The 56256-nt window shown below is 70.4% G+C and carries 52 protein-coding genes (2 of these 52 only partly in view); 34 read left to right on the top strand and 18 right to left on the bottom strand.

Features of this window, described 5'->3' with window-relative positions; genetic code table 11:
• The 7 genes from hemL to ccsB all read left to right on the top strand — a co-directional run.
• Positions 1–649, top strand: partial view of a glutamate-1-semialdehyde 2,1-aminomutase gene (hemL, locus tag ACZ3I3_RS07525; RefSeq protein WP_467363295.1) — the 3' end only. The gene continues 668 nt to the left of window position 1, outside the view; only the last 649 of its 1317 coding nucleotides appear in the window; its start codon lies beyond the left edge, outside the window; its stop codon occupies positions 647–649.
• On the top strand, positions 646–1335 hold the full coding sequence (locus ACZ3I3_RS07520) for a histidine phosphatase family protein (protein WP_467363293.1): 690 nt from the start codon (positions 646–648) through the stop codon (positions 1333–1335). Before hemL ends, ACZ3I3_RS07520 begins: the two co-directional genes overlap by 4 nt.
• A gap of 119 nt (positions 1336–1454) precedes the next feature.
• Entirely contained in the window at positions 1455–2744 is a 1290-nt protein-coding gene (locus ACZ3I3_RS07515) for a polysaccharide deacetylase family protein (RefSeq protein WP_467363292.1), read from the top strand.
• A gap of 66 nt (positions 2745–2810) precedes the next feature.
• Positions 2811–3458: a TlpA family protein disulfide reductase gene (locus ACZ3I3_RS07510; RefSeq protein WP_467363291.1), complete on the top strand. Its 648-nt coding sequence runs from the start codon at positions 2811–2813 to the stop codon at positions 3456–3458.
• A 13-nt stretch (positions 3459–3471) separates the two neighbouring features.
• Positions 3472–4242: a cytochrome c biogenesis CcdA family protein gene (locus tag ACZ3I3_RS07505; protein WP_150482384.1), complete on the top strand. Its 771-nt coding sequence runs from the start codon at positions 3472–3474 to the stop codon at positions 4240–4242.
• 3 nt (positions 4243–4245) lie between these two features.
• Positions 4246–6012, top strand: a complete 1767-nt coding sequence (resB, locus tag ACZ3I3_RS07500) for a cytochrome c biogenesis protein ResB (RefSeq protein ID WP_467363290.1) — start codon at positions 4246–4248, stop codon at positions 6010–6012.
• Positions 6009–7097, top strand: coding sequence for a c-type cytochrome biogenesis protein CcsB (gene ccsB, locus ACZ3I3_RS07495; RefSeq protein ID WP_467363289.1), 1089 nt, complete (start codon positions 6009–6011; stop codon positions 7095–7097). Before resB ends, ccsB begins: the two co-directional genes overlap by 4 nt.
• Positions 7098–7114: 17 nt before the next feature.
• Here the strand turns inward: ccsB and ACZ3I3_RS07490 are convergent, their stop codons facing one another.
• Together ACZ3I3_RS07490 and ACZ3I3_RS07485 are read right to left on the bottom strand one after the other, a co-directional pair.
• The gene (locus tag ACZ3I3_RS07490) at positions 7115–8530 is read right to left on the bottom strand and encodes a condensation domain-containing protein (protein ID WP_467363288.1); all 1416 of its coding nucleotides are present in this window, start codon (positions 8528–8530) and stop codon (positions 7115–7117) included.
• 134 nt (positions 8531–8664) lie between these two features.
• Positions 8665–9390, bottom strand: a complete 726-nt coding sequence (locus ACZ3I3_RS07485; RefSeq protein ID WP_467363286.1) for a MerR family transcriptional regulator — start codon at positions 9388–9390, stop codon at positions 8665–8667.
• A gap of 81 nt (positions 9391–9471) precedes the next feature.
• On the opposite strand from ACZ3I3_RS07485, the gene uvrA reads away from it, so the two are divergent.
• Both uvrA and ACZ3I3_RS07475 read left to right on the top strand, forming a co-directional pair.
• Entirely contained in the window at positions 9472–11973 is a 2502-nt protein-coding gene (gene uvrA / locus ACZ3I3_RS07480) for an excinuclease ABC subunit UvrA (protein WP_467363284.1), read from the top strand.
• Between the two features lie 434 nt (positions 11974–12407).
• Positions 12408–13160, top strand: coding sequence for a phosphotransferase family protein (locus ACZ3I3_RS07475; protein WP_467363283.1), 753 nt, complete (start codon positions 12408–12410; stop codon positions 13158–13160).
• A 341-nt stretch (positions 13161–13501) separates the two neighbouring features.
• Here ACZ3I3_RS07475 and ACZ3I3_RS07470 read toward each other — a convergent pair whose 3' ends face one another.
• Positions 13502–14107 (bottom strand): DUF7848 domain-containing protein, encoded by a 606-nt coding sequence (locus ACZ3I3_RS07470; RefSeq protein ID WP_467363281.1) that lies wholly within the window; start codon positions 14105–14107, stop codon positions 13502–13504.
• Positions 14108–14212: 105 nt separating this feature from the next.
• Between ACZ3I3_RS07470 and ACZ3I3_RS07465 the strand changes: the two genes are divergently transcribed.
• Entirely contained in the window at positions 14213–15172 is a 960-nt protein-coding gene (locus ACZ3I3_RS07465; protein WP_467363279.1) for a helix-turn-helix domain-containing protein, read from the top strand.
• Positions 15120–15233, top strand: a complete 114-nt coding sequence (locus ACZ3I3_RS07460; protein ID WP_467363382.1) for a DUF397 domain-containing protein — start codon at positions 15120–15122, stop codon at positions 15231–15233. The genes ACZ3I3_RS07465 and ACZ3I3_RS07460 overlap by 53 nt, the downstream gene beginning before the upstream one ends.
• A 1-nt stretch (position 15234) precedes the next feature.
• On the opposite strand, the gene ACZ3I3_RS07455 is transcribed toward ACZ3I3_RS07460, so the two are convergent.
• The 5 genes from ACZ3I3_RS07455 to ACZ3I3_RS07435 form a co-directional block, all read right to left on the bottom strand.
• Positions 15235–15582: a hypothetical protein gene (locus tag ACZ3I3_RS07455; protein ID WP_401465907.1), complete on the bottom strand. Its 348-nt coding sequence runs from the start codon at positions 15580–15582 to the stop codon at positions 15235–15237.
• Positions 15579–16187: a DUF6232 family protein gene (locus ACZ3I3_RS07450; protein ID WP_397616900.1), complete on the bottom strand. Its 609-nt coding sequence runs from the start codon at positions 16185–16187 to the stop codon at positions 15579–15581. The genes ACZ3I3_RS07455 and ACZ3I3_RS07450 overlap by 4 nt, the downstream gene beginning before the upstream one ends.
• 91 nt (positions 16188–16278) lie before the next feature.
• Positions 16279–17370 (bottom strand): alpha/beta hydrolase, encoded by a 1092-nt coding sequence (locus ACZ3I3_RS07445; RefSeq protein ID WP_467363278.1) that lies wholly within the window; start codon positions 17368–17370, stop codon positions 16279–16281.
• Between the two features lie 16 nt (positions 17371–17386).
• Entirely contained in the window at positions 17387–18139 is a 753-nt protein-coding gene (locus ACZ3I3_RS07440) for an SDR family NAD(P)-dependent oxidoreductase (protein ID WP_467363277.1), read from the bottom strand.
• Positions 18140–18182: 43 nt separating this feature from the next.
• Positions 18183–18860 (bottom strand): DJ-1/PfpI family protein, encoded by a 678-nt coding sequence (locus ACZ3I3_RS07435; protein ID WP_467363276.1) that lies wholly within the window; start codon positions 18858–18860, stop codon positions 18183–18185.
• A 126-nt stretch (positions 18861–18986) separates the two neighbouring features.
• On the opposite strand from ACZ3I3_RS07435, the gene ACZ3I3_RS07430 reads away from it, so the two are divergent.
• The gene (locus ACZ3I3_RS07430) at positions 18987–19448 is read left to right on the top strand and encodes a MarR family winged helix-turn-helix transcriptional regulator (protein WP_467363274.1); all 462 of its coding nucleotides are present in this window, start codon (positions 18987–18989) and stop codon (positions 19446–19448) included.
• Between the two features lie 18 nt (positions 19449–19466).
• Here the strand turns inward: ACZ3I3_RS07430 and ACZ3I3_RS07425 are convergent, their stop codons facing one another.
• Positions 19467–19766, bottom strand: coding sequence for a PLD nuclease N-terminal domain-containing protein (locus ACZ3I3_RS07425; RefSeq protein ID WP_467363273.1), 300 nt, complete (start codon positions 19764–19766; stop codon positions 19467–19469).
• 68 nt (positions 19767–19834) lie between these two features.
• On the opposite strand from ACZ3I3_RS07425, the gene ACZ3I3_RS07420 reads away from it, so the two are divergent.
• Both ACZ3I3_RS07420 and mqnP read left to right on the top strand, forming a co-directional pair.
• Positions 19835–21286, top strand: coding sequence for a menaquinone biosynthesis decarboxylase (locus ACZ3I3_RS07420; protein ID WP_467363271.1), 1452 nt, complete (start codon positions 19835–19837; stop codon positions 21284–21286).
• On the top strand, positions 21283–22185 hold the full coding sequence (gene mqnP / locus ACZ3I3_RS07415) for a menaquinone biosynthesis prenyltransferase MqnP (protein WP_467363269.1): 903 nt from the start codon (positions 21283–21285) through the stop codon (positions 22183–22185). The genes ACZ3I3_RS07420 and mqnP overlap by 4 nt, the downstream gene beginning before the upstream one ends.
• On the opposite strand, the gene ACZ3I3_RS07410 is transcribed toward mqnP, so the two are convergent.
• Positions 22175–22780, bottom strand: coding sequence for a rhomboid family intramembrane serine protease (locus tag ACZ3I3_RS07410; protein ID WP_467363267.1), 606 nt, complete (start codon positions 22778–22780; stop codon positions 22175–22177). The genes mqnP and ACZ3I3_RS07410 overlap by 11 nt on opposite strands.
• Before the next feature lie 90 nt (positions 22781–22870).
• Between ACZ3I3_RS07410 and ACZ3I3_RS07405 the strand changes: the two genes are divergently transcribed.
• The 9 genes from ACZ3I3_RS07405 to ACZ3I3_RS07365 all read left to right on the top strand — a co-directional run bounded on the left by ACZ3I3_RS07405 (position 22871) and on the right by ACZ3I3_RS07365 (position 29355).
• Entirely contained in the window at positions 22871–23557 is a 687-nt protein-coding gene (locus ACZ3I3_RS07405) for a UbiX family flavin prenyltransferase (protein WP_467363265.1), read from the top strand.
• An 80-nt stretch (positions 23558–23637) separates the two neighbouring features.
• A complete protein-coding gene (locus ACZ3I3_RS07400) occupies positions 23638–24093 on the top strand; it encodes an Lrp/AsnC family transcriptional regulator (protein WP_059424549.1) in 456 nt (151 codons plus the stop codon).
• Between the two features lie 38 nt (positions 24094–24131).
• A complete protein-coding gene (gene mqnE / locus ACZ3I3_RS07395; RefSeq protein ID WP_467363264.1) occupies positions 24132–25295 on the top strand; it encodes an aminofutalosine synthase MqnE in 1164 nt (387 codons plus the stop codon).
• A 77-nt stretch (positions 25296–25372) separates the two neighbouring features.
• On the top strand, positions 25373–26023 hold the full coding sequence (locus ACZ3I3_RS07390; protein ID WP_467363263.1) for a UdgX family uracil-DNA binding protein: 651 nt from the start codon (positions 25373–25375) through the stop codon (positions 26021–26023).
• Between the two features lie 16 nt (positions 26024–26039).
• The gene (locus tag ACZ3I3_RS07385) at positions 26040–26564 is read left to right on the top strand and encodes a GNAT family N-acetyltransferase (RefSeq protein WP_467363262.1); all 525 of its coding nucleotides are present in this window, start codon (positions 26040–26042) and stop codon (positions 26562–26564) included.
• Between the two features lie 107 nt (positions 26565–26671).
• The gene (locus ACZ3I3_RS07380; protein WP_356925293.1) at positions 26672–26971 is read left to right on the top strand and encodes a DUF4229 domain-containing protein; all 300 of its coding nucleotides are present in this window, start codon (positions 26672–26674) and stop codon (positions 26969–26971) included.
• A gap of 141 nt (positions 26972–27112) precedes the next feature.
• On the top strand, positions 27113–27205 hold the full coding sequence (locus ACZ3I3_RS07375) for a putative leader peptide (protein WP_399407918.1): 93 nt from the start codon (positions 27113–27115) through the stop codon (positions 27203–27205).
• Between the two features lie 71 nt (positions 27206–27276).
• A complete protein-coding gene (locus tag ACZ3I3_RS07370) occupies positions 27277–28578 on the top strand; it encodes a dicarboxylate/amino acid:cation symporter (RefSeq protein ID WP_467363259.1) in 1302 nt (433 codons plus the stop codon).
• Positions 28579–28656: 78 nt separating this feature from the next.
• Positions 28657–29355 (top strand): TetR/AcrR family transcriptional regulator, encoded by a 699-nt coding sequence (locus ACZ3I3_RS07365; protein ID WP_467363257.1) that lies wholly within the window; start codon positions 28657–28659, stop codon positions 29353–29355.
• Here ACZ3I3_RS07365 and ACZ3I3_RS07360 read toward each other — a convergent pair.
• Together ACZ3I3_RS07360 and ACZ3I3_RS07355 are read right to left on the bottom strand one after the other, a co-directional pair.
• Positions 29343–30230, bottom strand: a complete 888-nt coding sequence (locus ACZ3I3_RS07360; protein WP_467363255.1) for a MaoC family dehydratase — start codon at positions 30228–30230, stop codon at positions 29343–29345. The genes ACZ3I3_RS07365 and ACZ3I3_RS07360 overlap by 13 nt on opposite strands.
• Positions 30230–31567, bottom strand: coding sequence for a 3-oxoacyl-ACP reductase (locus ACZ3I3_RS07355; RefSeq protein ID WP_467363253.1), 1338 nt, complete (start codon positions 31565–31567; stop codon positions 30230–30232). Before ACZ3I3_RS07355 ends, ACZ3I3_RS07360 begins: the two co-directional genes overlap by 1 nt.
• A gap of 93 nt (positions 31568–31660) precedes the next feature.
• On the opposite strand from ACZ3I3_RS07355, the gene ACZ3I3_RS07350 reads away from it, so the two are divergent.
• The 5 genes from ACZ3I3_RS07350 to kstD all read left to right on the top strand — a co-directional run bounded on the left by ACZ3I3_RS07350 (position 31661) and on the right by kstD (position 41829).
• Positions 31661–32944, top strand: a complete 1284-nt coding sequence (locus tag ACZ3I3_RS07350; RefSeq protein ID WP_467363251.1) for an acetyl-CoA C-acetyltransferase — start codon at positions 31661–31663, stop codon at positions 32942–32944.
• A gap of 230 nt (positions 32945–33174) precedes the next feature.
• Positions 33175–35094, top strand: coding sequence for an AMP-dependent synthetase/ligase (locus tag ACZ3I3_RS07345; RefSeq protein WP_467363250.1), 1920 nt, complete (start codon positions 33175–33177; stop codon positions 35092–35094).
• 69 nt (positions 35095–35163) lie between these two features.
• Entirely contained in the window at positions 35164–38685 is a 3522-nt protein-coding gene (locus ACZ3I3_RS07340; protein ID WP_467363249.1) for an NACHT domain-containing protein, read from the top strand.
• A gap of 161 nt (positions 38686–38846) precedes the next feature.
• The gene (locus ACZ3I3_RS07335) at positions 38847–39941 is read left to right on the top strand and encodes a sugar ABC transporter substrate-binding protein (protein ID WP_467363247.1); all 1095 of its coding nucleotides are present in this window, start codon (positions 38847–38849) and stop codon (positions 39939–39941) included.
• Between the two features lie 109 nt (positions 39942–40050).
• On the top strand, positions 40051–41829 hold the full coding sequence (gene kstD, locus ACZ3I3_RS07330) for a 3-oxosteroid 1-dehydrogenase (protein WP_467363381.1): 1779 nt from the start codon (positions 40051–40053) through the stop codon (positions 41827–41829).
• Positions 41830–41839: 10 nt separating this feature from the next.
• Here the strand turns inward: kstD and ACZ3I3_RS07325 are convergent, their stop codons facing one another.
• The 3 genes from ACZ3I3_RS07325 to ACZ3I3_RS07315 all read right to left on the bottom strand — a co-directional run bounded on the left by ACZ3I3_RS07325 (position 41840) and on the right by ACZ3I3_RS07315 (position 43199).
• Complete coding sequence (locus tag ACZ3I3_RS07325; protein ID WP_467363246.1) at positions 41840–42499, bottom strand: class I SAM-dependent methyltransferase; 660 nt, start codon at positions 42497–42499, stop codon at positions 41840–41842.
• A gap of 86 nt (positions 42500–42585) precedes the next feature.
• Positions 42586–42825, bottom strand: a complete 240-nt coding sequence (locus ACZ3I3_RS07320) for a hypothetical protein (RefSeq protein ID WP_467363244.1) — start codon at positions 42823–42825, stop codon at positions 42586–42588.
• A gap of 170 nt (positions 42826–42995) precedes the next feature.
• The gene (locus ACZ3I3_RS07315) at positions 42996–43199 is read right to left on the bottom strand and encodes a cold-shock protein (RefSeq protein ID WP_004984723.1); all 204 of its coding nucleotides are present in this window, start codon (positions 43197–43199) and stop codon (positions 42996–42998) included.
• Between the two features lie 319 nt (positions 43200–43518).
• Here ACZ3I3_RS07315 and ACZ3I3_RS07310 point away from each other — a divergent pair, with 319 nt between their 5' ends.
• Positions 43519–44367, top strand: a complete 849-nt coding sequence (locus tag ACZ3I3_RS07310) for a menaquinone biosynthetic enzyme MqnA/MqnD family protein (protein ID WP_356925282.1) — start codon at positions 43519–43521, stop codon at positions 44365–44367.
• Positions 44368–44459: 92 nt separating this feature from the next.
• Positions 44460–46472, top strand: a complete 2013-nt coding sequence (locus tag ACZ3I3_RS07305) for a serine/threonine-protein kinase (RefSeq protein ID WP_467363242.1) — start codon at positions 44460–44462, stop codon at positions 46470–46472.
• On the opposite strand, the gene ACZ3I3_RS07300 is transcribed toward ACZ3I3_RS07305, so the two are convergent.
• Positions 46387–47052, bottom strand: coding sequence for a hypothetical protein (locus tag ACZ3I3_RS07300; RefSeq protein WP_467363240.1), 666 nt, complete (start codon positions 47050–47052; stop codon positions 46387–46389). The two genes, ACZ3I3_RS07305 and ACZ3I3_RS07300, sit on opposite strands and share 86 nt — an antisense overlap.
• 108 nt (positions 47053–47160) lie before the next feature.
• On the opposite strand from ACZ3I3_RS07300, the gene ACZ3I3_RS07295 reads away from it, so the two are divergent.
• Positions 47161–49512, top strand: coding sequence for a protein kinase domain-containing protein (locus ACZ3I3_RS07295; protein WP_467363239.1), 2352 nt, complete (start codon positions 47161–47163; stop codon positions 49510–49512).
• 98 nt (positions 49513–49610) lie between these two features.
• On the top strand, positions 49611–54092 hold the full coding sequence (locus ACZ3I3_RS07290) for an FtsK/SpoIIIE domain-containing protein (RefSeq protein ID WP_467363379.1): 4482 nt from the start codon (positions 49611–49613) through the stop codon (positions 54090–54092).
• A gap of 67 nt (positions 54093–54159) precedes the next feature.
• Here the strand turns inward: ACZ3I3_RS07290 and ACZ3I3_RS07285 are convergent, their stop codons facing one another.
• Positions 54160–54717, bottom strand: coding sequence for a hypothetical protein (locus ACZ3I3_RS07285; protein WP_467363237.1), 558 nt, complete (start codon positions 54715–54717; stop codon positions 54160–54162).
• Between the two features lie 143 nt (positions 54718–54860).
• Complete coding sequence (locus ACZ3I3_RS07280; RefSeq protein WP_010043351.1) at positions 54861–55121, bottom strand: WXG100 family type VII secretion target; 261 nt, start codon at positions 55119–55121, stop codon at positions 54861–54863.
• 205 nt (positions 55122–55326) lie between these two features.
• On the opposite strand from ACZ3I3_RS07280, the gene ACZ3I3_RS07275 reads away from it, so the two are divergent.
• Both ACZ3I3_RS07275 and ACZ3I3_RS07270 read left to right on the top strand, forming a co-directional pair.
• Positions 55327–55587 carry a hypothetical protein gene (locus ACZ3I3_RS07275; protein WP_467363235.1) on the top strand — a complete coding sequence of 87 codons (261 nt, stop codon included), beginning with the start codon at positions 55327–55329 and terminating at the stop codon, positions 55585–55587.
• A 40-nt stretch (positions 55588–55627) separates the two neighbouring features.
• On the top strand, positions 55628–56256 hold the 5' portion of the coding sequence (locus ACZ3I3_RS07270; RefSeq protein WP_467363233.1) for a hypothetical protein. 211 nt of this gene lie beyond the right edge of the window; the window shows 629 of its 840 coding nt (coding positions 1–629); the start codon lies at positions 55628–55630; its stop codon lies beyond the right edge, outside the window.

Raw genomic sequence — 56256 nt, 5'->3', positions numbered from 1 at the left:
GCCCGCGGACGGCTTCAACCAGGGCCTGAAGGACCTCTGCGCCGAGAACGGCGCCCTGTACATCTCCGACGAGGTCATGACCGGGTTCCGGACCAGCCGTGCCGGGTGGTACGGGGTCGACGGGGTCCGGCCCGACCTGATGACCTTCGGCAAGGTCATGGGTGGCGGCTTCCCGGCCGCGGCCTTCGGCGGGCGTGCGGATGTGATGGCTCATCTCGCTCCGGCCGGGCCCGTCTACCAGGCCGGCACCCTCTCCGGGAACCCCGTCGCCACCGCGGCCGGGCTCGCCCAGCTGCGCCTCCTCGACGACGCCGCCTACGACAAGGTCGACGCGGTGTCGCAGCAGATCCGGGGGCTCGTCACCGAGGCGCTGACCAAGGAGGGCGTCGCGCACACGCTGCAGAACGCCTCCAACATGTTCTCCGTGTTCTTCACCGACCGACCCGTGCGCAACTACGAGGACGCCAAGACGCAGGAGTCCTTCCGCTTCACCGCCTTCTTCCACTCGCTGCTCGCGAGCGGCGTCTACCTGCCGCCGTCGTCCTTCGAGTCCTGGTTCGTCTCCACCGCGCACGACGAGCGGGCCGTGCAGCGGATCGCCGACGCCCTCCCGGCTGCGGCCCGAGCCGCCGCGGAGGCCACGGCATGAGTGACCACAAGAGCAGCGACCTCACCGTCGTCCACGTCATGCGGCACGGCGAGGTCGCCAACCCGGACGGCATCCTCTACGGGCGGCTGCCCGGCTACCACCTCTCCGAGCTGGGCCGGCGCATGGCCGACCGGGTCGCCGAGCACCTCGCGACCCGCGATGTGACGTACGTCGTGGCCTCGCCGCTGGAGCGGGCGCAGGAGACGGCGGAGCCGATCGCCAAGGCGCACGGTCTCGACCTCGCCACCGACGAGCGGCTGATCGAGGCCGGCAACATCTTCCAGGGCAAGACGTTCGGCGTCGGGGACGGCGCGCTGCGCAGGCCCGGCAACTGGAAGCACCTGGTCAATCCGTTCCGGCCGTCCTGGGGCGAGCCGTACGTCGACCAGGTCGTGCGGATGATGAACGCGCTGAGCGCCGCGAAGGACCGGGCCCGGGGCCACGAGGCCGTCGTGGTCAGCCACCAGCTGCCGATCTGGATCGTCCGCTCGTACGTCGAGCGGCGGCGGCTCTGGCACGATCCGCGCAAGCGGCAGTGCACGCTCGCCTCGCTGACGACCTTCACGTACCGGGGCGACAGGATCGTTTCCGTCGGCTACACCGAGCCGGCCCGCGATCTCGTCCCGGCGCATCTCCTCGCCGGTGCCAAGCCGGTGAAGGGGAAGGCCAAGGCGTTCGGCGCGTAGATCCTTTCTGTTCGCTTCTGACGGCCTCGTTACGGAATCTGCAAATATCGACGGAACCTCCCCGTTCGTCACGTCCTCTGACTGGTTGACCACCAGAGAACGTGATGAACGGGGATGCAATGCGCCCTTACTCCCGCAGGGGAATGCTCGGAATCGGCGCGGGGGCCGCGGCCGCCGTCTCGCTCGCCGGGTGCGGCGGACTCACCGGGTCAGATGACTCCGGCCATGCCGACGGTTCCGGAGACTCCGCACAAGGCGGATCGAAGCCGAAGCCGGCCGCCCGGCCCATCGGCGACGGCTCCACCGCCTACACCGGCAAGCAGCCCCACCAGCCCGCGAAGCCCGAGCCGCTGGAGCCGGGGCAGACCCCGCCGCAGTTCGTGGTGTTCTCCTGGGACGGCGCCGGCGAGGTCGGCAACGGACTCTTCCCGCGCTTCCTGGACCTCGCCAAGGAGCACGGCGCGAGCATGACCTTCTTCCTGTCCGGGCTGTATCTGCTGCCCGAGTCGAAGAAGCGCCTCTACGACCCGCCGAACAACCCGCGCGGCGCCTCCGACATCGGTTACCTCACCGACGAGCACGTCAAGGAGACGCTGAAGAACGTCCGCCGGGCCTGGCTGGAGGGCCACGAGATCGGCACGCACTTCAACGGGCACTTCTGCGGCGAGGCCTACGGCTCGGTCAAGAACTGGACGCCCCGGCAGTGGCGCAGCGAGATCGACCAGGCGAAGTCCTTCGTGAAGGAATGGCGCACCAACACCGGCTGGACCGACATGCCGTCACTGCCGTTCGACTACGACAAGGAGCTCGTCGGCGGCCGTACGCCCTGTCTGCTCGGCCAGGACAACCTGCTGCCCACCGCCCGCGAGCTGGGCTGGCGCTACGACGCCTCCTCGCCCGGCGGCCTGCAGGTCTGGCCGCGCAAGCGCCAGGGCATATGGGACCTGCCCCTGCAGCAGATACCTTTCCCCGGGCGTGGCTTCGAGGTCCTGTCGATGGACTACAACATGCTCGCCAACCAGTCCCTCAACTCCACGAAGGCCCCGGCGCACAACTACCCGGGCTGGCGGCAGCAGTCGGCACAGGCGTACATCCAGGGATTCAAGCGGGCATACGAGACGAATCGGGCGCCACTCTTCATCGGCAACCACTTCGAGCAGTGGAACGGCGGCATCTACATGGACGCCGTCGAGGAGGCCTTCAAGCACATCGCGCGCGAGAAGGAGAAGGGCGCGGATGTGCGCCTCGTCTCCTTCCGGCAGTTCGTCGACTGGCTGGACGTGCAGAAGCCCGAGGTGCTCGAAAGGTTCCGCACGCTGGAGGTCGGGCAGCAACCGGCCGGTGGGTGGAAGGGATTCGTCGAGAAGACGCCGGGAGGTGCCGGTACGCCCTCCCGAAACGCCGCCTGATATGCGGTTTTCCGCCCGCAAGGGGGGTGGGCGAGAGCCCCGGAACGGACATGCGAAACTTTTCACATGAGTGCCGCCAGCCGCGCCCCCCTGCGCTCGAACCGCTCGAACCGCACGGCCCCCGCGAACCGGGTCCGCCGCCGCGCCGCCCTGACCGCCGGTGCCGCCGTGGCTGCGCTGCTCGTCACCGCGTGCGGCTCCGGCGGCACCTCCGGCGGGGGCGGCAACACCAACTTCGTCACCGGCACCGACGGCATCGCCACGGTCGCCCAGGGCGAGCGCACCCCGGCTCCCGACCTGTCCGGCAAGACCATCGCCGGCAAGACCCTCGACGTCGCCGACTACAAGGGCAAGGTCGTCGTCCTCAACGTGTGGGGATCCTGGTGCAACCCCTGCCGCGCCGAGGCCAAGTACTTCGCGAAGGTCTCCAAGGAGTACGCCGGCAAGGGCGTGCAGTTCGTCGGCATCAACACCCGCGACACCTCCACCGGCGCGGCGCTCGCCTTCGAGAAGGACTGGGGCATCACCTACCCCAGCCTCTACGACCCGACCGGCAAGCTGCTGCTGCGCTTCGACAGGGGCACCCTCAACCCGCAGGCGATCCCCTCCACCCTGATCCTCGACCGGGACGGGAAGATCGCGGCCCGCTCGCTGTCCGCCCTCAGTGAGGAACGGCTAGTGAAGATGCTCAAGCCGGTCGTCGCCGAGAAGTGAGCGGAGTAGTGACGTGAGCGCGCTCACCCTCGCCGCGGTCGCGGACCCCAACGGCACAGTGCTCAACGGCGCCCTGTTGGTGGCCCTGCCCATCGCCCTGCTCGGCGGACTCGTCTCCTTCTTCTCGCCCTGCGTGCTGCCGCTCGTGCCCGGCTATCTGTCCTACGTCACCGGGGTCGCCGGCACCGATCTCGCCGAGGCGCGGCGCGGCCGGATGGTCGCGGGCGCCTCCCTGTTCGTGCTCGGCTTCACCGCCGTGTTCGTCTCCTCCGGCGCGCTGTTCGGTTACTTCGGCGACACGCTCCAGGAGCACAAGGACGTCCTGTCCAAGGTGCTCGGCGTGCTCATGATCCTCATGGGCGTCTTCTTCATGGGCCTGATGCCCTGGTTCACCCAGCGCGAGTTCCGGCTCCACCGCAAGCCGGTGGCCGGGCTGGTCGGCGCGCCCCTCCTCGGAGCGCTGTTCGGGATCGGCTGGACGCCCTGCATCGGCCCCACCCTCGCCTCCGTGCTGGCCCTCTCCTCCGACCAGGGAAGCGCCGGACGCGGTGCCGCCCTCACCGTCGCGTACTGTCTGGGCCTGGGCGTGCCGTTCGTGCTCGCCGCGGTCGCCTTCCGCAAGGCCCTCGGCGCCTTCGGGTGGATCAAGCGCCACTACGTCTGGGTGATGCGGATCGGCGGCACCATGATGATCGTGACCGGTCTGCTGCTGCTGACCGGCGCCTGGGACCGCATCGTGCAGGAGATGCAGGTCTGGTCCGACGGCTTCACTGTGGGGATCTGATCGATGAGCAAGACCACCGCCTCCGACCCGGCCCCGACCGCCGCCGAAACCCAGGAGCTGGGCGACGCCGGCTCCCAGCTGTCCACCGCCCCCACGGAGGACGCGCCCAACCTGCCCTCCCTGGGCGTCATCGGCTGGGCCCGCTGGTTCTGGCGGCAGCTGACCTCCATGCGGGTCGCGCTGCTGCTGCTCCTGCTGCTCTCCCTCGGCGCGATCCCCGGCTCGCTCATCCCGCAGTCCGGCCAGGACGAGACGAAGGTCGCCGACTTCCGCAAGGCCAACCCGACCCTCGGGGACGTCTACGACAAGCTCGGCCTGTTCCACGTCTACAGCTCGGTGTGGTTCTCCGCGGTCTACATCCTGCTGTTCATCTCCCTCATCGGCTGCATCGTCCCCCGCACCTGGCAGTTCGTGGGCCAGCTGCGCGGCCGCCCGCCCCGCGCGCCCAGCCGGCTGAACCGGCTGCCCGCCCACACCACCTGGCGCACCACGGCCGAACCCGAGCAGGTCCACAGCGCCGCCCTGGCCCTGCTGAAGAAGCGCCGCTTCCGCGCCCACCTCGCCGGTGACGCCGTCGCCGCCGAGAAGGGCTACCTGCGCGAGCTGGGCAACCTCGCCTTCCACATCGCCCTCATCGTGCTGCTGGTCGCCTTCGCCTGGGGCCAGCTGTACAAGTCCGAGGGCAACAAGCTGGTCGTCGAGGGCGACGGCTTCTCCAACACGCTCACCCAGTACGACGACTTCAAGTCCGGCAGCCTCTTCACCTCCGACGACCTGGTGCCGTTCAGCTTCAACCTGAAGAACTTCATCGGCACCTACGAGCGCACCGGCCCCAACAAGGGCACCCCCCGCGTCTACCAGGCCGACCTCACCTACAGCGACGGTCCCTACGGCAAGGACGAGAAGACCACCGTCAAGGTCAACCACCCGCTGGAGATCGGCGACGCCAAGGTCTACCTCGTCAGCCACGGCTACGCCCCGGTCATCACCGTCCGCGACGGCAAGGGCAACGTCGTCTACGACGACGCCGTACCGCTGCTGCCGCTCGACGCCAACGTCACCTCCTCCGGCGCCATCAAGGTCCTCGACGGCTACCGCAACCCCGCGGGCAAGAAGGAACAGCTCGGCTTCAACGCGTTCTTCGTGCCGACCTTCGGCGGCGCCGCCAGCGGCACGATGCTGTCGCAGTTCCCCGCGCTGGACTCCCCGGTGCTCGCGCTGTCCGCCTACCACGGCGACCTGGGGGCCGACTCCGGCATCCCGCAGAGCGTGTACCAGATGGACAAGACCAACATGAAGGAGTTCAAGGACTCCAAGGGCAAGCTGTTCAAGAAGCTGCTGAAGCCCGGCGAGACCATGAAGCTCCCGAACGGCGCCGGTTCGGTCACCGTCGGCAAGGACGTCAAGGAGTGGGCCGGCTTCCAGGTCGTCCAGGAGCCCGGCGGCGGCTGGGCCCTCGCCGGGGCCCTCGTGGCCATCGGCGGCCTCGCCGCCTCCCTGTTCATCCAGCGCCGCCGCGTCTGGGTGCGCGCGGTCCGCGGCGCCGACGGCGTCACCGTCGTGGAGATGGCCGGCCTCGGCCGCAGCGAGTCCGCCAAGGTCCCCGAGGAACTCGGCGACCTCGCCGGGATCCTCTACGACGAGACGTACGACGAGACGTACGACGGGACACCGGCCGCGCCCGGCCCCGACGACCCAGCAGATTCCCCCGACACCGACCAGGAGCCGGGTACCGAAACCCCCGTACCTGCCGAAGGGGCTGAGAAGTGACTCTCGCCGCCGCCACCAACGAAAACCTCGCGAACATCAGCAATGTGCTGATCTACTCCGCGATGGCCGTCTACACCCTGGCGTTCTTCGCGTACATCGCCGAATGGCTCTTCGGCAGCCGCAGCAAGGTCGCCAGGACCGCCGCCGCGCTCACCGCCGACAAGGCCGAGGCCGCCGGGAAGAAGGCGCCCGCCGTCACCGTGAACCAGGCCGGCGGCACCGCCGTCCTGGAGCGGCCCAAGGTCACCGTGCGGGCCGCGACCGGTCAGCGGGACGTGCCGGACGGGCCCGGGGCACACGGCGGTGACGAACAGGGCGACCTGTACGGCCGGATCGCCATCTCCCTCACGGTGCTCGCCTTCCTGATCGAGTTCGGCGGTGTCCTGACCCGCGCCCTGTCGGTGGAGCGGGCCCCGTGGGGCAACATGTACGAGTTCAACATCACGTTCTCCACGGTCGCCGTCGGCGTGTACCTCGGGCTGCTGGCGCTGAAGAAGGACGTGCGCTGGCTCGGTCTGTTCCTGATCACCTCGGTCCTGCTGGACCTGGGCCTCGCGGTGACGGTCCTCTACACCGCCAGCGACCAGCTGGTCCCGGCCCTGCACTCGTACTGGCTGTACATCCACGTGTCCACGGCGATCTTCTGCGGCGCGGTCTTCTACGTCGGCGCGGTCGGCACGATCCTGTACCTCTTCAAGGACTCCTACGAGAACAAGCTCGCGAGCGGCGGCACGCCCGGCACGTTCGCGACGTCCGTCCTGGAGCGGCTGCCCTCCTCCGCCTCCCTCGACAAGTTCTCCTACCGCGTCAACGCCGCCGTCTTCCCGCTGTGGACGTTCACGATCATCGCGGGCGCCATCTGGGCCGGTGACGCCTGGGGCCGCTACTGGGGCTGGGACCCGAAGGAAACCTGGTCCTTCATCACCTGGGTCGCCTACGCCTGCTACCTGCACGCCCGCGCCACCGCCGGCTGGAAGGGCCGCAAGGCCGCCTACCTGGCCCTGATCGCCTTCGGCTGCTGGCTGTTCAACTACTACGGCGTGAACATCTTCGTCTCCGGCAAGCACTCCTACGCGGGCGTGTGACCCGGCCCTAGGGGGTCCTAGGACCGGGCGGCCGTCTCCGTCATGACGTCCCGCAGCCGCTCGGCGTACAGCCGCAGGTTCTTGTGCGCGATGTCGGTGTCCGGGTAGCGGCTGGCGAACCACAGGCCCTCGTGGAGCCGGGTGACCCAGGCGCAGACCTGGTCGCCGTACGAGACGCGGACCAGGCCGTAGGCCTTCTGGCGCGTCCAGTCGCCGGAGCCGGGGATGTCGCGGGAGTCGACGAAGGAGACGATCGAGTAGAGGTCGGGGGAGGTGGGGCGGAAGTCCGCCCCGAGGAGGGTCAGGACGCGGGCCAGGGGGACACGGGCCAGCCTGCGGCTGGCCTGGAGGGCGCCGCGCACGGTGCGCAGGGCGGTCGGGAAGTCCACCGCCCCGGACGCGGGGATCTCGATCGGCGCCCCGCCCACGTACCAGCCGACCGACTGCGACCACTGGGACTTCACGCGGGTGTGGAACGGCACGACCGTGCGGTAGACGGGCTCGCCGCCGATCTCGTGCACGATCAGGGCCGTCGCCGCGAGCAGCCCGACCAGACTGCCTCCGTACGGGCGGCAGTACGCCTCGAACGCGGCGGCGTCGTCCGCGTCCACGAGCATCTCGCGCATGAACTTCTGCGTGGGCAGCCCGCCCCCGGGGTCCAGGCCCAGGTCGACGGGGAAGCTCGGCAGCCGCCCGTCGCAGCGGCGGATGAACTCCCGCCAGCGGGCGACGATGTCGTGGTCCGCGTCGATGCGGTCGGCGTCCGCCCGCTCGGCCTCGCAGAAGTCGACGTAACTGCTCACCGGAACCGGCCCCGGGCCGCCGCCCGCGACGGCGGACTCGTACAACTCGTGGATCTCGCCGGGGATGCGGTGGATCGAGTAGGCGTCGACGTTGCTGTGGTCGAAGGCCATGTAGACGCTGGTGCTGTCGTCCCGGACGACCGCCGCGTAGATGAGGTTGGGCCAGCGCAGTGCGTCCGCCGTGGTGTCGAAGCGGTCCTGGAGGTGCCCGGTCAGGGCCGCGGCGTCGGTGAACTCGCCGACGTCCTCGCGGTGCAGGGACACCGCGTCGGCATCGAGCGTGAACCGGCGGAGCTCGTCGCCCGAGCCGCCCGGGCCGCCCGGGCCGCCCGACCAGCGGAAGCCGCTGCGCAGCGTCTCGTGGCGCAGGGTCCAGCCGCGCAGCGCCTCACCCAGCGCGTCCAGGTCGGCCCGGCCGGGGAGGTCGAAGGCGGCGCCGATCCAGGTCGGCACGAACAGCCCGTCCTCGCGCACGGACCGTGCCGTGCGCAGGTGCGACTCCTGGATGTACGCGGGTGGCCTGGAGTCCTCCGGCAGGTCCTTCGCCGTCGCGACGGTCGCCGGACTGAGCGTCCATTCGACGAGTCGTCCAGGCCGGACCTCGCAGCGCTGGATGTCAGTAGTTCGCACGGGGCGTCTCCGTTCGCAGTTGGACAGACCCGATCAGGACAATGGCGAGGCGGCTGCCGACCACACGGGGTGTCGCCGGATTTCAACGGAACGGATGGCCTCTCGAACGGCGATACGCGGCCCGGGCGGTGTGCTCAGTTGACGGCGGCCGAGGTGAGCCGGTCCAGGTAGGCGTGGAGGGCGCCCGCGCCCTCGACCATGCCCCGGGTGCGGGCCGTCAGGGCCGCCCCGCGCGCCGCGATCGCCGCCCGCAGGGCGTCGCCGCTGCCCTCCCGGCGCAGCCCTTCCAGCACCGGACGGATCTGGTCGAACAGGTAGTGACTGCGGCGCAGCGTGTGCACGAGCCGGGCGTCGCGCACATCGGCGGGTTCGTAGACGCGGTATCCCGTGCCGCGCTCGCGGCCCGGCGTGAGCAGCCCGGCCTCCTCCCACACCCGCAGCGCGGACGTCCGTACGCCCAGCAGTGCGGCGACCTCCCCGATGCGCAGCCCGCCGGAGCGCGGCAGCGGGGCGGGCGGCTCGGCCGCCAGCAGTTCCAGGGCCTCGCTCGCGGCCCGCAGGGAGACCCGCTCCTCGTGCAGGGCGGCGTGCGCGGCGTCGACCAGGGCGAGCGCGCCCGGGACGTCGCCGTCGTGCAGGGCGCGCATGATCCGTGTCGCCGTCAGCGGCCCGTACCCCCGCATCAGGGCCCGGTACGCCAGCAGCGCGCCGCGGTGCATGTCGGTGAAGACGCGGTAGCCCGACGCGGTGCGCTCGGCGGGCGGCAGCACTCCGGCGTCCTCGTAGTTGCGGATCTGCTGCGTCGAGACACCGGCCAGCCGGGCGAGGTCGACGGGACGGAGACGGCGTTGGTTGGTCATCGATTTGAAGGTTACGGCAGACAACTCAGCTGCAATGCCCGAAAAGTCTCAACACCGGACTTCAATGGAAGACTTGAAGGAATGGACAACAGCATCCGGGTCACCGGCGCCCGCCTCCACAACCTCAAGAACGTCTCCCTCTCCCTGCCGAAGAACAAGCTGGTCGTCCTGACCGGCCTGTCCGGCTCCGGCAAGTCCACGCTCGCCTTCGACACCCTCCACCAGGAGGGGCAGCGGCAGTACCTGGAGTCGCTGGGCATGGTCACCGGCTTCGTCAGCAAACCCGCCGTCGACTCGATCAGCGGCCTGTCCCCGTCCATCAGCGTCGACCAGCACCTCACCAACCGCAGCCCGCGCTCCACGGTCGGCACGGTCACCGAGGTCTTCACCTACCTGCGGCTGCTGTGGTCGCGGATCGGGTCCCGCCCCTGCCCCGGCTGCGGCAAGAGCATCCCGCCCTCGTACGCCAACGCCGCCGAGGCCACCGCGGCCGACGACGACGCCGAGGGCGAGCAGATCCCCTGCCCGCACTGCGGCACGCTCGTGCCCGAGCTGGTGATGGGCTCCTTCTCGTTCAACAAGCCCGCGGGCGCCTGCCCGTACTGCACCGGCCTCGGCGAGGTCATCCGCCCCGACGTGCGGCGCCTGGTCGACGGCTCCCGCTCACTGGCCGAGGGCGCGGTACGGGGCTGGAACCCGAAGCTCACCGAGTGGAACCTCACCGCGCTGCGGGCCGCCGCACGCCACTACGGCTTCACCTTCGACCCGGACCTCCCGGTCGGCGAACTGGGCGAACCGCAGCGGGACCTGCTGGTGCACGGCGTCGAAAGCCCCGAGTTCCAGCGGCACTTCCCGGCCGTCGAGGCGCCGACGACCGTGGCGGCGGGCCGCTTCGAAGGGGTCGCGACCGCGCTGCTGCGGCGCTACACCGAGCGCGCCGACGACCCCGAGTACCGCGAACGGGCCGAGAAACAGGGCCTGGTGAAGCAGCCCTGCGGTCAGTGCGAGGGCACCCGGCTGCGGCCCGAGAGCCGGGCGGTGACCGTGCGCGGACTGACGATCGTCGAGGCGGCACGCCTGCCGCTCACCGACCTCGACGGCTGGCTGGCCGGCCTGAAGGACGGCTCGGCCGGGGACGAGTGGCTGCTCGCCGAGCCGGTCGTCGCCGACCTGGAGGAGCGGGTACGGCGCCTGGTGGACGTCGGGGTCGGCTACCTCAGCCTGGACCAGTCCACGCCGAGCCTCTCCGCCGGGGAGACCCAGCGGCTGCGGCTGGCCGCCCTGCTCGGCTCCGGCCTGACCGGCGTGCTCTACGTCCTCGACGAGCCGACCATCGGCCTGCACCCTTCGGACACCGCCCGCCTGATCGGCGTCCTGCACCGCCTGCGCGACCTCGGCAACACCGTGCTGGTCGTCGAGCACGACCTGGACGTGCTGCGGGCGGCGGACCACGTGGTGGACGTCGGCCCGGGGGCGGGCCGGGACGGCGGCCGGATCGTGGCGGCCGGGACACCGCAGGAGGTGGCCGGGGCCGAAGGCTCGGTGACCGGCGCGTATCTGTCGGGTCGGCTGCCCGCGCCCGCGTCCCGAGACCGCGGCGACAGCGCCTCGGCGCTCGTGATCCGCGGGGCCCGGGCCCACAACCTCAAGGACGTCACCGTACGGATCCCGCTGAACCGCCTGGTGACGGTCACGGGCCCGTCCGGCTCGGGCAAGTCGACGCTGCTGCTGGACATCCTGGGCCGGGCCGCCCGCCGCCACTTCCACGGGGCGGGGGATCTCCCGGTCGAGCACGACGGCATCGACGGCTGGGAGCACCTGTCCAAGGCGGTCCTCATCGACCAGGAGCCGATCAGCCGCGTCCCGCGCTCCAACGCCGCGACGTACTCGGACGTCTTCACCCCCATCCGGGAGGTCTTCGCCGCGAGCAGCGAAGGACGCCTGACGGCGGGCCGGTTCTCCTTCAACGTCCCCGGCGGACGCTGCGAACGCTGTGAGGGCGCGGGCGTGCTCACCGTACGGATGCACTTCCTCCCGGCCGTGGAGGTGCGCTGCCCGGCCTGCCAGGGCCGCCGCTTCCGGCCCGAGGTGCTGGAGGTGCGCTACCAGGGGTACGACATCGCCGAGGTGCTGGCGGCGACGGTGGACGAGGCGCTCGGAGTGTTCCGGGACGTGCCCGCGGTGGCCGGCCGGTTGCGGCGCATGGCGGACGTCGGCCTCGGCTACCTCCCTCTGGGCCAGCCCGCGCCCACGCTGTCCGGGGGCGAGGCCCAGCGCCTGAAGCTGGCGAAGGAGCTGGGCCGCCGGGCGGCCGACCGGACGCTCTACGTCCTCGACGAGCCGACGACAGGCCTGCACGCGGCGGACTCTGCGCGGCTGTTGGAGGTGCTCCAGCGGCTGGTGGACGCGGGGCACTCCGTCATCACCATCGAGCACAACGTCGATGTCATGCGGGCGTCGGACTGGCTGATCGACCTCGGGCCGGTCGGCGGGGCCGGCGGGGGCCGGGTGGTGGGGGAGGGCACCCCGCAGGAGGTGTCGGCGATAGGGGCGTCCAGGACAGGTGGGTTTCTAGCCGGATGATTTCGCCGCACTGTCGGGGCCGCCCGCTTCTTCGGCAGTGTCGTGCTTCCACGGCCTGCGTCAAGGGCGCTTCGCGTCGCCTTCGGCGATGGCCCTGCGGGCCACCCTTGACCCAGGCCGTTCCAGCACGGGAGAGAAGCGAGCGAGCGGCCCGGAAAGGCGGGTGGCCAGGGGAGTCGGCCCCTTCGGTCGGCTGTGTGGCCGCTCGGCGATGAGGTGACGCGCTCGCGCCTCGCCAGCACGCCGGGTGGGCTTAGCGGCGATCGGTGAGTGGGTGGTGCGGTGGCGCGGGGGCGTCGGCAGGGGTAATTGGCGCGATTGGGCCACGGATCCCATCCCCACCAGCGACTTGCTGCCAGCCCTCGGCCCATCCGCTCCAATCGCACGCGATACCCCGGCGACGTCGGCGAACATCCCCGGGATACTGGTCGCCCATGGATGGAGTGGAAGTCGTCGTCGCCCATTCCGAGCGCGCGACTCTGCGTGTCGGCGACGTGTTCTTGAAGGTGGACGCCGATCAGGCGCGCATCGACGTCGAGGTCGAGGCGATGTCCCTGTCGCCGGTCCCGACCCCGGAGGTCCTGTGGCGCAAGCCGTCCGTGCTCGCGATCGCCGCACTCCCGGGGACGACGCTTGGGCGCCTCGGCGGGCCGTCGACCGGGTCGCCCGCGGCGTGGGCCGCGGCGGGCGCCGCCATCCGGAAGCTGCACGACGCGCCGCTGCCGCCCCGGCAGGGCCGGGCCGGCCGGAGCATCGTCGCGCTGGCGGCGGAACTCGACGACGAGTGCGAGTTGCTCGTGACCAACGGCGTGCTGCCCGTGGACCTGGTCACCCGCAACCGCCAGGTCGCCGAGGCCGCGCTCCGGCCGTGGACTCCGGCGTTCACGCACGGCGATCTGCAGATCGCGCACGTCTTCGTCGACGGTGACGAGGTCACCGGCATCATCGACTGGTCCGAGGCGGGCCAGGGGGATGCCCTGTACGACCTCGCCACCTTCACGCTCGGACACGAGGAGCACCTCGACGACGTCATCGCCGGCTATGGCACCGACATCGACATCGACCTCGACGTGGTCCACGCGTGGTGGTCGTTGCGAAGCCTGCTGGCAGTTCGCTGGCTGATCGAGCACGGCTTCGATCCGTTCGCGCCGGGCTGTGAGGTCGACGTGCTGAGATCCCGGATGTGAGGCCGCGCGGGCCCGACTGTCACGTATGCCACCCCGCTGACGCGCGCCACCGCACCACCCACGCGCCGATCGCCGCTGAGCCCGCCCGGCGTGCTGGCGAGGCGTGAGCGCGTCGCCTCGTCGCCGAGCGGCCACGCAGCCGACCGAAGGGGCCGACTCCCCTGGCCACCCGCCTTTCCGGGCCGCTCGCTCGCTTCTCTCCCGTGCTGGAACGGCCTGGGTCAAGGGTGGCCCGCAGGGCCATCGCCGAAGGCGACGCGAAGCGCCCTTGACGCAGGCCGTGGAAGCACGACACTGCCGAAGAAGCGGGCGGCCCCGACAGTTGCTCTCGATCGCCCTCGTCAGCCCTGCCTCTCCAGCACCGCGTAGTCGGCGAAGCTGCGGCGGTAGCGCAGGTGCCGGGTCTCCTGGGTGTGCCTGCGCTGCCACTCCTCCACCTCGGCCGGTGTCTGCCGTGGCCCCGAACTCGCCCCGCAGTCCTCCTCCTCTCCCGAGACGCAGTACGCCTGGTACTCCGGGACGGCCGACGCGTCCTGCACGATCGAGTACGGCACGTACCGGAAGATCCGGCGCCCCGCCGGTTCCCCGCCGTGCTCCTGCCGCTGGTGCTGGCGCAGCAGCACGTTCGCGTCCGTCACGGCACTCCCGTCGAACGCGGCCCGCGCCCGGTCCCGGCGGACGGCCAGCTCCTCGCACACCGCGCACCCGGGCACGGGTACGGGGGGCCGGTTCGGGTCCGCCGACCACCCTTCCCTGGAACGGTCGTTGGCCGCGCGTACGCCCGCGCTGAGCCGTTCCTCCAGGGTGGCCGCCCGGATCCGCGCCGGGTCCGCCTGCCACTCCCGGCCGCCGCCGACCGGGCGCAGCATCACATACGGGCCGGTCCTGTCCTGGTACTCGCCGACCTTGCGCGTCGCAGGGTCGAAGACGAGCGTTCCCGGTTCCATTCCGTGCACCTCCGTAACTCTGGGTGTATCGAGCGTTGCGCAGGGGAACAGTCCGGTTCAATGCTTGGCGTGTGACACCGGTGCACTGTCACGGAGGGGGAGGCCGTGAGCCGACGGAACGGCGGGGCGGAGTCGGGGGCGAGCACGGCGGCCGTGTTCGGCGAGGTGCTGCGGCATTTCCGCGAGGCTGCGCTGCTCACGCAGGAGGGCTTGGCGAGGCAGATCCCGTGCGACCGCTCGCACGTGGCGCGGGTGGAGGCGGGTACGAGGGTTCCGCAGGAGGGTTTCGCGAAGAAGTGCGACGAACTTCTTGGCACAGGTGGGGTGTTGCTGCGGTTGTGGGGGCGGATCGACTGGTATCCGCAGGTGGAGCATCCTGACTGGTTTCGGCGGCGGGCTGAGATGGATGCCGTGGCCGTCACTTTGCGGGAGTACCAGGAGCGCGTCATCCCGGGCTTGTTGCAGACGTCGGACTACGCCCGGGCGCTCTCCTCGCGCTACGTGAGCGGGGTGGAGCTGGAGGAGCGCGTCCGAGCCCGGATGAGCCGACAGCAGCGCTTCCTCGCCGATGGCGGTCCGCTGTACATCGTCGTCCTCGACGAGAGCTGCCTGCGCAACGTGGTCGGTGGTCCGGCTGTCATGCGGGACCAGTGCGCGCACTTGCTGAGCGTCGGGCAGCGCCCCAACATCCGTATCCAGGTCGCGCCCGCAGGCCCCCTGGAAATCGTCCGCCCCAGTGGCTCCATGTCTCTGATCACGCTGCCCGAAGGGCGCCAGTGGCTCTATTCGGAGTCCCTCAATCGCGGCCACTTCACCAACGATCCGGCCCTCTACGAGCGCTATAACCAGTTCTATGATGTGCTCAGGGCGGACGCCCTGTCAGCTCCCCAGTCCGCCGCTCTGATCCACGAGGCGATGGAGAGGTACGAGCACTATGGACCGGAACGAGCTCGGCACAGTGACCTGGGTCAAGAGCAGCTACAGCGACGGCAACGGCGGCAACTGCATCGAAATCGTCCCCGATATCCCCGACACCGTCCCCGTCCGCGACAGCAAAACCCCTGACGGACCGGTCCTGCTCGTCACCCGGTCCGCCTGGTCCGCTTTCCTCTCCGGCGTGCGCTGAACTACTGCCCGCTCAGCATCTGCAGGATCCGGTTGGCGGCCTCCGCGACCGGCTGGCCCACGGCCCCGACGGCCGCGGCGATCGCGGCGACAGCCATCAGCGCACGGTGCCGTTCCTCGGGAGGCGCGGCGTCAGCCGACAGCACCGGCAGGGACTCGTCGATGAGCTGCGCGCTCGGCTGCGGAAGCTGGTCGCGCAACTCGCGGACGCCCTGGAGCAGTTCGGCGATGGCCAGCCGAAGGGTGGGATCCATCGCGTCACCGGTCGCCCCGTTCTTCACGATGCCCGTGTTGCCGCTGCCGCCGTGCATGGTGACGTTGTCACCGTAGTAGTAGTTGTTGCCGCTCATGCCGCGATCCCCACGTTGCCGTTGCCGCCGTACATGTTCACGTTGTCGCCGAAGTAGTAGTTGGTGGGCGAGCTGATGGTCAGACGCTCGACCGTCACATGGAACTCGGTGTCCGGGTTCTCCAGTGCGCCGGCGACGTAGCCCACGAGCTGGTCCAGGTGCTGCGGGTTCCGGCTGGTCACCATCGCGGTGGAGGGGCCGGCCGTCTCGACGGCGAGGACGTAGTGCGACTGGGCGGTGACGACGGAGAGCATGTCCACGAGGAAGTAGAGCAGAGCCGCGCCGGAGCCGAGCCACACGAAGGTGAGGAGGCCGCTGCCCGTGGACCTGCTCGCGAGGAACGTCACGCTGCCGATGATCGACAGGCCGATGGCCACGGCGAGGGTGATCCCGGTGCGTGCGAGGAAGCGGATGACCGCCTCCTTGCGCCTCGGGTGGAGGGTGAAGGTGTACACCCGCGCGATGTTCCGCAGCGGGTAGGCCGCGCCGCCGACCCATAACAGCCGCTTGCTGACGCGCAGTTCGATGTCGGTCATGCTCTGGGGCGGAGTGGCGGGCGGGGGTGGGACGTCCCACTGCCCCGGCGGCTGCTGCTGGGTCTCCATGAAGTCCTTCTGGGGGCCGACGGGTTCTGAGTGACAGCCGTAACTGTCTGAACACCATTGACGACCATGCGTTGCCCGGGAACAAGTGCTTTCACACAAGCCCCGCACTCTGGGACCGCCCGCGCACCCCGCTCAGACGGCTGCGGATCGCCTCTGCGGCATCAAGTGCCGCCGACCGGAACCGGGTCGAGAGCGCGAAGAAGCTGAGATAGCCGTGGACGAGGTCCGCTTCGCGATGCAGGACCACCTCCGCGCCCGCCTGCCGCAGCCTCTCCGCGTAACGCTCGCCCTCGTCGCGGAGCGGGTCGAATCCGCCGGTGGCGATGTAGGCCGGCGCGATCGACGCGTCCACCTCACCGAGAAGCGGGGAGAGACGCGGATCCGACCGGTCGGCCGCTTGGGCGTACTGGTCCTGAAACCAGTCGATTTCTCGGTCGCTGAGCAGGAATCCCTCACCGAACAGATCCCGCGAAGGGTGGCGCCCGGTGAAGTCGGTCGCGGGATAGAACAGGAACTGGTGTGAGGGGCGCGGGCCTTCCCGCCGGGCGGTGAGTTGGGCGAGTACGGCCGAGAGGTGGGCGCCCGCGCTGTCGCCCCCGACGGCGATGCGCGCCCGGTCGACACCCAGGGCGTCGGCGTGCCGGTGAGCGTGCTCGAACGCGGCCAGCGCGTCGTCGAGGGCGGCCGGGAAGGGATGTTCCGGGGCCAGACGGTAGCCGACGGACATGATCTTCACCTGGGCGTGGTGCGCGAGGAAGGACACCAGGGAGTCGTAGGAGGTTCGGCTGCCGATGACCCACCCTCCGCCGTGGAAGAACACCAGCAGTGGGGCCGGCGTACTGAGGTGGGTCGGCGTGTAGAGCGTCGCGTGGAGGTCGCCACCGGTGGTCTCGATGGCGAGGTCTTCGCTGATGACGTCCTTGAAGCGAGGCCCTTGCAGTGCGTGTCGGCCGCTCTCCATGGCTGCGCGGGACTCCTCCGGCGAGTCGTTGACGACGAGTGAGACGCCGCCGCGCCGGGAGATCTCGGCCAACAGTTGGGCGTCGAGGGCGAGTGTCTGACCGTCGAGGCGTACGGCAGGGCCCGCTATGCGTCTCTTGACGGTCTCGGGAAGCCGGAACATGAGCCGCATGACGGTCTTCTGGATCCGCGCCGAAAGGGTGGGGCCGCTTGAATCGGTCATGGGTCGGGGCATCTCATCAACCTCGGGTTCTGGCAGTGGTGAGGTCCGTGGCGAAGTCCCACAGCGCGGCGCCGAGTTCACGCGAGTGCAGCTGGGGGGAGGCCTTCGCGGGCCGTGTGCGGTGGTAGTAGGTGCCCGCCAAGGGGGCGGTGCTCGAGGCGAGGTGCACCAGGCGGGCGGCGCCTTCGTCCGGGGTGCCGGTGACGCCGGGGTGGAAGTCGCCGACATCGATCGTGCGGTGGCGGCGGCCGTATTCGCGCAGGAGGATTCCGGCTGCCAGCTTGGAGCGGGCGTAGGCGCGGTACCCGGACACTCCCGGGTGGCCGCGGGCCAGATCCTCGAGAGTGTGCAGTCCGATGACGGCGTTCTTGTGGGAGCGGGAGCTGGTGGCCAGGACGCGCCCGCCCCGCAGGTGTTCGGCGAGCAGCAGCATCAGCAGCCACGGGCTGAGCACGTTGACCTGGAAGGTGGCGTCGATGCCGTCGGCGGTGTGCCGCTCCGGCATGACCGCACCGGCGTTGGCCGCCAGCACGTCGATGTGGTCCGTGGCGCGCATGAGCTGGCCGGCCAGGCGGCGCACGTCCGCCAGTTCTTCGAAGTCCGCCGTGTACCAGGCGGCGTCGAGGGCTTCCGCCACCTGCCGGGTGCGTCGTTCGTCGCGCCCCACCAGATGGACATCGGCGCCCTGTGCGCGCAGGCGGACGGCGGCTTGCGCGCCGATCCCCGAACTGGCGCCGGTCAGGACGACGGTCTTGCCTTGCAGGTTCATGCCGCAGATCCCGTCCGCGTGCCGCTCCCGTCCTGGATTCCTGTCAGAGGTCGAAGGCGGGGAGGGCGCCGGTCGGTGCCCAGACGGTCCCGCGTCGTTCGTGCTCGAAGAGCTTTTCGAGCTCGGTGGCGATCCGGGGGCCGATCTCACGCTCCACGAGATACAGCGCGAGATCGAGACCGGAGGTGACACCGCCGGCGGTGATGAGCCGGTCGTCCACGACCACGCGTGCGTCGATCACGTGCGTCTCGGGGAAGTTGGCCCTCATGTCGGCCAGTCCGAGCCGGTGACCGGTGATGTAGCGGCCCTTGGTGAGACCGGCCATGGCGAGGATCATCGAGCCGCCGCACACCGCGACCACCAGCGTCTGCCCGTCGTCGAGGGCCTCGCCGACGAGGCCTGGCAGGCTGGTCCGCGCCGCACGCTGGAGGATGGCGGGGATGAGCTGTTCCCGCTCGGCCGGGGACAGCAGCTCCGGAGGGCGCAGGTCACCGGCGGCCCCCGGGACGATGATGATGTCCGCCCGTGCCGGGTCCAGTGCGGCGGTCGCGTTCAGCGATATACCCGTCAGTCCGCTGGGCACGTCCCGTGCGCCCTCGGCGCTGGCCAGCTCCGCGTGCAGCGCGCCCCCGGTGAGGGCGCCTGCCGACGTGAGGACCTCGTAGGGCGCGATGACATCCAGGGGGTCGAATCCGTCGAACAGTACGAACTGGGCGAGCATCCGGCTGGCCTTCCTTCCGTGGCGAGTCGGTTTCAGCCTGCCTGAAACCCTGCGCTCATGGTGAGCCCGCGGATGGGTTACAGTCAAGCTGAAACTGCTGTGCTGGTGGACCCGAGGCGCCTGACGATGACGAACGACACCCCGAGGCCGGACGTCGGCCCCATGCCGCCCACGAGCCCTGCCTTCCTCCTGGCGGCGCTGGGACGCCACATCCGCGACGACGTCGAGGAATCACTGAGGCCCACCGGGTTCACGCTGCGCCACCTGTCGGCTCTGGGGCACCTCAAGCGCGAGCCGGGGATGTCCTACAGTGAACTCGCCCGCCGAGCCGGAGTGACCGCGCAGAGCGCTCAGGCCACCGTCCGCCAGCTGGAGCAGCGCGGAGCCGTCGAACGCAGAAGCCTCCCCGGCCGCGGCCACACGGCAGAACTCCACATCACCGACAAGGGGTACGACCTGCTCGAGGCGGGCCGACGGGCCTACGCGGCAGCGGACGAAGACCTCGGCCTCGTCCTCGACAGCGAGCAACTCACCGTTCTGACCGGCTTCTTGCTGACCGCGCTCGCCTCGCGCCGGCCGGGCTCATAGCCCACAGGCCGGCGTCGCTCAGGACTCGTCCCGCCTGGGGTCGTCGTCCCGCTTCTCCTCGTCCAGGGACTTCAGGAAGTCGGGGTTGTCGTCGGGCGCCACCCACTGCCGGGGACGCGGACGGCCCCCCGCCGCGGCGCCGCGCTTCTTGCCGGCGATCAGCCAGGAGATCGAGCCGACGAGCGGGAACAGCAGCACGAGGATCGCCCACAGCGGCTTGGGCATGTGCCGGATCTCGTCGTCCTTCGTGCTGATGCAGTCGATGAACGCGTACACGCTCAGCGCCAGCGGTACGAGGAACATCAGTACCCGGAGCATGCGCGGCCTCTCAGCAAAGCGGGTGGGCGGTTCAGGGCCAGGGTAGCGGCTCGGGGATACTGGACCGCATGGCTTACGACGATCTTCGCTCCCTGCTCAGGGCTCTGGAGCGCGAGGGCGACCTCAAGCGCATCAAGGCCGAGGTGGACCCGTATCTGGAGGTCGGGGAGATCGTCGACCGGGTGCAGAAGGCCGGCGGCCCCGCGCTGCTCTTCGAGAACGTACGCGGGTCGGGCATGCCGCTCGCGATGAACGTGTACGGCACGGACCGGCGCCTGCTGAAGGCGCTGGGCCTGAAGTCGTACGGCGAGATCTCGGAGCGGATCGGCGGGCTGCTGAAGCCCGAGCTGCCGCACGGCTTCGTCGGCGTGCGCGAGGCCTTCGGGAAACTCGGTGCGATGACGCACGTACCGCCGAAGAAGGTGAAGGACGGCCCGGTGCAGGAGGTCGTCCTGACCGGGGACGACGTGGACCTGGACCAGCTCCCGGCCCTGTTCACCTGGCCCAAGGACGGCGGCTCCTTCTTCAACCTGGGGCTCACCCACACCAAGGACCCGGAGACGGGCATCCGCAACCTCGGGTTGTACCGCCTCCAGCGCCACGACAAGCGCACGATCGGCATGCACTGGCAGATCCACAAGGACAGCCGGAACCACTACCAGGTGGCGGCCCGGCGCGGGGAACGGCTGCCGGTCGCGATCGCCTTCGGATGCCCGCCCGCCGTCACGTACGCCTCCACGGCACCGCTCCCCGGCGACATCGACGAGTACCTGTTCGCCGGGTTCCTCGCGGGCAAGCGGATCGAGATGGTCGACTGCAAGACCGTGCCGCTCCAGGTGCCCGCGCAGGCGGAGGTCGTGATCGAGGGCTGGCTGGAGCCGGGCGAGATGCTGCCCGAGGGGCCCTTCGGCGACCACACCGGCTTCTACACGCCGCAGGAACCCTTCCCCGCGCTGAAGATCGACTGCGTGACGATGCGGAAGCGGCCGCTTCTCCAGTCGATCGTCGTGGGCAGGCCTCCGACGGAAGACGGACCGCTCGGCCGGGCGACGGAACGCTTCTTCCTGCCGCTGCTGAAGATCATCGTGCCGGACATCGTGGACTACCACCTGCCGGAGGCGGGCGGTTTCCACAACTGCGCGATCGTCTCGATCGACAAGAAGTACCCGAAGCACGCGCAGAAGGTCATGCACGCCGTCTGGGGCGCGCACATGATGTCGCTGACCAAGCTGATCGTGGTCGTCGACTCCGACTGTGACGTCCACGACCTGCACGAAGTCGCCTGGCGGGCGCTCGGCAACACGGACTACGCCCGCGACCTGAGCATCGTCGAGGGGCCGGTCGACCACCTCGACCACGCCTCCTACCAGCAGTTCTGGGGCGGCAAGGCCGGTATCGACGCGACGAAGAAGTGGCCCGAGGAGGGCTACACGCGCGACGGCGGCTGGCCCGACATGGTGGAGTCCGATCCGGAGACCGCGGCGAAGGTGGACCGCCGCTGGAAGGAGTACGGCCTGTGACTTCCGCTTCCGCCGCGATCCCGCAGCCGGGACGCACCAAGGCGTTCCTCCGGCTGGTGATGATCGAGCACTCGGTCTTCGCGCTGCCCTTCGCCTACATCGCCGCGCTCACGGCGATGTACCAGTGGGACAAGAACGTCCACTGGGGCCGGCTGCTGCTGGTCACCATCTGCATGGTCGGGCTGCGGACCTTCGCGATGGCGGTCAACCGGATCATCGACCGCGAGATCGACGCCCGTAACCCGCGCACGGCGCACCGCGAACTGGTGACCGGCGCGATGTCGGTCCGGCACGCCTGGACCGGGGCCATGATCGCCCTCGTCGTCTTCCTCGGCGCGGCGGCCCTGCTCAACCCGCTGTGCCTGGCCCTGGCCCCCGTCGCGGTGATCCCGATGGTGGTCTACCCGTACGGCAAGCGGTTCACGAACTTCCCGCAGGCCATCCTGGGCCTCGCGCAGTCGATGGGCCCGGTCGGCGGCTGGCTGGCCGTCACGGGTTCCTGGTCCTGGGACGCGGTGATCCTCGGCCTCGCCGTCGGCATCTGGATCGGCGGCTTCGACCTGATCTACGCCTGCCAGGACGTCAAGACCGACCGCGAGATCGGCGTCATGTCCGTCCCGGCCCGCTTCGGCATCCCGGCGGCGATCTGGGGCGCCCGCGTCTGCCACGCCCTCACGACGGCCCTGTTCGTCTGGTACGCCCTGGCCACCGACGCCGGCGCCTTCTTCTGGCTGGGCCTCCTGATCGTCGCCACCGCGTTCCTCTACGAACACACCATCGTCCGCCCCCACGACCTGTCCCGAGTGAACCGCGCGTTCTTCAGCGTCAACGGCTTCATCGGCATTGCCCTGTTCGTGTGCGCGCTGCTGGATCTGCTGGTGCGTGGCCTCACGGTGTGAGAGCGGGCGGTGTGGTCCGCCGGCGGCTGAACACGAACGCCGCCGCCACCCCCGCCAGCAGGCCCAGCAGGTGGCCCTGCCAGCTGACGCCCGTCTGGGTGGGGGCGAGGCCCGCCAGGATGGAGCCGCCCCAGATCGCGGCGATCAGGATGCCGACCAGGACTCCCCAGGGGCGGCGCTCGACGAACCCGCTGACCAGGAGGAAGCCGAAGAGGCCGAAGATCAGGCCGGAGGCGCCCGCCGTGTTGGTGTGGGCCGGGGCTATGAGCCAGACGCCCAGGCCGTCGACGAGCACGATCAGCGCGCAGACGAGGAGGAAACGGCGCAGCCCTGCCAGCGCGGCGAGGAAGCCGAGGACCAGCAGGGGCACCGTGTTCGCGGCCAGGTGGGCGAAGCCGAAGTGGATGAACGCCGACGGGACGACGTCGACCAGCTCGGACGGCGTGCGCGGGGTGACGCCGAGGCCGTCCAGCGCGTGGCCGCTCAGTACGTCCACCACTTCCAGCAGCCACAGCAGCGCGACCCAGGCCAGCATCAGCTTGCCCGCGGCCATCGCACGGTCGCCGCGTGACCATCCGGCTCCGGTACCCGACATGGCGACCCCCAGTGCTCGCTCGTCCCTCCGGGGAACGCCCCGCCCCCCTTGGCCGGTTCCCACCCTGCGACGCCGGATAGGCTCGGTGTTGTGAACCCAGTCAAGCCAGGCGAGACACCGCGTACGCCTTGGATCGTAGGGGTGTCCGGCGCCTCCGGCACCCCGTATGCCGCTGCCGTGCTGCGGGCGCTCCTCGCCGTCGGCGAGAGCGTCGACCTCGTGGTGTCCCGGGCCTCCCGCCTCACCCTGCTCGACGAGACCGGGATCTCCTTCCGGGACGCCCACTGGCAGGACGACCTGCGGGAATGGCTGTCCCGGGGTGCCGACGGCAAGCCCGGCACGTTCTCCGTGGACATCGGCGCCGTACGGCACTGGAGCGCCGGCGACCTGGCCGCCGGGCCCTCCTCGGGGTCGTACCCCACCAAGGGCATGCTGATCGTGCCCGCCTCGACCGCGAGCGTGGCCGGGGTCGCGCTCGGACTGTCGAAGGACCTGTTGCAGCGGGCGGCGAGCGTGACCCTGAAGGAGGGGCGCAAGCTGATCGTGGCCGTGCGAGAGACCCCGCTGAACGGCCAGACCCTGCGGCACCTGGTCACCCTCGACGACGCGGGCGCGACCGTCGTGCCCGCCTCACCCGCCTTCTACGCGGGCGCGACGCACATCCAGGACCTGGTGGACTTCGTCGCCGGACGCGTACTCGACGCGGCGGGCGTGCCGCACCGGCTCTACCGCCGTTGGCAAGGTGAGCTCGGCGGCGGATCACACCGCGAAGACTGAGCCACACCCCCTGCACAGCACCAGTACGTCATCACAACCACAGACTTTTCAGACAACTTCAGCGGAAGGCTTCGATCGCAATGGACGCGGTGGACAGGCAGCTCATCCAGGCCCTGAGGGAGAACGGCCGGGCCTCCTACGCGGAGCTGGGACGCCTCGTCGGACTGTCGGGACCGAGCGTCACCGACCGCATCAACCGGCTGGAGGCGGCCGGTGTCATCACCGGCTACCGGGCCACCGTCGACGCCGCCTCGCTCGGCCTCGGCGTCACCGCGCTCATCGGCATCTCGCTCTCCGACGCCACCGACCACGAGGACGTGGCCCAGCGGCTGCGGGACCTCTCGGAGATCGAGGACTGCTGGTTCATCGCGGGCGACGACTCGTACATGCTCAAGGTGCGGGCGGAGAACGTGGACGGTCTGGAGAAGATCATCCGGCGGCTCAGCGGTACGAAGGGTGTGTCCCGGACGCGTACGACCATTGTTCTGTCCACCAAGTGGGAGAACCGGGTCGGGGAGCTGCCGGAAGAGGCGTAGGCGTACGGTTGGTCGGGCTGTCGGAGAAAGGTGTGCACATGGACGTCGGGCTCAAGCGCGAGCTGGAGGAAAAGGTCCGTTCCGGTGAGCGGCTGACCCGTGAGGACGGCATCGCGCTGTACGAGTCGGACGACCTGGCCTGGCTCGGCGGCCTCGCCCACGAGGTGCGTACGCGCAAGAACGGCGACGTCGTGCACTTCAACGTCAACCGTCACCTCAACATGACCAACGTGTGCACGGCCTCCTGCGCGTACTGCTCCTTCCAGCGCAAGCCGGGGGAGAAGGACGCGTACACGATGCGCATCGAGGAGGCCGTCAAGCTCGCCAAGGCGATGGAGGGCGAGAACCTCACCGAGCTGCACATCGTCAACGGGCTGCACCCGAACCTGCCGTGGCGCTACTACCCGCGCTCGCTGCGGGAGTTGAAGGCCGCGCTGCCGCACGTCTCGCTGAAGGCCTTCACGGCGACGGAGATCCACCACTTCGAGACCATCTCCGGGATGAGCGCGTCCGAGATCCTGGACGAGCTGATCGACGCGGGTCTCGAGTCGCTGACCGGCGGTGGCGCGGAGATCTTCGACTGGGAGGTCCGGCAGCACATCGTGGACCACCGGACCCACTGGGAGGACTGGTCCCGTATCCACCGGCTCGCGCACGAGAAGGGTCTGAAGACCCCCTGCACGATGCTGTACGGCCACATCGAGGAGCCGCGGCACCGGGTGGATCACGTGCTGCGGCTGCGTGAGCTGCAGGACGAGACCGGTGGTTTCCAGGTCTTCATTCCGCTGCGGTACCAGCACGACTTCGTCGACCTGCAGGACGGGAAGGTTCGTAATCGGCTGCAGGCGCGGACGCAGATGGCGACGGGGGCTGAGGCGCTGAAGACCTTCGCGGTGTCGCGGCTGCTGTTCGACAACGTGCCGCATGTGAAGGTCTTCTGGGTCATGCATGGCGTGCAGACCGCGCAGTTGGCGTTGCAGCACGGGGCGGACGACATGGACGGGTCTGTCGTCGAGTACAAGATCACGCATGACGCGGACAACTTCGGTACGCCGAACAAGTTGACCCGTGAGGACTTGCTGGATCTGATTCGCGATGCCGGGTTCCGGCCCGTGGAGCGGAATACTCGGTACGAGATCATTCGGGAGTATGACGGGCCCGACCCGGAGCTTCGGGAGTCGCCGCAGCCGATGCGGGTCTGACCGTTCGCCGGCGGGTGCGGGTGCGTGGGGGCTGGTCGCGCAGTTCCCCGCGCCCCTGGGTGGGGTACCCGGCTGGCATGGTTGCCATCAAGGCGCCTGAGGACGCCTATACCGCTGAACCGTTCGTTCCTGAGCGCGGTGGGCTGCCCGCTCTGCGGCGGGCCGCTGCCGAGTGCCGGGGGTGTCCCTTGCACCGGGACGCCACCCAGACCGTGTTCGGGGACGGGAACAAGGACGCTCGCGTCATGCTCGTGGGGGAGCAGCCCGGGGATCAGGAGGACCGGCAGGGGAAGCCGTTCGTCGGGCCCGCCGGGCGGCTTCTGGACCGGGCCCTGGAGGAGGCGGGCATCGATCCTTCCGAGGCCTACGTCACCAACGCGGTCAAGCACTTCAAGTTCACCCAGGCCGAGCCGCGCAAGCGCCGGATCCACAAGGCGCCCAGCCTGCGGGAGATGACCGCGTGCGGCCCCTGGCTGGCCGCCGAGCTCGCGGTGGTGGAGCCGGAGCTGATCGTCGTACTCGGGGCCACCGCCGGGAAGGCGCTGCTCGGGTCCTCCTTCCGGGTCACGCAGGTGCGGGGCACGGTGCTGGAGGAGGAGATCCACGGCCGGCCGGAGCGGCTGGTGCCGACGGTGCATCCGTCGTCGGTGCTGCGGGCGGACGACCGGGAGGCGGCGTACCGGGGGCTGCTGTCCGATCTGAAAGTGGCGGCGCAAGCACTGGGGTAATAGCTACAATTCGTGCATGCCCCTTACCTTCACCCTCGATCCTGCCGTCACGCCCGATCTGCGTGACGGCATCCTCGATCTGTGGGCCGACGTCTCCAACGCGGGCGGGGCCGTCGGCTTCGTGCCGCCGGTGACGCCGGAGGACATCCGTCCCTGGCTGACGCGGCACTTCGTGTCGATGGTGGAGGGGCAGGTCAGGCTGCTCGTCGGGCATGACGAGGAGGGGCGGGTCGCGGCGACCGCGTTCCTCACCCTCAATACGCACCACCTCATGACGCACTGGCTGTGGCTCTACACGGTGATGGTGCATCCGCGCCATCAGGGCAAGGGGTACGGGCGTGATCTGCTGGCGGCGGCCGCCGACGCGGCCCGGAGCCTCGACGGCATCGAGGCGATCCGCCTCACCTGCCGGGGCGGTCTCGGCCTGGAGCGCTTCTACGAGTCCTGCGGCTACAAGGAGGTCGGGCGCATCCCCGGCGCGATCCGGGTGGCGCCCGGCGAGGACCGGGACGACGTCATCATGCTGCTGCCGCTGAACTGAACCCGGAGGCCCCGTACCCCCCTGCAAGATCGGCCGCCCGGCGTGCTTCACTGGACGGTGCCCCTTTGGGTGCGTTCTGGCCGTTCGAACCGGAAGAGTGGATTGAGATGCTCCGCTACACGCTGATGCGCCTCGGCATCTTCGCAGGCTGCCTCGTGGTCGTCTGGGGCCTCGTCTACTCCGGCCTCGCCCCGCGCGGTCTCGGCTCCAGCAACGGCCTGTGGATCGTCATGCTCGCTCTGCTGCTCTCCGCGCCGATCAGCTTCGTCGTGCTGCGCAAGGAGCGGGACCGGGCGTCCGTGCAGATCGTGCAGCGGGTGGACCGGATGAAGGCCAACCTGGAGGCCAACCGCAACCAGGAGGACGCCGCCGACGACGCGTCCCGGGCGCAGGGGCAGACCTCGTAGGAGCCCCGCACCGGCGTACAGCGCCCCGTTTCCGTACTTGCTCGGAAACGGGGCGCTTTGTCATGTGTGGGTGGGGTCGGGTTTCAGCCTGTCAAAGCCAGGCTTTGAGGTACTCAAAGTTCAGGTGTTAAGGTCGATGCCATGAAGTCAGCAGTCGCGCCCCCCATGCCTCTGAGCGCTTTGCTCGTGGCGCGCCTGCACGTGGATCTCTGTCGGTGCGCGTCCGCTACCTGAAGTCCCTGACGTAACGCAATCCCCGTCGTCTCCCACGTCAGTCCCTACGCGTCCCCCAACGGAGCCCTTCCGTGTCCTCACACACGAAGTCCTTCAAGGTGCCCTTCTGGGCCCAGATCATCGCCGGTCTCGTCCTGGGCGTGCTGCTCGGCTGGCTCGCCCGCAGCCAGGACCTGTCCTGGCTGGTCACGACCCTGGAGAAGGTCGGCGACACGTTCATCGGCCTGCTGAAGCTCGCCGTCGCCCCGCTCGTCTTCTTCGCGATCCTGGTCTCGATCACCAACCTGCGGAAGGTCAACAACGCGGCCCGCCTGGCCTCGCGCACCCTCCTGTGGTTCATGGCCACGTCGCTGATCGCGGTGAGCATCGGCCTGGTCATCGGCCTGCTCACCAACCCGGGCGCCGGCACCGGTCTCACCCCCAAGGACGGTGCGAAGCCCAAGGAAACCGGCTCCTGGATCGACTTCCTGACCGGCATCGTGCCGACCGACGTCATCACGCCGTTCACCGAGCTGAACGTGCTGCAGATCGTCTTCATGGCCGCCGTCGCCGGTATCGCCGCCCTCCAGCTCGGTGAGAGGGCCCAGCCGATCCTCGCGCTCAGCGAGTCCGTCCTCGAACTGCTGCAGAAGGCGCTGTGGTGGGTCATCCGGCTCGCCCCGCTCGGCACCGTCGGCCTCATCGGCAACGCCATCGCCACCTACGGCTGGGACCTGATCGGCAAGTACGCGACGTTCACCGCCGACATCTACGTCGGCTGCCTGATCGTGCTGTTCGGCGTCTACCCGGCGCTGCTCGCGACCGTCGCCAAGGCCAACCCCGTCCAGTTCTTCAAGGGCGCCTGGCCCGCGATCCAGCTGGCCTTCGTCTCCCGCTCGTCCGTGGGCACGATGCCGCTGACCCAGAAGGTCACCGAGCGGCTCGGCGTGCCGAAGGAGTACGCCTCCTTCGCGGTGCCGTTCGGCGCGACGACCAAGATGGACGGCTGCGCCGCGATCTACCCGGCCATCGCCGCGATCTTCGTCGCCCAGATCTTCGACATCCAGCTGGGTGTCGGCGACTACCTGCTGATCGCGTTCGTCTCGGTGGTCGGCTCCGCCGCCACGGCCGGTCTCACCGGCGCGACGGTCATGCTGACCCTCACCCTCTCCACCCTCGGCCTGCCGATGGAGGGCGTGGGCCTGCTCCTCGCGATCGACCCGATCCTGGACATGATCCGCACCGCGACCAACGTCGCCGGTCAGGCCCTCATCCCGGTCCTGGTCTCCGCCCGCGAGAACCTGCTCGACCGCGAGGCCTACGCCACGGCCGACGGCTCCTCCCTGGACGAGCAGCGCGAGGCGCGGCCCGAGCAGGTCCCCGCGGCGGCCTGACGCGCCGACGCCCTTCCCTGGCCGGTCCTCTCGGTTGCCCGACCGAGGGCCGGCCGGGGGGACCGTACGCTAAGCGGTATGGGTGCCGTGAAGACCAAGCGGATGCCGCGTGCGGTCCGTGAACAGCAGATGCTGGACGCCGCCGTGCAGATCTTCGGACAACGGGGGTACATGGCCGCGTCGATGGACGAGATAGCCGAACTCGCGGGCGTGTCCAAGCCGTTGGTCTACCTGTACCTGAACTCAAAGGAAGACCTCTTCACCGCCTGCATCCGCCGCGAGGCGAGGGCGCTCGTCGAGGCCGTGCGGGCCGGTGTCCGGCCCGATCTGCCCGCCGACCGGCAACTCTGGGAAGGGCTGGGGGCGTTCTTCGCCCACACCGCGCGCCACCCGGACGCCTGGTCGGTCCTGCACCTCCAGGCCCGTACGCACGGCGAGCCCTTCGCCGCCGAGGTCGCCGCGATGCGCGAGGAGATCGTCGCGTTCGTGACCCAGCTGATCCTCGCCGCCGCCCGTGAGGCACACCGCGACCCCGACCTCCCGGAACGTGAGGTCGCCGGCCTCGCCGAGGCCCTGGTCGGTGCCGCCGAGTCGCTCGCCGCCTGGGCCAACGCCACCCCGGGCGTCACCGCCCGCCAGGCCGCGGCCACGATGATGAACTTCGCCTGGGCAGGGCTGGGCGACCTCATGGCGGGGCGGCCGTGGTCACCTCCGGTGGAGCACGAGGAGCGGGCCGGGAGTCAGATGGACGAGCGGGCGAGGGCTCAGGTGGAGTAGACGTCTCCCGTCAGGTGGATCCGGTCCTCCCGGCCGCGTAGTTCGAACCGGCCGTCCTCCGCCGCGTACGTCACCGCCCCCGGCAGCAGGACCGGTGCGCGGAACTCCGCGCGTACGTGGCAGGACTCCGGCGTGCCGTGCGCGGCGAGGCAGCGGGCGACGGTCCACATGCCGTGGGCGATGGCCCGGGGGAAGCCGAACAGGCGGGCCGTGAGCGGGTGAAGGTGGATCGGGTTGCGGTCGCCGGACGCCGCCGCGTACCGGCGTCCGACGTCCTCGGCGAGCCGCCACTCGGCGACGGCCGGCAGCGGTTGCCGTATGTCCTGCCGGGGCGTCCTGGTCTCCTCCGGGCGCGTTCCGGCCTCCTCCCGGTGCGCCTGGGCGGGCCGCTGCGTGCGGTGCCGGGCGAGGTAGGTGCTCCTCGACTCCCAGACGACGTCCCCGTCCTCGCGCACCTCGGTGACGACGGTCGCCTCCGTGCCGCGCCGGTGGGGTGCCAACCCCTCGATGTACACCGTGAGTTCGTACGCGCCGGTGGCCGGCATCGCCCGGTGCCGGGTCATCGTGATCGACGTGTGGACGAGGCCCAGCAGCGGCAGCGGGAAGTCCCGGCCGCTCATCAGCCGCATGGCCAGGGGGAATCCCAGCACGTGCGGATACGCCACCGGCAGCGCGTCCTCCCCGGTCGGGAACCCGCAGACCCGCTCGTACGCCGCCAGCCGCGCGAGGTCGACGCGCAGGCCCGGCAGGACGAGCCGGGTGCGCGGGAACTGAGCGTCGGGGGCCGGGCGTTTGAAGGGGGACAGCAGGGCACCGCGCGCGAGGAGCGGGGCGAGGGAGGGGGACCCGGTGAGGACGAGAGCGGCGTCGGCCATCACGCCCCCAGCAGGCTCTGGCCGCATACGCGGACGACCTGCCCGTTGACCGCGCCCGAGGCCGGGTGTGCGAGCCAGGCGGTGGTCTCGGCGACATCGGCCGGAAGGCCTCCTTGCGCGAGGGAGTTCATGCGGCGGCCCGCCTCGCGGATGAACAGCGGGACGGCGGCCGTCATCTTCGTCTCGATGAAGCCCGGCGCGACCGCGTTGACCGTCACCCCGTGCTCGGCGAGCGCGCGCGGCGCGAGGGAGCGGACCAGACCGACGATGCCCGCCTTGCTCGCGCCGTAGTTGGTCTGCCCCGCGTTGCCGGCGATGCCCGCGATGGAGGCGGTCGCCACGATCCGGCCGCCCCGGTTCAGCGTCCCGGACTTCAGCAGCGCGTCCGTCGTGCGCAGCACGCTCGCCAGGTTCACCTCCAGCACCGGGATCCAGCGCTCGGCGGGCATGTTGACCAGTCGCCGGTCCCGTGTGATGCCCGCGTTGTGGACGAGCAGGTCCAGGCCGTCCGGCAGGGCCTCGGCGATCCGCGTGCCCGCGTCGGCGGCCGTGATGTCGAGGAGCAGCGCGGTGCCGCCGAGCCGGTCGGCGACGCGCCGGGCGTCCTGCTCGGCCTGCGGCACGTCGAGGACGACGACCCGGGCCCCGTCCCGGGCGAGCGTCTCGGCGACGGCCTCGCCGATGCCGCGGGCGGCGCCGGTGACCAGGGCGGTGCGGCCGGTGAGGGGGCGGTTCCAGTCGACGGGGGCGGAGGGCTCGTCGTCCGGGGCGGTCTCGCCCGGCCCCGTCTCACCCGCCCCGACCTCGATCACCTGCCCGCTCACATACGCCGACTTGGGCGACAGCAGGAAGCGCAGCGTGGACTCGGCGGCCGAGGCGTCCGTGAGCCGGACCAGGTTCACGGTCCTGCCCCGGCCGATCTCCTTGCCCAGGGAGCGCGTGAAGCCCTCCAGGGCCTGCTGGGCGGCGGCCTGGTGATGGTCGGCGGGGTCGAGCGGAGCGCCGAGCAGGACCACGCGCCCGCTCGCGGCGACCGACCGTACGACGGGATGCAGGGCGGCGTGCACCTCGGCCAGGCCCTCGACGTCCCGTACGCCGGTCGCGTCCAGGACGACGGCCGCCGCCCGGTCGGAACCGGCCGGGCCGATCCCGGTGCGGGCGAGGACCGGTGCCAGGTCGAGGGCGGACCGGCCGGCGGTGAGGTGGCGCAGGCCGCCGTCGAGGGCGGGCCGCTCGGGGGACCAGCGGGTCAGCGCCGCCGGCTGGGGCAGGCCGAGCCGTCGGGTGAGGAAGCGGCCGGGCCCGGTGGCGGTGAAGCTCAGATAGCGGTCGGCCATGGCGACTCCCAGCTCGGATGACTGCTCACACTTGCTTACTCTGGAGTAAGGTTACCGTAGGTAAGGCTACGTCACAGGCGAGGAGCGGTCGAGATGAGCCCCCAGAAGATGTCGGTGCGGCGCGTGGCGGTCGTCGGCGGAGCGCGCATCCCGTTCGCCCGCTCCGACGGCCCGTACGCCACCGCCTCCAACCAGCAGATGCTCACCGCCGCCCTCGACGGCCTGGTCGAGCGGTACGGGCTCCAGGAGCCGGGCGCGGTCGGCGAGTTCGTGGCCGGCGCGGTCCTCAAGCACAGCCGCGACTTCAACCTCGCCCGCGAGACGGTCCTCGGCTCGCGTCTGCACCCCACCACCCCCGCCTACGACATCCAGCAGGCCTGCGGCACCGGACTCCAGGCCGTCATCGCCGCCGCCAACAAGATCGCCCTCGGCCAGACCGAATCGGCGGTCGCGGGCGGTGCCGACACGGCGAGCGACGCGCCCCTGGGCGTCAACGACTCGCTGCGCCGCATCCTGCTGGAGGCCCGCCGGGCGAAGTCGCTGGGCGGCCGCGTGAAGGCCCTGGCGAAGGTGCGCCCGGGCCACCTCGTCCCCGACATCCCGCGCAACGCCGAGCCGCGCACCGGACTGTCCATGGGCGAACACGCCGCCGTCACCGCCCGCGCCTGGGGCATCGGCCGCGAGGCGCAGGACGAACTGGCGGCGGCCAGTCACCAGCGGCTGGCGGCGGCGTACGAACGCGGCTTCTTCCAGGACCTGGTGACCCCCTTCCGGGGCCTCGCCCGCGACCAGAACCTGCGCCCCGGCTCGACCGTGGAGAAACTCGCCTCGCTGAAGCCGGTGTTCGGCCTCGACCACCCCGACCCGACCATGACGGCCGGGAACTCGACCCCGCTGACGGACGGGGCGGCGACCGTGCTGCTGGCGAGCGAGGAGTGGGCCCGCGAGCGCGGCCTGGAGCCGCTGGCGTATCTCACCGCGTACGAGACGGCGGCCGTCGACTTCGTCGGTGGAGACGTCGCCGGCGGCGAGGACGGGCTGCTCATGGCGCCCGCGTACGCCGTGCCGCGCATGCTGGAGCGGGCCGGACTGGGCCTCGCCGACTTCGACCTGGTGGAGATCCACGAGGCCTTCGCCTCCCAGGTGCTGGCGACGCTCGCCGCCTGGGAGAAGCGGGGTCTGGGCACGGTGGACCGCGCCCGGCTGAACGTCGCGGGCTCGTCCCTCGCCACCGGCCATCCCTTCGCCGCCACCGGCGCCCGGATCGTGGCGACTCTGGCCAAACTGCTCGCCGAACGCGACGCGCCCGCCCGCGGGTTGATCTCCGTCTGCGCGGCGGGCGGGCAGGGGGTGACGGCGATCCTGGAACGGGCCTGAGGCCGACAGCGGACCGAACGTGAAGGTCCCTCACGTAACCCCCGAGAATGCACAGGCCTGGCTCCGGACCATCCCCTAACCCGCACAAACCCGCCACGCGAGGCCCGTACGATCCCGTTCCTACCGTCAGTAACCCCTTTCTGGGGGTTCAACCGGTTGAGCGCCTCGGCGTGCGAGGCACGTACGTATGCAGCAAGCAGTTCCTTCGCTGCGCGCCCCAGGAGCCGCCCGTGTCCACTGCCCATCCCTCCTCCGCCTACGGCGACATCTACGGCGGACCGGTCCTGGTCGAGCCCGAGACGCGGCGGCTCGACGGGGCGGTGCGGGAGGCGTCCGTACCGCCGCTGGCGCCGCCGTGGACCCACGGGTCCCTCGCCGACCTGCCGTTCGACAACGCGAGCGCGGACCCGGGCGCCGTGGCGCTCAGCCGCAAGGACGCCGACGGGCGCTGGAGCGACGTGACGGCGGCGCAGTTCGCCGGCCAGGTGCTGGCCGTGGCGAAAGGGCTGATCGCCGAAGGGCTGATGCCCGGCGACCGGATCGCCGTGATGGCCCGGACCATCTACGAGTGGACCGTCCTGGACTTCGCGGCCTGGGCGGCCGGTCTGGTCACCGTGCCCATCTATCCCACGTCCTCCGTCTTCCAGGCCCGCTGGATCCTCCAGGACTCCGGCGCCGTCGCCCTCGTCACCGAGTTCGCCGGGCAGGCCGCCGCACTCGGCCCGGAGCGCGAGCGCCTGCCCGACCTGAAGCACATGTGGATCGTGGAGAAGGGCCACATCGACCGGCTGACGGAGGCCGGGGCGCACCTCAGCGACCAGGAGGTCGAGGTGCGGCGCGGCATGCTGGGCCCCGACACCCTCGCCACCCTCGTCTACACCTCCGGCACCACGGGCCGCCCCAAGGGCTGCGCGCTCACCCACGGCAACTTCTTCGCCGAGGTCGACAACGCCATCGAGCTGCTCTACCCCGTCTTCCGGGCCAAGACCAGCGAAGAGGCATCGGTGCTGCTGTTCCTGCCCATGTCCCACGTCTTCGGGCGCATGGTGGCGATCGCCTGCGTCCGCGCCCGGGTACGGCTCGGCCACGCGCCCAGCATCAAGGCGGAGAACCTGCTCCCGGACCTGGCGAGCTTCCGGCCGACCTGTCTGCTCGCCATCCCGTACATGCTGGAGAAGGTCTTCAACGCGGCCCGCGCCAAGGCCGAGGCGGGCGGCCGGGTGACGTCCTTCGACCGCGCCGTGGCGATCGCGCGGCGCTACGGCGAGGCGATGGAGGCCCAGCAGACCGGCACCGGCCCCGGCCCCTCCCGCGCCCTGAGGACCGCCCGCGTCTTCTACGACCCCCTCGTCTACCGCCGGATCCGCAACGCCATGGGCGGCAGGGTCCGCTACGCCATCTGCGGCGGCTCACCCCTGGGCCGCCGCCTCGCCGCGTTCTACGCCGGAGCCGGCATCGAGATCTTCGAGGGCTACGGCCTCACGGAGACCACCGGCGCGTCGACCGTCACCCCGCCCCTCAAACCCCGCCTGGGCACGGTCGGCTGGCCCCTGCCCGGCACCCGCGTCCGGATCGCCGCCGACGGCGAGATCCTCCTCGCCGGCGACCACGTCCTGCGCGGCTACTGGGACCCCCAGGCCGGTGGCGTCGTACCCGCCGCCCCCGACGGCTGGCTCGCCACCGGCGACATCGGCGAACTCGACGACGACGGCTACCTGACGATCACCGGCCGCAAGAAGGAACTGCTGATCACCGCGGGCGGCAAGAGCGTCGCCCCGGCACCCCTGGAGAACTGGCTGCGCTCCCACCCGCTGATCTCCCAGTGCATGGTCGTGGGCGACGGCCGCCCCTTCGTCTCGGCCCTGATCACCCTGGACCCGGACGGCATCACCCACTGGCGCCAGATGAACGGCAAGCACCCCGTACCGCCCAAACTCCTCGTCGACGACGAGGAACTCCGCGCGGTCCTCCAGCGCGCCGTCGACGACGCCAACAAGATGGTCTCCCGCCCCGAGTCCATCCGCCGCTTCGCGATCCTCCCCGAGGACTTCACCGAGGAGGCGGGCCACCTCACCCCCTCGATGAAGCTCCGCCGCGAGGCCGTGATGCGCACCTTCGCGGCAGAAGTGGAGGCCCTGTACACGCGGTGAGGCACCGAGCCCGCGCCGGTTTCCCCGACCAGGCCTCCTCCCGCCTTCCAGGGCGGCTACCGTCCTGTCATGGGGTGGAAGTCGAAGCGGGTCGAGACGGGCGGGGAGCGGGCGGTCGGGGCGGGAGGTGACGTCAAGGCCGCCGCGACCGGCGACTACGGCGTGGCCGTGCACATCGAGAACCAGTACGTGCAGCAGACGGTGGAAACGGTCCTGACCCCCGAGGAGACGGACGAGGCGCTGCGCCGTTACGCCACGCGCATCCGCGAGACCTACGGCCGCCTGGACCTGGAGGTGCTGATCCCGACCGAGGAGGGCGAGCATCCTCCGGTCGGTCTGGACGAGGTGTTCGTCGCGCCCACCGTACGGGCCGACCCGCCGCCCGTGGAGCTGCCCCGCGACATCCGTCAGCGGCTCGTGGACTCCGGTGAGTGGCCGTCGAGTCTCCCGCCCGGCCTCGAACGCGAGGCACTGGACCGCGCCCGGCAGGCCTACGCGGAGCGTCCCGCGCGGGACGTCCTGGAGGTGCTGGCCGGCCCGCACGAGGACCGTCTCGTCCTGCTCGGCGACCCCGGCGCGGGCAAGTCGACCCTCGCACGCCATCTCGCGCTGACCCTCACCGGAGCGGTCCGGCCGGGCGACCCGCTGGCAGCCCTCGACGGCCGCGTCCCGCTCGTCGTCGAACTACGGGAGTACGCCGCGGGGGAGTGGCGGGAGCGGACGTTCGAGGACTTCCTCGAGCACCTGCACACCACGAAGGGCATGGCGCCCCCGTACCCGGTCACCGAGCGGATCCTGGCCGAGGGGCGTGCGGTGGTCGTCTTCGACGGCCTGGACGAACTCTTCGAACCCGCCGCACGGGAACAGGTCGGTCACCGCATCGCCGACTTCGCCGGCCGCCACCAGCGGGCCGGGGTCCGGGTGGTGGTGACCTCGCGCGTCATCGGATACCGGCGGGGCGTCCTGGAGCGCGCCGGTTTCGCCCACTACATGGTCCAGGACCTGAGCCGGCAGCAGATAGAGCAGTTCTCCCGGCAGTGGTACGCCACCGCCTACCCGCACGACGAGGAGCGAGCCGCCCGTCTGTGCCGCCGGCTCACCGAGGCGGTCGGGCACTCCCGGCCGGTGGGTGAACTGGCCGGCAATCCCCTCCTGCTGACCATCCTCGCCATCATCGGCCGCCGCAGGGAGCTGCCCCGGGACCGGCAGGGCGTCTACCGGCACGCCGTCGCGGTCCTGGTGGCGCACTGGGACGAACACGCCAAGCACCTGCGCGGGCCGACGGACCTGGAGGCGCTGTCCTACCTCGGGGACGAGGACCGGCACGAGCTGCTCCGGCTCGTCGCCCGGCGCATGCAGGACGGCGAGGGCGGCATCGCCGGCAACCACATCCACCAGGACGAACTGCTCGCCACGTTCAAGGAGTACCTGTCCGAGCAGTACGAACTGCCCGTCGCACAGGCCGTGTCGGCGGCCCGGACGATGGTGCGGCAGTTCCGGGAGCGGAACTTCATCCTCAGCCACTACGGGGGCGGGGTGTACGGCTTCGTGCACCGGGCCTTCCTGGAGTACCTCGCGGCCGTCGACATCGACCGGCGCTACACGCGGGAGCGGGAGTGGACCCGGGAGGAGTTCGTCGAGGAGGTCTTCGCACGGCACGCGGAGGACCCGGCCTGGCACGAGGTCCTGCTGCTCCTGGTCGGGCAGATCGGGGAGCGGGAAGCGGGCGCGGTGATCGACCGGTTGCTGGAGATGCACCGGCGGCGGGCCGACCCGGACTGGGACTCGTCCCTGCTGACGCTGAGCGTGCGGGCGCTGGCGGAAGTGCGCAGGATCGGCGTGTTGGCGGGGCAGAGCAGGGGGGTTGTGGACGAAATCGTCGCGCGCACGGAGCGGAGAGATTCGTTGTTTCTGCTGACCGGCGTCGACGGGATGGAAGAGACCCTGGCTGCCTTCAAGACATTTCCTCCGCACTGGAGCGGGCGATCCCGGTTTCTGCGCTGGTTCCATCTGCGCGGCCAGTTCCTCAGCGAGTCGCTGCCTGGCCAGTACGCGTCCGTGCTCTACCAGGATTCGACGATCCCGCGGATCATGGCCGGGTGGGCCCATTCCGACTTGGTTCAGGCCGCCCTTGTGGAAGGGCTGGCGGAACGCTGGGGAGCCGAGCGGGATATCCGTGAGCTGCTGCGCACACGCGCGGCCGCCGACCCCGCTGAGCGCGTCCGCAGTATGGCTCTGGAAGCGCTGGCCGAACTGGGCTCGGGCGAGGAGGGCGTCAGCGAGCTGCTCGCGGATCGTTCGGTCGCGGACCCCTCACTGCAAATCCGCACCCTCGCGCTGTCACTCCGCGGTGACAACGCGTCGGACGAGGACCTGTGGGCGCCCATCACCGCCCTCGCCGTCTCCGCCGAGGACAAGTACCAGCGGTGCCAGGCGTTGTCCGCGCTGGCTCAGCATCGTGGTGACCAGCCCGAGGTCAGGGAACTGCTTTGCCGCTTGGCGATCGAAGACCCCGACGGCTCCGTGCGGGATGAGGCACTGAGCCATCTCGATGGTCTGCTGGACGACGAACGCGTGGCGGCCCTGATGCGCAGCCGGGTAGCGGAGGACCCGGCCCCCCACGTCCGGCTGACAGCCCTGTCTTACCTGACCCATCACACGGGGGAGCCCGAGCTGGCGCGCAGACTCGCAGTCGAGGACCCGTACTCGTTCGTCCGGTCACAGGCCCTGTTCAGCTTGCGGGCCATCCGTGGTGACGACCCCGCCACTTGGGAGCTGGCCCGGCGTCGAGCCGTTGCGGACCCGGACGAGAGGGTCCGCCGCTCGGCGTGCAGCATGCTGTGGCAGACGGCGGGATCCCAGCTCGGCACGGTCGAGTTCCTGCGCGAGCGGGCTGTCGCGGACCCCGGACCGCAGGCTCGGGGAGGCGCGCTCTACGGGCTGGTACGACTGGCAGCGGACGAGCCCGGCACCTGGGAACTCGTCCGCGATGCCGTCGACGACACCGATGGCGTCGTACGGGCAGAGGCCGTGGAGCACCTGTGCTGCTACCGCGGGGACGATGCCGGAACATGGGAGCTGGTCCTGGACCGACTCGCCAACGATCCCGAGACACGGGTCCGCACCGAGGTGCTGCGTGGCCTGAGGCACTACCGGGGTGACGAGTCCGCAAAGTGGGCCGCGATCCGTGCCCGCGCGTATGACGACGATTCCGTCCTGGTCAGAAAGTTGGCGCTGGCATGGCTGGCCACGGGCCGGGACGACACCGCGCCCCACGAGGTGTTCCGGGACCGGGCGGTCGCCGATGGCGATCCCGTGATCCGGGCCGACGCCCTGCGCTGGTACGCCGTGTGCGAGACGGACGCCACGGCTGCCGAGTTCCTGCGTCACCGGGCCGTCGCCGACCCCGACCCCCAACCCCGCATCGCCGCCCTGCAGTCACTCGCCTTCGGCTGGCCAGCCCACCCGGAGACCCTGCCGCTGCTGCGGGAGAGGGTCGAGTCCGACGAGGATGAAGAGGTACGGGACGTGTCGGCGCGTGCTCTGGCGGCGGCCGAGTCGCTGTGCCCCCTCAGTGACCGGCTGCCCTGAGAAGGGCCCGGCGGCGAGCCCCCGCTCGGCCTTTGCGAGGTCTTCACACCTGGTCCTTGACGACGCACGGTGTCTCCCCGTTGGCTTTCTGCCACCTCGTCGCGATGCTCCCCCATCGGAAGGCACCACCAGTGAAAGCGCGTACCACCCGTCGGCCCGCTGTGCGTCCCCTCTCCATAGCCCTGGCGGTCACCGTGTCGGCCCTGTCCCTCGCCGCCTGCGGCGGCAGCGGGAGTGACGACTCCGCGGGCGTGAAGAAGGGCAACGACATCACGGTGGGTCTGCTGCTGCCCGACCGGGACACGGCGCGCTTCGAGAAGTTCGACTACCCCCTGATCAAGAACGAGGTCGCCGAACTCACCGAGAACCAGGGCAAGGTCAAGTACGCCAACGCCGAGGCGAGCGTGTCCAGACAGAGCGAGCAGTTCCAGAAGATGATCGCCGACAAGGTCGACGTCATCCTGGTGGACGCGCTGAACTCCAAGACCATCGCGTCGGACGTGCAGAAGGCCAAGGACGCCGGCATCCCGGTCATCGCCTACGACCGGCTCGCCGAGGGCCCGATCGACGCCTACGTCTCCCACGACAACGAACTCGTCGGGCAGGTGCAGGGCCGCGCCATCGTCGGGGAACTGGGCGACAAGGCCAAGAACAGCAAGGTCGTCATGATGAACGGCGACCCCGCCGACCCGAACACGGCACGCTTCAAGGACGGCGCTCTCGGCGAACTCCAGGGGCAGGTCGACATCGTCCAGCAGTACGACACCAAGGAGTGGAAGCCCTCGATCGCCAAGGCCAACATGAAGAAGGCGATCCAGACCGTCGGGCTGAACAACATCGCCGCCGTCTACTCCGCCAACGACGGCATGGCGGGCGCCGTCATCGAGGCGCTGGAGGAGGCGGGCGCCTCCAGGATCCCGCCGGTGACCGGGCAGGACGCCAACCTGGACGCGGTGCAGCGGATCGTGTCGGGGGAGCAGTACATGACCGTGTACAAGTCGTTCCTGCTGGAGGCGACGAACGCCGCGAAGATCGCCGTGGCCAAGGTCCAGGGACGCTCCATCGAGTTCGCCGCGCTGACCCGGGACACGGTCGACAGCCCCACGCAGAAGAACATCCCGGCGATGCTGGTGCCGGTGGTCGCCCTCACCAAGGACAACATCAAGGAGACGGTGATCACGGACGGGGTCTACACGGTCAAGGACATCTGCACGGCGAAGTACAAGGCGGACTGCGCGGCGATCGGCCTCGACTAGAACCTTCCACAGGCCGCCGTTGTCTGGCTCTTGACTTCGCAAGGTGCCCGCGCGACATTCCCCACCCCTTGAGGTGTCCCGTCGCGCTGGAGACGTCATGACCACTGACATGAACTCCGCACCATCGGCTGCTCCCCCTGGTTCCCCGTCCCGAAGACGAGTGCTGGCCGGTGCCGCGGGTGCCGGCCTCGCGGTCGCCGCCGGAGTGCAACAGGGCGCCCACGCCGCCGACTTACCCCCGCTCGGCACGTACGACGTCGTCGTCATCGGCTCCGGCGCGGCCGGGATGACCGCCGCGCTGACCGCCGCCGGGCAGGGCCTGAGCTGCGTCGTCGTGGAGAAGGCCGCGACCTTCGGCGGCTCGACCGCCCGCTCCGGTGCCGGGATCTGGATCCCGAACAACCCGGTGATCCTCGAGGCCGGTGTCCCCGACACCCCGGCCAAGGCCGCCGCCTATCTCGCCGCCGTCGTCGGCCCGGAGGTCCCCGCGGACCGGCAGCGCGCCTTCCTCGCCCACGGCCCGGCGACCATCTCCTACGTCATGGAGCACAGCCCCCTGCGCTTCCGCTGGATGGAGGGCTACAGCGACTACTACCCGGAGCTGCCCGGCGGCTTGCCGAACGGCCGCTCCATCGAGCCCGACCAGCTGGACGGCAGGCTCCTCGGCGCCGAACTGGCCCGTCTGAACCCACCGTACCTTGACGTCCCCGCCGGCATGGTGGTCTTCGGCGCCGACTACAAGTGGCTGACCCTGGCCGCCGTGAACGCCCGCGGCGCAGCCGTCGCCGCCCAGAGCCTGGCCCGCGGCACGAAGGCCGCGGCGCTCGGCCAGAAGCCCCTGACGATGGGCCAGGCACTGGCGGCGGGCCTGCGCGCGGGGCTGCGCTCCGCCGGCGTACCGGTATGGCTGAACACGCCCCTGAGCGACCTGCATGTCGAGAACGGCAGGGTCACCGGAGCCGTGGTCACCCGCGACGGCGCCCCGGGCCTGATCCGCGCCCGCCGGGGCGTGATCGTCGGCTCCGGCGGCTTCGAGCACAACGCGGCGATGCGCGAGCGGTACCAGCGCGGGCCGATCGGCACGGAGTGGACGGTCGGGGCGAAGGAGAACACCGGCGACGGCATCCGGGCGGGGGAGCGGCTCGGCGCGGCGCTCGACCTGATGGACGACGCGTGGTGGGGCCCGGCGATCCCGGTCCCGGGCCAGCCCTACTTCTGCCTCGCCGAACGCACGCTCCCGGGCGGGCTGCTGGTGAACGGATCGGGCAGGCGCTTCGTCAACGAGGCCGCGCCCTACAGCGACGTCGTCCACACCATGTACGACGTCCACGACACCGACCCGGCCATCCCGTCCTGGCTGATCGTCGACCAGAACTACCGCAACCGGTACCTCTTCAAGGACGTCCTGCCGGCCCTGCCCCTGCCCGGCTCCTGGTACGACTCGGGCGCCGCGCACAAGGCCTGGACCCTGGACGCCCTGGCCGCGTCGATCGGCGTCCCGGCGGCGGCCCTGCGCACGACCGTCGACCGCTTCAACTCCCAGGCACGGCGGGGCGAGGACCCCGACTTCCACCGCGGCGACAGCGCCTACGACCACTACTACACGGACCCGTCGGTCCTCCCGAACCCCTGCCTGGCGGCCCTCTGGCTGCCTCCCTACCACGCCTTCCGCATCGTCCCCGGCGACCTCGGCACGAAAGGCGGCATGCGGACGGACGCCCGGGCCCGCGTCCTGCGCCCCGACGGCTCGGTGATCCCGGGCCTGTACGCGGCGGGCAACGCCAGCGCGGCGGTGATGGGCCACAGTTACGCGGGCGCGGGCTCCACGATCGGGCCGGCGATGACCTTCGGGTACATCGCGGCGAGGGATATCGCGGGGGCGTTGTGAGGGAGTACTGCTAGGAAACCGGCTCGGGGGGCTTGCGGGCGACCAGGCACGCCTGGCGGACCGGCTCCCCGAGCGCCTCGTCGGGCTCCCGGACGGTCCGGGAGCGCACTTCGAACCCGGCGGCTTCCAGCAGGGCGGCGATCCGCTCCGGCCGCCGCCGCAGGAAGGTCAGCGCCACCCGGTGCCCGAAGGCCTCCTCGTAGCGGCGGGGCTGGTCACCGGCCTGGAAGCCGAGGAGCAGATGCCCGCCGGGGCGCAGGACGCGGTGGAACTCGGCGAAGACGGCCGGCAGCCGGTCGAGCGGGGTGTGGACGGTGGAGTACCAGGACACGACCCCGTCGAGCGAGCCGTCGGGCAGGTCCAGCTCCAGCATCGAGCCCTGCTCGAACCGCAGGCCTGGATTCTCACGCCGGGCGATCGCGAGCATCGACTCCGACAGGTCCACCCCGAACACGGACAGCCCCCGCGACGCCAGATACGCGGTCACCCGCCCGGGCCCACACCCCAGGTCGGCGACCTCGCCCCCCTCACCCACGAGCTCCGCGAACCCGTACAGCAGCCCCAGATCCAACGGCATCGCCACGCGCGGCTCACTGAAGCGGGCGGCGTAGTCCTCCGCCACGGCGTCGTAGAAGACCCGGGTCTCATCCACAAAGTCGAGGTCAGTCATCCTCCGACCCTATGGCGGGGCACTGACACCGCTGGGGGCTTCTACGGCGTCCCGTCGTCGCACGGCCGTCTTACCGGTCTACCGGTCTACCGGTCCTCGTCCGTCCGCCGCGCTCCGAGGCCCGCGCCCGCGCCCGCGCCGATCGCCGTGCCCAAGCCGAGTCCCAGGGCCAGACCGAGGCCGATGTTGTCGAAGACGGTCAGGCCGAGGACGAGTCCCGTCGCCGTCCCGAGGGACAGACCGAGGGACAGGCCCAAGGCCAGGCGCTTGTCTGCGGGGGTGCCGCTGTCTTCCCCGTCGTGCTCCGGGTCCGGGTCTCTCTGCATCCGGGCATCCTCTCAGGGCCACGGGACCAGGGGCCACGGGATCAGGTCCCACGGGATCAGGTCCCACGGGATCAGGGGCCAGAATTCGCCGGAAATTCACCGGAGGGCAAGGGGAGCAAAAGGCAGGAGCCCCGCCGCCTTACGGCGCGGGGCTCCTTGGGTACTACTGATCAGACCGGCGTGACGTTCTCAGCCTGCGGGCCCTTCGGACCCTGCGTGACGTCGAAAGACACCTGCTGGTTCTCCTCGAGGGACCGGAAGCCGGTCGCATTGATCGCGGAGTAGTGGACGAAGACGTCGGGGCCGCCGCCCTCCTGGGCGATGAAACCAAAGCCCTTTTCGGCGTTGAACCACTTAACGGTTCCGGTAGCCATAAGCCCTCCTTGGGCTCAAAAGGGTTGCCCTGCTCCAGAACCAGCAAGTGTGAAGATGAATTCTGCACAACTGCATACGTCTGAGAATGACGAGAGCCCGCGGTCACATGCTCCGCAGGCTCTGTACTGCAAGGGAAACCAAACTGCAACTTGCGACGAGCCTAGCACGCAGGCCCCGGAATGCAATAGGGGTCAAGATCACGTCACCCGAATGTTTGAACACCGTCCGCCGACTGGCGGTGAGGGCGCCGGCGACAGGTCCCGGACCCACGGCGGGGCCGGGCGCGGGCCCGTAGGCCATGAGGGCTAGCCTCACGATGTGGACAATCCTCGCACCCGGCCGCGCGTCGGCCACATCCAGTTCCTGAACTGCCTGCCCCTGTACTGGGGGCTCGCCAGAACGGGCACGCTCCTCGACTTCGAGCTCACCAAGGACACCCCTGAGAAGCTCAGCGAGAAGCTGGTGCAGGGCGATCTCGACATCGGTCCGATCACCCTGGTCGAGTTCCTCAAGAACGCCGACGACCTCGTCGCCTTCCCCGACATCGCCGTCGGCTGCGACGGCCCCGTCATGTCCTGCGTGATCGTCTCGCAGGTCCCCCTGGACCGGCTGGACGGCGCCCGCGTCGCCCTCGGTTCGACCTCCCGCACCTCCGTCCGCCTCGCCCAGCTGCTCCTCGCCGAGCGCTACGGCGTCCAGCCGGACTACTACACGTGCCCGCCCGACCTCAGCCTGATGATGCAGGAGGCCGAGGCCGCCGTTCTCATCGGCGACGCGGCCCTGCGCGCGAACATGGTCGACGGCCCGCGCTTCGGCCTGGACGTGCACGACCTGGGCGCGCTGTGGAAGGAGTGGACGGGCCTGCCGTTCGTCTTCGCGGTCTGGGCGGCGCGCCGTGACTACGCGGAGCGCGAGCCGGTCATCACGCGCAAGGTGCACGAGGCCTTCCTCGACTCCCGCAACCTCTCCCTGGAGGAGGTCGGCAAGGTCGCCGAGCAGGCCGCCCGCTGGGAGGCCTTCGACGAGGAGACCCTCGCCCGCTACTTCACGACCCTCGACTTCCGCTTCGGCGGCCCGCAGCTGGAGGCGGTCGCCGAGTTCGCCCGCCGGGTCGGCCCCTCGACCGGCTTCCCCGCGGACGTGAAGGTGGACCTGCTCCAGCCGTGAGCGGGCCCGCGCTCCCGCACTACTCTGCTGGGGAGTGCGCGCGTACGGGGTCCGGCGGGGGCCTGCGGGCGCCTACGGGGGAGGGTGACGCCATGCGGCCGCTCGAAGTCGACGAACCCACCGTCGTGGGGCCCTACCGGCTGCTCGGCCGGCTGGGCTCCGGCGGCATGGGCCGGGTCTACCTGGGCCGCAGCGCCGGCGGCCGCACGGTCGCGGTGAAAATCGTCCATCCGCACTTCGCGCTGGACGAGGAGTTCCGGGCCCGCTTCCACCGCGAGGTCGAGGCCGCCCGCCGGGTCGGCGGCGCCTGGACGGCACCCGTCCTGGACGCCGACCCGGACGCACGGGTGCCCTGGGTGGCGACGGCCTACGCGGCGGGTCCCTCGCTGTCGGCCGCGGTCACCGAGGGCGGCGCGCTGCCCGCCCACACCGTACGGGTGCTGGGGGCGGGGCTGGCCGAGGCGCTGGCGGCGGTGCACGACCTGGGCCTGGTGCACCGGGACGTGAAGCCGTCGAACGTCCTGCTCACGCTCGACGGGCCGCTGCTGATCGACTTCGGCATCGCACGGGCCACGGACGGTACGGCGTCCCTGACCTCCACGGGCGTGTCGATCGGCTCGCCCGGCTACATGTCGCCCGAGCAGATCCTCGGCAAGGGCGTCACGGGCGCGGCGGACGTCTTCTCGCTCGGCGCGGTCCTGGCGTACGCGGCGACCGGCGAACCGCCCTTCCCCGGGGACTCCTCGGCGGCCCTGCTCTACAAGGTCGTCCACGAGGAGCCGGAACTCGGCGCGCTGGACGGGCCGTTGCGGGAGCTCACGGCGGCCTGCCTGGCGAAGGACCCGGGCGCGCGGCCGGCCCCCGCCGAGGTGGCCCGGCGGCTGGCGCCCGAGGGCGCGGCCCGGCTGGTGGCGGGCGGGTGGCTGCCGGGGGCGCTGGTGGAGCAGGTGAGCCGGAGCGCCGTGCGGCTGCTGAACCTGGAGGCGACGGGTCCCGGGGCGGCCGGGGGCCCTTCGGGGCCGGTCGGTTTCAGCAGCCCGTCCGTGTCTGCGGCGGAGACGGGGACGCCGGCGGACAACAAGACGCCGGTGGATAGCGTGACTTCGGGTGGGGCGGTGGCGCGGGCTGGGGCGGTGGCGCCGGGTGGGACGGTGGCGCCGGGTGAGACGGTGACGCCGGGTGAGACGGTGACGCCGGGTGCGGCGGTGGCGCCGGGCGAAACGGTGGCGCCGACGGACACCGTGCCGCCGGGTGGGACGGTGACGCCGACTGGGGCGGTGCCACCGAGTGGGACGGTGCCGCCAGTGGAGGCGGCGGGGCCGGTTGGCGTGTTCGGGCCGCCGCCGGTGATGCCCGCGCCGGCCGTACCTGCCTCCACCGCCGAACCCACCGCCGAACCCACCGCCGAACCCACCGTCGAACCCGCCGCCGTACCAGCCCCGGCCCCCGTACCCGCACCCCGGGACGGCGGTCCGCAGGACGACACCGCCGTCCCGTCGTCCGCCGGCCGGCGCCCCGGCAGGGTGTCCGTCTCCGTGGCGGCGACGTCCACGCCGGAGGGCGGCGGCCGGGTGCGGAGACTGAGCTGCACCGTGGCGCTGGCGGTCGCCGGGGCGATGGCGGCCGTGACGATCGGCTCGGTGTTCGTGTTCGACCTGCTGCCGGACCGCACCTCCCACGACGACGACACGAGCGACTCCGGCGCGGGCACCGACTCTCCCCCCGCGGCGACCGCGAGCGCCGCCCCTTCCGGCGCCGTGCCCGCCGCGTACCTCGGCACCTGGGAGGGCCAGGGCACGGCCCTCGACGGCAGGCTGCCCCTCGGCACGTTCCGGATCACCGTCGAACGGGCCGCCGTGGGCCAGGATTTGGGGCGCCTGCGCCAGACCGACCAGATCGGCGGCGTCTGCGTCGACGTACTGACCCTGAAGCAGGTGACGAAGAAGGAGCTCGTCGCGACGTCCGTGGGCGCGAAGACCAACCACGGCGGCTGCAACCCGGCCCCCACGACCGTGCGCCTCACTCCGGTGGGCGACGACCTCCGGTACCGGTCGGAGAGTGAGGACTCGGGGCGTCCTCAGGCCCGGATGTCGAAGGTGCGGTAGCGGACGACCTGCGGACGTGCCGGCCGAACAGGCCGATGAGGAGCATGATCACCGCGAGGGTGGCGGCCAGGCCGACGGCCCACAGCCACGGGTAGTGCACATGCACCCAGCAGGGCCCGCCCTCGCTGTAGCAGTCGTAGTCCCAGTCACGGCGCCGCTTGGGCCGTGTGGTCGTGCCGATCACCCCGGCGACCAGGTAACACGCGGCCAGCCCGGGCAGCGACGCGACCGCCCAGGCCAGCGAACGCGGCTTGCTCTTCTTCCAGTTCATCCGGAACAGCGGTAGCACCCAGGCGAGGAAGACCAGCGGGGCCAGGGCGCCGACCGTGCCGGCGAAGGCGTACGCACCGCCGGGCCACGCGGGGGCGAATTCGCCCCAGAGCTCGTGGCCCCAGTACCACTCGAAGAGGGCCAGCGGCGTCAGCACGACGAAGCCGGCGGGGATCACCACGCAGCCCCAGGCACAGCCCCAGTCCCGCTTCTTCGCCTCGCCGGCGTTCGGCCGGCCGGGCCGGTGCTCGTACCGCAGCGCGGCCCCCGCCGCCTTCCTCCGCTTCGGCTTCGCCGAACTTCCGCTCATGGCCCCTGACTCTCACCTTGCTCAAGCGGTCACTACTGTGTCTGCGATAGCGAACACCATTAGATGCGACGAGCACACCACAGCGCGTGACACGGGGAAGGCCCACAAATGGAGACGCTGCAGCCGGACGATCCGACGGAGTTGGGCACCTACCGTCTCCTGCGAAGACTCGGCGCCGGCGGCATGGGGCGCGTCTACCTGGCCCGTTCGCCCGGTGGCCGTACCGTCGCCGTGAAGGTCGTACGGCCGGACCTGGCAGCGGATGGCGACTTCCGTGATCGCTTCAGACACGAGGTCGAGATAGCCAAGGCAGTCTCCGGCCGCTTCACCGCCCCTGTCGTGGACGCCGCCCCGGATGCGCCGCTGCCGTGGCTGGCGACGTCGTACGTGCTCGGTCCCGACCTCACGGACGTGGTCGCCGCGCACGGTGCATTGCCGGAGCGGACCGTGCGGGCACTGGCCGCTGGCCTCGCCGCTGCCCTCCAGGAGGTTCACGCGGCGGGATTGATCCACCGGGACCTGAAGCCGTCGAACGTCCTGCTGGCGGCAGACGGCCCGCGCGTCATCGACTTCGGAATCGCGCGCGCGGTGGACGGAAACCGCATGACACAGACGGGAGTCGTGGTCGGCTCACCCGGTTACATGTCACCCGAGCAGGCGCTCGGTAAGGATGTTGGTGCGGCGGGTGATGTCTTCTCGCTGGGGTCCGTGCTCGCGTTTGCGGCGACTGGCAGGGGCACGTTCGGTCACGGGGCCGTCTCGCATGCCTCGTTGCTCTATCAGGTCGTGCATGGCGAGCCCGACCTGGAGGGCGTACCGCAGCAACTGCTGGGCCTGGTGCGCGCATGTCTCGCGAAGGATCCCGCGCATCGCCCGGCTCCGTCGGAGATCGTCACTGCACTGGCACCACAGGGCGTCGAGGGCGTCCTCAGCGACTGGCTTCCGTCGGCGGTTGCATCGACGATCGCCACGCATGCGGCCGGAATCCTGGACTTGGAGGCACCGCAGCCGCCTCAGGCTCCGGTCGCTGTGTCCTTCGGGCCCGCACCGGCGATGGCGGGTGGGACCGCTGCGTCGGCGAGCACACAAATGCCGGGGTACGGGTACCCGCCGGCCTCTGGACATATCGGAACCCCTGCGGCTGCCTACGGCACCCCGATACCCGGCTACGCCACACCGCCGGGTGACGCGCAGACCCCGGGACAGGGGACGACCGCGCCAGCCCTCGCCACCGCCTCCACCGCCCCCTCCCGTCGCCGCGTCCTCGGCCTTGCGCTCGGCGGTGCCGCCGCCGTGGCTGCGGCGGGCGGGGCCGCCACTTGGTGGCTCGGCCAGGATGGTGACCCCTCCGGCACTGCGACCGGCACGAGTGGCGTCGGTGGTTCCGCGCAGCCCGTCGAGGAGAACTTCACCACCCCGCCGGCCGGAGTCGCCCCCCAGCCTCTGTGGCACGAGCAGGCGGCGGAGGACAGCACCACCACGGACGTACCGCTCCTCATTCATGACGGCCTGCTCCTCGTCAGCGGCGATCCCCTGGTGGCGTACGACGTGAAGACGGGGAAGGCCCGTTGGTCGAAGCCTGGCGTCTGTGCTCCCGGCTCCCAGCTCCTGTTCCGTGACGGCAAGGTGTTCCTGACCGATGGCGGTGCCGGGGGAGTCCTCGTCGCGCGTGATGTGAAGACCGGCGAGGAGGTGTGGCGCAGCCGCCTCGGCAAGCAACTCGGCATCGAGGGCACCATCGCCATCGACGACAAGAACGTGTACGTCACGGTGACCGACTACGCCCGAGCCGCGAGCGCCACCGAGTACCGCACTGCGGTCGCCGCGGTCAGCCACAGCACCGGTAGAAAGGTGTGGCTGCAGTACCGCGACTGGGGCACGAAAGACTACGACGTCCAGGGCACCGTCTCCGGCAAGTACCTCGTCTACACGGACTCCAACTACAACCTCACCGTGCGCGACACCGCGACCGGTGACCAGCTGTGGACCCAGAAGATCGGCGACGACTGGGCTTGGCAACCGTCGGTCGCGAACGGCCTCGTCTTTCTTCCCGGCGAGAAGCTCACGGCGGTCGACGCGGAGACAGGCAACACACGGTGGACGCTCTCACCCAAGGGACGCCGCGGCTTCAACAACCCTGCTGTCATCGACGGCGTGCTTTATGTCAGCGACTACGACCGCGGCGTATGGGCCGTCGACGTCAAGAGCTTCAAGCGGCTCTGGTTGTGTGAGGACCAGGACCGTGGCGGGCCGGAGACCTTCGTGAGGGTCGGCACGACGCTGTACTGCGCCTCCGGACCCCTGTCGGGAGGCGTCATCGCCCTTGCGGCCAAAACGGGCAAGGTGCGCTGGACCTGGACCGACGACAAGGACTCCGGCGCTCCGTGGCAGCTGGCACACGCAGGGAACCGGCTGTTGGTGACGAACGGGCCGGAGATATACGCCATGCCGGCAGTCTGACGCCGGGGCGCTGGGGAGCGAATCCGGGGACTGCCATAGTCTCCCTTAGCTGAAGTTAACGAACGTGGCCACAGGGGCCGACGGGGAGGATGACCACCATGCGGATGCTGGTCACGGTCGTACGCGAAGGCGGTGAGCCGGAGGACGTCGTTGTCACAGCCGACGACACCGCCACGGCAGGTGATGTCGCGGAGGTGCTGGCGCAGGCCATCGGACAGAGCGTCGTACCGCATGGCGGTGGGACAGGGAACGTCGTGGCCATGCCCGGCACCTCACTGGCTTCGCTGCCTGGCTACGGGACGGCGGTGACCGGAGCGCCGGCGCTGTGGGCCGATGGTGTGCTGTGTGATCCGGAGGCACCGGCGGCCGGAGTCCTGCGGGACGGCATGCGCGTCTCCGTAGAAGACTCGATAGGCCCGCTCCTGCGCAAGGGCGAGCCCGTCGGACAGTACGAGTTGCGCGTGGCCGGCGGTCCCGGGTCCGGGCGGGTGGTCCGGCTTGGGGTCGGCGCGGCCACCGCGGGATCGGCGCCCACCTGTTCGTTGCCGTTGCCGGATGCCTCACTGCCGCCGGTCGCCCTCCGGCTGACGATCGACCTCCAGGGCAACGTCGTGCTCACGCCGGAGACCGGCGCCGACATCCGGTTGAACGACGACCCAGTGACGGCCGGGACCCCTTGGCCGCTCGGCGGTGCCGTACGGGTCGGCGACTCGCTGCTCGTGCTCGACCAGGTGGCCGAGCCGGACGCGCACCTGTCTCCGATGAGCGAGGGCGGTCTCGCCTACAACCGTCCTCCTCGGCTGTCGCCCCTGCGCCCTCGGCGGCGGCTGGCCGTGCCGGTGCCCCCCACCAAGGGGGATCGCGCGCGTTTCCAGTTCATCATGGCCTTTATGCCCATGCTGTTCGGGCTGGCCATGTACCTCTTCACCAAGCAGATCTACATGCTGCTGTTCTGCCTGATGAGCCCGCTCATGATGCTGGGCCAGTGGATCAGTGAGAACCGCGAGGGCAAGAAGAAGCACAAGACGTCCCTCAAGCAGTACAAGAAGGACCTCGCGGCCTATGAGGCCGAACTCGTCACCCTCAGCAAGGAAGAACAGCGCGCCCGGCGCGAGGACAACCCCGACCCGGCCGAGGTCCTCCTCTACGCGACCGGCCCCCGCCGCCGTCTGTGGGAGCGCCGCCTCACCGACCCGGACGCGATGCAACTACGTATCGGGGTCGGCGCTCTGCCTTCCGACGTGGAACTCGTTTTCGCACGCGGCGGCTCGTCGAACGACGAGGAGCCCCCGGAGCCCCCGTTCCTTCCGGATGTCCCGGTCACCCTGCCCTTTGCCCGGCTCGGCGTGGTCGGCATCGCGGGGGACCGAGCCCGTGCCCTCGCCACCGCGCGCTGGCTGAGCGTGCAGGCCGCCGTGCTGCACAGCCCCCGCGACCTGTCACTGGTGTCGCTGGCTGCGACACCCGCCGCCGGCGCCGAGTGGCACTGGGCACACTGGCTGCCCCACACCAACCCCGATGAGGGACAGGACTGCGTCGCTTTGGTCGGCTTCGACTCGGAGGGCATCAGCCGCCGAGTCAACGAACTTCTGAACGAGCTGGCTCGACGCAAGGCGGCCCGCGAGCAGCACAACATGACAGGCCAGCTGTATCCGGACGCCAATGTGCTCCTTGTACTCGACGGGGCACGGTTGTTGCGGCGCGTACCCGGCGTTCCCCAACTCCTGGCCGAGGGCCCGCAGTACGGGATCTTCGCCCTCTGCATCGACGAGGACGAGCGGCTGCTTCCCGAGGAGTGCAAGGCCGTGGTGGCGTGGTCGCCTGACGCGGCCCACCACGTCCGGGTGCGCGGTTACGGCCTGGAGGCCGTCGGTGACGTCCTCGCCGACCAGGTGCCCTACGAATGGTGTGAACTCCTGGCCCGCTCCCTTGCCCCAATCCGCGATGTCAGTCGTGACGACGCGGATTCCGCCCTGCCCACCTCGGCCCGACTGCTGAACCTGCTGAACATGCCCAACCCGGCGGGCGTCGACGTGGAGCGCATCTGGCAGGCGGGTGGTTCGACGACGTCCGCACCCATCGGTATCGCCGCCGACGGCGTATTCGTCCTGGACATCCGCCGCGATGGGCCGCATGCCCTGGTCGCCGGTACGACGGGTGCCGGTAAGTCCGAGCTTCTGCAGACGATCATCGCCTCGCTGGCGGTGGCCAATCGCCCCGACGCCCTGAACTACGTCCTCATCGACTACAAGGGCGGCAGCGCCTTCATGGACTGCGCTCGCCTGCCGCACACTGTCGGCATGGTCAGCGACCTCGACGCCCACTTGACCGAGCGGGCCCTTGCCTCGCTCGCCGCCGAGCTGCATCGCCGGGAGAGGATCCTCTTCGACGCCGCCGCCAAGGACATCGAGGACTACAACGACACCCGCAAGCTCCGCCCCGAACTGGAGCCGATGCCCCGGCTCGTCCTGGTTATCGACGAGTTCGCGTCCCTGGTCGCCGAATTGCCCGACTTCATCGCGGGACTGGTCGACATCGCACGCCGAGGCCGCTCTCTCGGCGTGCACCTGATTCTCGCGACGCAGCGTCCCGCGGGTGTGGTGAGCGCCGACATCCGGGCCAACACCAACCTCCGCATCGCCCTGCGGGTGACGGATGCCGCCGAGTCGATGGACGTCATCGATGCACCGGACTCGGGCGCGATTTCGAAGTCGACGCCAGGTCGTATGTACGTGCGTTCCGGCGCCCAGTCACTCGTCGGTGTGCAGTCGGCCCGTATCGGTGGCCGTCGCCCGGCCACGGGGCAGACGGGCCCCAAGGCCACACTCGTGCCCTTGCCCTGGAACGCCTACGCTCGCCCGCTGCCCAAGCGGGAAGAGGCCGAGGACGACGGCACGATGGTCACCGACCTGGCCGTCCTCGTGGACGCGGTGCGCGACGGTGCGGAGCGGATGGGCTTTGGCGAGCAGCGCAGCCCGTGGCTTCCGCCGCTGGCGGAGTCCGTCACGCTGGAAGAACTGTCCACTTACGGTGGCGCACCGGCCACCACCCCTGGCGATGACGTGGCTCCCATCCCGTACGGCCTGATCGACCTGCCGGCGAAGCAGACTCGCATGCCGGTGTCCTTGGACCTGGTGCACGGTGAGCACACCCTGCTGCTGGGCGGTGCTCGTTCCGGCCGTTCGACGGCACTGCGCACGCTCGCCGGCTCGCTGGCCCGCAACACATCCCCGCACGATGTGCACGTCTATGCCATCGACTGCGGCTCCAACGCGCTACTGCCCCTGGTGCGTGTGCCGCACGTCGGCGCCGTCGTGACACGCGATGAGCCGGACCGGGTCCGCAGGCTGATCCAGCGCCTCCAGGTGGAGATCGCCCGCCGTCAGCAACTACTGGCGATGGAGGGCGCGTCGAGCGCGGCGGAGCAGCGCGCGGGAGCCTCTCCGGAGGAGCGCCTGCCCTGGATGGTTCTGCTCCTGGACAGTTGGGAAGGATTCGCGTCGACCTTCGAGAACTACAACTACGGCCAGTTGCTGGAAGCGGCCCAGAGACTCTTCCGTGAGGGATCCGCAGCGGGCCTGAAGGTCGTCATGACGGCCGACCGCAGTGGCCTCAGCGGTCACGTCTCCTCGGCCTTCGCCGACCGACTCGTCATGCGCTTCGCCGATCCGAACGACTATTCAACGGCCGGTCTCCATGCCCGCGAGGTCCCGAAGAACATGCCGCCCGGGCGGGCCCTGCGTATCACGGACACGGGCGTGGACGAGACACAGATCGGTCTGCTGGCGCCGGACCCGGCCGGCCAGGCCCAGGTCCGCGCGCTGCGCGAGATCGCGGAGGAGGCGCGAACGCGCTACGGCCGTGTCCCGGCGGGGCGCCGCCCCCTGCGCGTGGACGCTCTGCCGACGCGCATCACTGCGTCGGAGGCGATGGCCCTGGACCCGGACTTCGTGGCGCCGTCGCCGTTGTGGGCGCTGGTCGCCGTGGGAGGCGATGAACTCCACCCTATCGGCATCGACCTGGAGGAAAACGGACCCGGTTTTGTCATTGCCGGTCCACCGAAGTCCGGCCGTTCGACTGCATTGCTGTGCGCCGCCGAGTCCCTTCTGCGGGCAGGCACCCCCCTGGTGGTCGTGACACCTCGCCGGTCCCCTCTGCGGGAGCTCGAGGGCCGAGAAGGGGTACTCGGCGTGCTCAACGCGGAAAGCTCGGGCGACGACCTGGAAGAGCTCCAGGACCAACTCGACGGGCGGCCGTACGTCGTCGTGGTCGACGACGCCGAACTCCTCTATGACGCGCCACTGGACGAGCCGCTGGAAGGGGTCATCCGTCAGGGAGCCGACGGCGGCGTGGGCCTGCTTGCCGCCGGCACGACGGACTCACTGTCCGGACAGTACCGGGGCTTCGCAGTCGAGGCCCGCAAGTCCCGCAACGGCATGCTGCTGACGCCGCAAAGCACGTCGGACGGCGAACTGTTCGGCATCCGGCTGCCTGCGAACAGTGGGGGCGGGGCAGCCGGCAGCGGGCTGTTCGTGACGGGCGGGGCGTTCGTGCCGGTTCAGGCCGTGATGAACGGCTGACCGAGGGCCGATGACGACACAGCGGGCCCTGCCTTCGCAGACGGGGCCCGCTGTGTCGGTTCCGCGGTTACGGCTTGGTGAGGGAGGTCCGGAGGATCCAACGCCGACGGAGCGTCACGGCGACTGCTCCCGACAGGAAGGCGGCAGCGAGGGCCGCTGTGCCGTACGTCGGCAGGTCAGCGGGAGGATCCATCACCCAACCGCGGGCAAGAACGCGGGACGGATCCTTGGGATCGTAGGTCACGAGCATCGACTCACCGGTATGTGCGTCGGGAAGCATCCCGGCGATCTCGGAGAGCTCGACCGCGGTTCCTCTCTCATGGCCCTGGGCGAGACGGACTTCGACGTGCTGGGGCTTGGTGTCGACGTCAGTGACCGTGGCGGCCACGGTGACGCCGCGGGAGCGCAGATCCTCAACCAAGGAGCGCGACGGAAGCCAGAGGAAGAGAGCCATCCCGGCACACAACGCGCACAAGCCGATGCAAGCCCAGACAACACGCAACCCTGGAAGCTGTGGGCGTGGCTTGAATTCGGCCACTCTGGCGGCGGCCTGCCGTGCGCGTTCTGCCTTAGGGGGTAGCTGATAGTTGTCTGCGGGGCGGCGCTGCTGCTGTTTCTTATTCATCGTGAACTGGCCATGGAAGAGCGCGGCCCTTTTGCCGAAGCCCGTGTGTCCTGCTGAAAAAGCCGCCGGGGCACCCCGTACGAGGTTCGAGGACCTCGAAGGAATGCCCCGTCAGGCTGTGGCATCGGCGCGGCCGCGTCGGCTCAGGTGGCGCGCTCGATGTTGTCGGCGCTGGTGTTGGCCGACTTGCTGGCCTCGTTCAGCGTGTCGACCCACTTGTCGAACGTCGGCTTCACGTCGTGCCAGTCGTTCCGGAAGCGGTCGGCCTTGGGGCCCTTCCAGTAGCCCGAGCTCCGGCTGGTGGCCGTCTCCAGAGCCTTGATGAGGCCCTGGAGGTCGGTGGCCTTCTTGCCGAAGAGCTTGGAGAGCTCCCGAAGCTGAGTGAGATCTGCACCGCGATCCATGGCGATCCTCCCCGTGTCACGTTAGGTAAACGGACTATCCGTTTGCAACAAGGGACGCTACCGCACCAGACGTAGTTGCAGTCCAGCGCCTTGGGAGATGGGAGTTTCGTGTGAACGAGTGGTGTTGGCCTGGGCCGGGAGCCCGACGAAGGTCTACACGGAGCGCCAGTATGCTGAGGCTCCTGGGACAGCGGGGGAGGCTGCTATGGCAAATCCTGACATTCAGGAACTCAACCAGCGGGCCGGCCAGCTGAGGTCGCTGGCCGACCACATCGACTCACTTGTCGATGCTGCCAAGAAGCACAGCACCGTCGGGATGAAGACCTGGTCGGGCCCCAACGCGGACGACGTGCGCGGGCGCCTCAAGAGCTGGCAGACGACGTGTGGCACGGTCGCCAAGGCGCTGCGCGACGAAGCGCACCAGTGCGCGCAGGACGCCAAGGACCTGAAGGACGAGAAGAAGTAGCGGGGACTGCCCCTGCAACGGCGAGAGGAACCCCCTACCAGTGCCCTCGTACGACAGCTCCCGGGCTCGTTTCCGGCTGGCCGACCGCCACATCGCTGTGTTCGCACACCTCCTGGACGGCGAGACGCCACCTGAGGCGTTGTGGGAGTCGCTGGTCGAGCTTCAGCGCATCGGCCTGGTCGGTGAGGAGGGAGAACTGGCTCCGGTGCTCCGCGAGCCGCTCGGCGCCCTGGCCGACCCGATGGTCATGATCCAGGTGGAGATCACGGGTGAGCACGGCGTGGTCAACCACGGTGTGGTCGTGGGCCAGGAGGCCGTGATCTCACACGACGGCTGGCCGGGCGAGGAAGAGTCCGAGTACGTCTCCATCGAGCCGAACACCCTCGTGTGGGAACTGGCCCGCAAGGTCAACCTGCATCGTGGGGAAAAGCCGGTGGAAGGCGCTCCCGAGGTGCGAGTCGAGACGACCATGGGTGCTCTGGACGCCGCGTTCGTCACTCTTGAAGAGCCTGGCGCCGACGAGGACACGACCCGCGGCCTCGTTCGCAAGGCACTCATCGAGGCGGACAGCAAGCTCAAGGACCCGGTCCTGGGCCAATTCCTTGACTTGGTCGTCTCCTTGAACGCCACTTGGCGCATCACCACCGCTTGGGACGGCGAACACGAGGG

The sequence above is a fragment of the Streptomyces sp. NPDC016851 genome (assembly GCF_055562795.1).
Note: the sequence above shows the minus strand (reverse complement) of the source record. Positions and strands in the feature narration are given on the sequence as shown.

What these genes read in the sequence shown, in the direction of transcription:
- mqnE (WP_467363264.1), top strand. Translation starts at nt 24,132, where the DNA reads ATGGACGTCGGGCTCAAGCGCGAGCTGGAGGAAAAGGTCCGTTCCGGT.
- ACZ3I3_RS07385 (WP_467363262.1), top strand. Translation starts at nt 26,040, where the DNA reads ATGCCCCTTACCTTCACCCTCGATCCTGCCGTCACGCCCGATCTGCGT.
- ACZ3I3_RS07355 (WP_467363253.1), bottom strand. Translation starts at nt 31,567, where the DNA reads ATGGCCGACCGCTATCTGAGCTTCACCGCCACCGGGCCCGGCCGCTTC.
- ACZ3I3_RS07510 (WP_467363291.1), top strand. Translation starts at nt 2,811, where the DNA reads ATGAGTGCCGCCAGCCGCGCCCCCCTGCGCTCGAACCGCTCGAACCGC.
- ACZ3I3_RS07430 (WP_467363274.1), top strand. Translation starts at nt 18,987, where the DNA reads ATGACGAACGACACCCCGAGGCCGGACGTCGGCCCCATGCCGCCCACG.
- ACZ3I3_RS07445 (WP_467363278.1), bottom strand. Translation starts at nt 17,370, where the DNA reads ATGACCGATTCAAGCGGCCCCACCCTTTCGGCGCGGATCCAGAAGACC.
- ACZ3I3_RS07435 (WP_467363276.1), bottom strand. Translation starts at nt 18,860, where the DNA reads ATGCTCGCCCAGTTCGTACTGTTCGACGGATTCGACCCCCTGGATGTC.
- ACZ3I3_RS07475 (WP_467363283.1), top strand. Translation starts at nt 12,408, where the DNA reads ATGGATGGAGTGGAAGTCGTCGTCGCCCATTCCGAGCGCGCGACTCTG.
- ACZ3I3_RS07470 (WP_467363281.1), bottom strand. Translation starts at nt 14,107, where the DNA reads ATGGAACCGGGAACGCTCGTCTTCGACCCTGCGACGCGCAAGGTCGGC.
- ACZ3I3_RS07400 (WP_059424549.1), top strand. Translation starts at nt 23,638, where the DNA reads ATGGACGCGGTGGACAGGCAGCTCATCCAGGCCCTGAGGGAGAACGGC.
- ACZ3I3_RS07455 (WP_401465907.1), bottom strand. Translation starts at nt 15,582, where the DNA reads ATGAGCGGCAACAACTACTACTACGGTGACAACGTCACCATGCACGGC.
- ACZ3I3_RS07485 (WP_467363286.1), bottom strand. Translation starts at nt 9,390, where the DNA reads ATGACCAACCAACGCCGTCTCCGTCCCGTCGACCTCGCCCGGCTGGCC.
- ACZ3I3_RS07350 (WP_467363251.1), top strand. Translation starts at nt 31,661, where the DNA reads ATGAGCCCCCAGAAGATGTCGGTGCGGCGCGTGGCGGTCGTCGGCGGA.
- ACZ3I3_RS07320 (WP_467363244.1), bottom strand. Translation starts at nt 42,825, where the DNA reads ATGCAGAGAGACCCGGACCCGGAGCACGACGGGGAAGACAGCGGCACC.
- ACZ3I3_RS07450 (WP_397616900.1), bottom strand. Translation starts at nt 16,187, where the DNA reads ATGGAGACCCAGCAGCAGCCGCCGGGGCAGTGGGACGTCCCACCCCCG.
- ACZ3I3_RS07315 (WP_004984723.1), bottom strand. Translation starts at nt 43,199, where the DNA reads ATGGCTACCGGAACCGTTAAGTGGTTCAACGCCGAAAAGGGCTTTGGT.
- ACZ3I3_RS07365 (WP_467363257.1), top strand. Translation starts at nt 28,657, where the DNA reads ATGGGTGCCGTGAAGACCAAGCGGATGCCGCGTGCGGTCCGTGAACAG.
- ACZ3I3_RS07325 (WP_467363246.1), bottom strand. Translation starts at nt 42,499, where the DNA reads ATGACTGACCTCGACTTTGTGGATGAGACCCGGGTCTTCTACGACGCC.
- ACZ3I3_RS07515 (WP_467363292.1), top strand. Translation starts at nt 1,455, where the DNA reads ATGCGCCCTTACTCCCGCAGGGGAATGCTCGGAATCGGCGCGGGGGCC.
- uvrA (WP_467363284.1), top strand. Translation starts at nt 9,472, where the DNA reads ATGGACAACAGCATCCGGGTCACCGGCGCCCGCCTCCACAACCTCAAG.
- ACZ3I3_RS07280 (WP_010043351.1), bottom strand. Translation starts at nt 55,121, where the DNA reads ATGGATCGCGGTGCAGATCTCACTCAGCTTCGGGAGCTCTCCAAGCTC.
- resB (WP_467363290.1), top strand. Translation starts at nt 4,246, where the DNA reads ATGAGCAAGACCACCGCCTCCGACCCGGCCCCGACCGCCGCCGAAACC.
- kstD (WP_467363381.1), top strand. Translation starts at nt 40,051, where the DNA reads ATGAACTCCGCACCATCGGCTGCTCCCCCTGGTTCCCCGTCCCGAAGA.
- ACZ3I3_RS07360 (WP_467363255.1), bottom strand. Translation starts at nt 30,230, where the DNA reads ATGGCCGACGCCGCTCTCGTCCTCACCGGGTCCCCCTCCCTCGCCCCG.
- ACZ3I3_RS07380 (WP_356925293.1), top strand. Translation starts at nt 26,672, where the DNA reads ATGCTCCGCTACACGCTGATGCGCCTCGGCATCTTCGCAGGCTGCCTC.
- ACZ3I3_RS07300 (WP_467363240.1), bottom strand. Translation starts at nt 47,052, where the DNA reads ATGAGCGGAAGTTCGGCGAAGCCGAAGCGGAGGAAGGCGGCGGGGGCC.
- ACZ3I3_RS07520 (WP_467363293.1), top strand. Translation starts at nt 646, where the DNA reads ATGAGTGACCACAAGAGCAGCGACCTCACCGTCGTCCACGTCATGCGG.
- ACZ3I3_RS07425 (WP_467363273.1), bottom strand. Translation starts at nt 19,766, where the DNA reads ATGCTCCGGGTACTGATGTTCCTCGTACCGCTGGCGCTGAGCGTGTAC.
- ACZ3I3_RS07410 (WP_467363267.1), bottom strand. Translation starts at nt 22,780, where the DNA reads ATGTCGGGTACCGGAGCCGGATGGTCACGCGGCGACCGTGCGATGGCC.
- ACZ3I3_RS07295 (WP_467363239.1), top strand. Translation starts at nt 47,161, where the DNA reads ATGGAGACGCTGCAGCCGGACGATCCGACGGAGTTGGGCACCTACCGT.
- ACZ3I3_RS07275 (WP_467363235.1), top strand. Translation starts at nt 55,327, where the DNA reads ATGGCAAATCCTGACATTCAGGAACTCAACCAGCGGGCCGGCCAGCTG.
- ACZ3I3_RS07420 (WP_467363271.1), top strand. Translation starts at nt 19,835, where the DNA reads ATGGCTTACGACGATCTTCGCTCCCTGCTCAGGGCTCTGGAGCGCGAG.
- ACZ3I3_RS07290 (WP_467363379.1), top strand. Translation starts at nt 49,611, where the DNA reads ATGCGGATGCTGGTCACGGTCGTACGCGAAGGCGGTGAGCCGGAGGAC.
- ACZ3I3_RS07340 (WP_467363249.1), top strand. Translation starts at nt 35,164, where the DNA reads ATGGGGTGGAAGTCGAAGCGGGTCGAGACGGGCGGGGAGCGGGCGGTC.
- ACZ3I3_RS07305 (WP_467363242.1), top strand. Translation starts at nt 44,460, where the DNA reads ATGCGGCCGCTCGAAGTCGACGAACCCACCGTCGTGGGGCCCTACCGG.
- ACZ3I3_RS07440 (WP_467363277.1), bottom strand. Translation starts at nt 18,139, where the DNA reads ATGAACCTGCAAGGCAAGACCGTCGTCCTGACCGGCGCCAGTTCGGGG.
- ACZ3I3_RS07375 (WP_399407918.1), top strand. Translation starts at nt 27,113, where the DNA reads ATGAAGTCAGCAGTCGCGCCCCCCATGCCTCTGAGCGCTTTGCTCGTG.
- ACZ3I3_RS07285 (WP_467363237.1), bottom strand. Translation starts at nt 54,717, where the DNA reads ATGAATAAGAAACAGCAGCAGCGCCGCCCCGCAGACAACTATCAGCTA.
- ACZ3I3_RS07390 (WP_467363263.1), top strand. Translation starts at nt 25,373, where the DNA reads ATGGTTGCCATCAAGGCGCCTGAGGACGCCTATACCGCTGAACCGTTC.